The sequence below is a fragment of the Micromonospora sp. U56 genome, assembly GCF_018070095.1.
GTDB lineage: Bacteria > Actinomycetota > Actinomycetes > Mycobacteriales > Micromonosporaceae > Micromonospora > Micromonospora purpureochromogenes.
The window spans coordinates 1-57,671 of the sequence record NZ_JAGPYL010000014.1; the positions used below are offsets into that span (position 1 = coordinate 1).

At 74.1% G+C, this 57,671-nt stretch carries 50 protein-coding genes and 3 pseudogenes (1 of these 53 running past the window's edge); 27 read left to right on the top strand and 26 right to left on the bottom strand.

The features are described 5' to 3' along the window. The coding region (dtd, locus tag KBX37_RS07775; RefSeq protein WP_210775244.1) for a D-aminoacyl-tRNA deacylase at positions 1 to 391 on the bottom strand (391 nt) is incomplete at its 3' end. Positions 392 to 464: 73 nt separating this feature from the next. Next, positions 465 to 1,949, bottom strand: a complete 1,485-nt coding sequence (locus tag KBX37_RS07780; RefSeq protein WP_210775245.1) for a methyltransferase — start codon at positions 1,947 to 1,949, stop codon at positions 465 to 467. A 188-nt stretch (positions 1,950 to 2,137) separates the two neighbouring features. On the opposite strand from KBX37_RS07780, the gene KBX37_RS07785 reads away from it, so the two are divergent. Continuing rightward, positions 2,138 to 3,358 (top strand): S8 family peptidase, encoded by a 1,221-nt coding sequence (locus KBX37_RS07785; RefSeq protein ID WP_210775246.1) that lies wholly within the window; start codon positions 2,138 to 2,140, stop codon positions 3,356 to 3,358. A gap of 76 nt (positions 3,359 to 3,434) precedes the next feature. Here KBX37_RS07785 and KBX37_RS07790 read toward each other — a convergent pair whose 3' ends face one another. The 5 genes from KBX37_RS07790 to KBX37_RS07810 all read right to left on the bottom strand — a co-directional run bounded on the left by KBX37_RS07790 (position 3,435) and on the right by KBX37_RS07810 (position 10,080). After that, positions 3,435 to 4,625: a type II toxin-antitoxin system HipA family toxin gene (locus KBX37_RS07790; RefSeq protein WP_210775247.1), complete on the bottom strand. Its 1,191-nt coding sequence runs from the start codon at positions 4,623 to 4,625 to the stop codon at positions 3,435 to 3,437. Positions 4,626 to 4,635: 10 nt separating this feature from the next. Next, on the bottom strand, positions 4,636 to 6,228 hold the full coding sequence (locus tag KBX37_RS07795; protein ID WP_210775248.1) for a DUF262 domain-containing protein: 1,593 nt from the start codon (positions 6,226 to 6,228) through the stop codon (positions 4,636 to 4,638). A 116-nt stretch (positions 6,229 to 6,344) separates the two neighbouring features. Further along, complete coding sequence (locus tag KBX37_RS07800; RefSeq protein WP_210775249.1) at positions 6,345 to 7,421, bottom strand: ABC transporter ATP-binding protein; 1,077 nt, start codon at positions 7,419 to 7,421, stop codon at positions 6,345 to 6,347. Next, positions 7,418 to 8,950 (bottom strand): iron ABC transporter permease, encoded by a 1,533-nt coding sequence (locus tag KBX37_RS07805; protein ID WP_210775250.1) that lies wholly within the window; start codon positions 8,948 to 8,950, stop codon positions 7,418 to 7,420. The genes KBX37_RS07800 and KBX37_RS07805 overlap by 4 nt, the downstream gene beginning before the upstream one ends. Positions 8,951 to 9,021: 71 nt before the next feature. Continuing rightward, positions 9,022 to 10,080: an iron ABC transporter substrate-binding protein gene (locus KBX37_RS07810; RefSeq protein WP_210775251.1), complete on the bottom strand. Its 1,059-nt coding sequence runs from the start codon at positions 10,078 to 10,080 to the stop codon at positions 9,022 to 9,024. Between the two features lie 143 nt (positions 10,081 to 10,223). Between KBX37_RS07810 and KBX37_RS07815 the strand changes: the two genes are divergently transcribed. From KBX37_RS07815 to KBX37_RS07820, 3 genes and pseudogenes are all read left to right on the top strand, one after another. Next, the gene (locus tag KBX37_RS07815) at positions 10,224 to 10,799 is read left to right on the top strand and encodes an HhH-GPD-type base excision DNA repair protein (protein WP_210775252.1); all 576 of its coding nucleotides are present in this window, start codon (positions 10,224 to 10,226) and stop codon (positions 10,797 to 10,799) included. 57 nt (positions 10,800 to 10,856) lie between these two features. Continuing rightward, a pseudogene (locus KBX37_RS34275) lies at positions 10,857 to 10,955 on the top strand (hypothetical protein); the annotation flags it as partial. A 124-nt stretch (positions 10,956 to 11,079) separates the two neighbouring features. After that, positions 11,080 to 11,889, top strand: a pseudogene (locus KBX37_RS07820) (low temperature requirement protein A). A 28-nt stretch (positions 11,890 to 11,917) separates the two neighbouring features. On the opposite strand, the gene KBX37_RS07825 reads toward KBX37_RS07820, so the two are convergent. Continuing rightward, a complete protein-coding gene (locus KBX37_RS07825; protein WP_154942855.1) occupies positions 11,918 to 12,229 on the bottom strand; it encodes a hypothetical protein in 312 nt (103 codons plus the stop codon). Next, positions 12,219 to 12,530, bottom strand: coding sequence for a hypothetical protein (locus KBX37_RS07830; protein WP_246158594.1), 312 nt, complete (start codon positions 12,528 to 12,530; stop codon positions 12,219 to 12,221). Before KBX37_RS07830 ends, KBX37_RS07825 begins: the two co-directional genes overlap by 11 nt. Before the next feature lie 106 nt (positions 12,531 to 12,636). On the opposite strand from KBX37_RS07830, the gene KBX37_RS07835 reads away from it, so the two are divergent. Next, the gene (locus KBX37_RS07835; RefSeq protein WP_088964797.1) at positions 12,637 to 12,993 is read left to right on the top strand and encodes a DUF3099 domain-containing protein; all 357 of its coding nucleotides are present in this window, start codon (positions 12,637 to 12,639) and stop codon (positions 12,991 to 12,993) included. A gap of 92 nt (positions 12,994 to 13,085) precedes the next feature. Here KBX37_RS07835 and KBX37_RS07840 read toward each other — a convergent pair whose 3' ends face one another. Both KBX37_RS07840 and KBX37_RS07845 read right to left on the bottom strand, forming a co-directional pair. Beyond that, positions 13,086 to 13,985, bottom strand: coding sequence for a carbohydrate kinase family protein (locus KBX37_RS07840; protein WP_210775254.1), 900 nt, complete (start codon positions 13,983 to 13,985; stop codon positions 13,086 to 13,088). Further along, the gene (locus tag KBX37_RS07845) at positions 13,982 to 14,917 is read right to left on the bottom strand and encodes a pseudouridine-5'-phosphate glycosidase (protein WP_154942857.1); all 936 of its coding nucleotides are present in this window, start codon (positions 14,915 to 14,917) and stop codon (positions 13,982 to 13,984) included. Before KBX37_RS07845 ends, KBX37_RS07840 begins: the two co-directional genes overlap by 4 nt. An 88-nt stretch (positions 14,918 to 15,005) precedes the next feature. On the opposite strand from KBX37_RS07845, the gene KBX37_RS07850 reads away from it, so the two are divergent. From KBX37_RS07850 to KBX37_RS07860, 3 genes are all read left to right on the top strand, one after another. Then, complete coding sequence (locus KBX37_RS07850) at positions 15,006 to 15,224, top strand: DUF3039 domain-containing protein (protein WP_154942858.1); 219 nt, start codon at positions 15,006 to 15,008, stop codon at positions 15,222 to 15,224. A gap of 42 nt (positions 15,225 to 15,266) precedes the next feature. Next, positions 15,267 to 15,917, top strand: a complete 651-nt coding sequence (locus KBX37_RS07855) for a trimeric intracellular cation channel family protein (RefSeq protein WP_210775255.1) — start codon at positions 15,267 to 15,269, stop codon at positions 15,915 to 15,917. Between the two features lie 271 nt (positions 15,918 to 16,188). After that, on the top strand, positions 16,189 to 17,922 hold the full coding sequence (locus tag KBX37_RS07860) for a DEAD/DEAH box helicase (RefSeq protein ID WP_210775256.1): 1,734 nt from the start codon (positions 16,189 to 16,191) through the stop codon (positions 17,920 to 17,922). Between the two features lie 236 nt (positions 17,923 to 18,158). Here the strand turns inward: KBX37_RS07860 and KBX37_RS07865 are convergent, their stop codons facing one another. Next, positions 18,159 to 18,392, bottom strand: a complete 234-nt coding sequence (locus KBX37_RS07865) for a hypothetical protein (protein ID WP_088964796.1) — start codon at positions 18,390 to 18,392, stop codon at positions 18,159 to 18,161. Between the two features lie 247 nt (positions 18,393 to 18,639). Further along, positions 18,640 to 20,250, bottom strand: a complete 1,611-nt coding sequence (locus KBX37_RS07870) for an RNA polymerase sigma factor (RefSeq protein WP_210775257.1) — start codon at positions 20,248 to 20,250, stop codon at positions 18,640 to 18,642. Positions 20,251 to 20,537: 287 nt separating this feature from the next. Between KBX37_RS07870 and KBX37_RS07875 the strand changes: the two genes are divergently transcribed. Continuing rightward, positions 20,538 to 21,359, top strand: a complete 822-nt coding sequence (locus KBX37_RS07875; RefSeq protein WP_210775258.1) for an inositol monophosphatase family protein — start codon at positions 20,538 to 20,540, stop codon at positions 21,357 to 21,359. Between the two features lie 264 nt (positions 21,360 to 21,623). Here the strand turns inward: KBX37_RS07875 and KBX37_RS07880 are convergent, their stop codons facing one another. After that, on the bottom strand, positions 21,624 to 22,139 hold the full coding sequence (locus KBX37_RS07880) for a LytR C-terminal domain-containing protein (protein ID WP_210775296.1): 516 nt from the start codon (positions 22,137 to 22,139) through the stop codon (positions 21,624 to 21,626). A gap of 433 nt (positions 22,140 to 22,572) precedes the next feature. Between KBX37_RS07880 and KBX37_RS07885 the strand changes: the two genes are divergently transcribed. Next, the gene (locus KBX37_RS07885) at positions 22,573 to 22,869 is read left to right on the top strand and encodes a DUF4193 domain-containing protein (protein WP_046565779.1); all 297 of its coding nucleotides are present in this window, start codon (positions 22,573 to 22,575) and stop codon (positions 22,867 to 22,869) included. Positions 22,870 to 23,289: 420 nt separating this feature from the next. Beyond that, positions 23,290 to 24,012, top strand: a pseudogene (locus tag KBX37_RS07890) (hypothetical protein); the annotation flags it as partial. Positions 24,013 to 24,016: 4 nt separating this feature from the next. Here the strand turns inward: KBX37_RS07890 and KBX37_RS07895 are convergent. Further along, positions 24,017 to 24,517: a DUF3093 domain-containing protein gene (locus KBX37_RS07895; protein ID WP_374103691.1), complete on the bottom strand. Its 501-nt coding sequence runs from the start codon at positions 24,515 to 24,517 to the stop codon at positions 24,017 to 24,019. 43 nt (positions 24,518 to 24,560) lie between these two features. On the opposite strand from KBX37_RS07895, the gene dut reads away from it, so the two are divergent. From dut to KBX37_RS07915, 4 genes are all read left to right on the top strand, one after another. Continuing rightward, on the top strand, positions 24,561 to 25,130 hold the full coding sequence (gene dut, locus KBX37_RS07900; protein ID WP_210775259.1) for a dUTP diphosphatase: 570 nt from the start codon (positions 24,561 to 24,563) through the stop codon (positions 25,128 to 25,130). A gap of 25 nt (positions 25,131 to 25,155) precedes the next feature. Beyond that, positions 25,156 to 25,833, top strand: coding sequence for a DUF3710 domain-containing protein (locus tag KBX37_RS07905; protein WP_210775260.1), 678 nt, complete (start codon positions 25,156 to 25,158; stop codon positions 25,831 to 25,833). Between the two features lie 277 nt (positions 25,834 to 26,110). Continuing rightward, positions 26,111 to 26,491, top strand: a complete 381-nt coding sequence (locus KBX37_RS07910) for an OB-fold nucleic acid binding domain-containing protein (protein WP_154942867.1) — start codon at positions 26,111 to 26,113, stop codon at positions 26,489 to 26,491. Next, positions 26,488 to 27,165 carry a DUF3159 domain-containing protein gene (locus KBX37_RS07915; protein WP_210775261.1) on the top strand — a complete coding sequence of 226 codons (678 nt, stop codon included), beginning with the start codon at positions 26,488 to 26,490 and terminating at the stop codon, positions 27,163 to 27,165. Before KBX37_RS07910 ends, KBX37_RS07915 begins: the two co-directional genes overlap by 4 nt. Before the next feature lie 168 nt (positions 27,166 to 27,333). Here the strand turns inward: KBX37_RS07915 and KBX37_RS07920 are convergent, their stop codons facing one another. After that, positions 27,334 to 28,023: a TrkA family potassium uptake protein gene (locus KBX37_RS07920; protein ID WP_210775262.1), complete on the bottom strand. Its 690-nt coding sequence runs from the start codon at positions 28,021 to 28,023 to the stop codon at positions 27,334 to 27,336. A gap of 2 nt (positions 28,024 to 28,025) precedes the next feature. After that, the gene (locus KBX37_RS07925) at positions 28,026 to 28,691 is read right to left on the bottom strand and encodes a TrkA family potassium uptake protein (RefSeq protein WP_210775263.1); all 666 of its coding nucleotides are present in this window, start codon (positions 28,689 to 28,691) and stop codon (positions 28,026 to 28,028) included. 165 nt (positions 28,692 to 28,856) lie between these two features. Here KBX37_RS07925 and KBX37_RS07930 point away from each other — a divergent pair, with 165 nt between their 5' ends. The 4 genes from KBX37_RS07930 (at position 28,857) to dxs (ending at position 35,387) form a co-directional block, all read left to right on the top strand. Then, entirely contained in the window at positions 28,857 to 30,929 is a 2,073-nt protein-coding gene (locus tag KBX37_RS07930) for an APC family permease (protein WP_210775264.1), read from the top strand. Further along, positions 30,926 to 32,191 (top strand): class I SAM-dependent RNA methyltransferase, encoded by a 1,266-nt coding sequence (locus tag KBX37_RS07935; RefSeq protein ID WP_210775265.1) that lies wholly within the window; start codon positions 30,926 to 30,928, stop codon positions 32,189 to 32,191. Before KBX37_RS07930 ends, KBX37_RS07935 begins: the two co-directional genes overlap by 4 nt. A gap of 12 nt (positions 32,192 to 32,203) precedes the next feature. Next, entirely contained in the window at positions 32,204 to 33,364 is a 1,161-nt protein-coding gene (locus KBX37_RS07940) for an anhydro-N-acetylmuramic acid kinase (protein WP_210775266.1), read from the top strand. 70 nt (positions 33,365 to 33,434) lie between these two features. Continuing rightward, the gene (gene dxs / locus KBX37_RS07945; protein ID WP_210775267.1) at positions 33,435 to 35,387 is read left to right on the top strand and encodes a 1-deoxy-D-xylulose-5-phosphate synthase; all 1,953 of its coding nucleotides are present in this window, start codon (positions 33,435 to 33,437) and stop codon (positions 35,385 to 35,387) included. 313 nt (positions 35,388 to 35,700) lie between these two features. On the opposite strand, the gene KBX37_RS07950 is transcribed toward dxs, so the two are convergent. Further along, positions 35,701 to 36,894, bottom strand: coding sequence for a hypothetical protein (locus KBX37_RS07950; protein ID WP_210775268.1), 1,194 nt, complete (start codon positions 36,892 to 36,894; stop codon positions 35,701 to 35,703). A 150-nt stretch (positions 36,895 to 37,044) separates the two neighbouring features. Between KBX37_RS07950 and KBX37_RS07955 the strand changes: the two genes are divergently transcribed. Next, entirely contained in the window at positions 37,045 to 39,168 is a 2,124-nt protein-coding gene (locus KBX37_RS07955; RefSeq protein WP_374103693.1) for a hypothetical protein, read from the top strand. A 31-nt stretch (positions 39,169 to 39,199) separates the two neighbouring features. On the opposite strand, the gene KBX37_RS07960 is transcribed toward KBX37_RS07955, so the two are convergent. Further along, positions 39,200 to 41,068, bottom strand: a complete 1,869-nt coding sequence (locus tag KBX37_RS07960; RefSeq protein WP_210775299.1) for a hypothetical protein — start codon at positions 41,066 to 41,068, stop codon at positions 39,200 to 39,202. A gap of 116 nt (positions 41,069 to 41,184) precedes the next feature. Here KBX37_RS07960 and KBX37_RS07965 point away from each other — a divergent pair, with 116 nt between their 5' ends. After that, complete coding sequence (locus KBX37_RS07965; RefSeq protein ID WP_210775269.1) at positions 41,185 to 42,474, top strand: PQQ-binding-like beta-propeller repeat protein; 1,290 nt, start codon at positions 41,185 to 41,187, stop codon at positions 42,472 to 42,474. Positions 42,475 to 42,533: 59 nt separating this feature from the next. On the opposite strand, the gene KBX37_RS07970 is transcribed toward KBX37_RS07965, so the two are convergent. Beyond that, positions 42,534 to 43,715 carry a peptidase C39 family protein gene (locus KBX37_RS07970; RefSeq protein ID WP_210775270.1) on the bottom strand — a complete coding sequence of 394 codons (1,182 nt, stop codon included), beginning with the start codon at positions 43,713 to 43,715 and terminating at the stop codon, positions 42,534 to 42,536. Between the two features lie 132 nt (positions 43,716 to 43,847). Between KBX37_RS07970 and KBX37_RS07975 the strand changes: the two genes are divergently transcribed. The 4 genes from KBX37_RS07975 to KBX37_RS07990 all read left to right on the top strand — a co-directional run bounded on the left by KBX37_RS07975 (position 43,848) and on the right by KBX37_RS07990 (position 47,423). Continuing rightward, positions 43,848 to 44,516, top strand: coding sequence for a response regulator transcription factor (locus tag KBX37_RS07975; RefSeq protein WP_088963314.1), 669 nt, complete (start codon positions 43,848 to 43,850; stop codon positions 44,514 to 44,516). After that, positions 44,513 to 45,727: a HAMP domain-containing sensor histidine kinase gene (locus KBX37_RS07980; protein WP_307848993.1), complete on the top strand. Its 1,215-nt coding sequence runs from the start codon at positions 44,513 to 44,515 to the stop codon at positions 45,725 to 45,727. The genes KBX37_RS07975 and KBX37_RS07980 overlap by 4 nt, the downstream gene beginning before the upstream one ends. A gap of 34 nt (positions 45,728 to 45,761) precedes the next feature. Then, positions 45,762 to 46,874 (top strand): AEC family transporter, encoded by a 1,113-nt coding sequence (locus KBX37_RS35570; RefSeq protein WP_210775271.1) that lies wholly within the window; start codon positions 45,762 to 45,764, stop codon positions 46,872 to 46,874. Positions 46,875 to 47,036: 162 nt separating this feature from the next. Next, complete coding sequence (locus KBX37_RS07990; protein ID WP_210775272.1) at positions 47,037 to 47,423, top strand: VOC family protein; 387 nt, start codon at positions 47,037 to 47,039, stop codon at positions 47,421 to 47,423. A 55-nt stretch (positions 47,424 to 47,478) separates the two neighbouring features. On the opposite strand, the gene KBX37_RS07995 is transcribed toward KBX37_RS07990, so the two are convergent. The 6 genes from KBX37_RS07995 to KBX37_RS08020 all read right to left on the bottom strand — a co-directional run bounded on the left by KBX37_RS07995 (position 47,479) and on the right by KBX37_RS08020 (position 55,139). After that, entirely contained in the window at positions 47,479 to 48,348 is an 870-nt protein-coding gene (locus KBX37_RS07995; RefSeq protein ID WP_210775273.1) for a hypothetical protein, read from the bottom strand. Between the two features lie 167 nt (positions 48,349 to 48,515). Beyond that, positions 48,516 to 49,493, bottom strand: coding sequence for a hypothetical protein (locus KBX37_RS08000; protein WP_210775274.1), 978 nt, complete (start codon positions 49,491 to 49,493; stop codon positions 48,516 to 48,518). Between the two features lie 150 nt (positions 49,494 to 49,643). Next, complete coding sequence (locus KBX37_RS08005; RefSeq protein ID WP_210775275.1) at positions 49,644 to 51,713, bottom strand: 3-hydroxyacyl-CoA dehydrogenase NAD-binding domain-containing protein; 2,070 nt, start codon at positions 51,711 to 51,713, stop codon at positions 49,644 to 49,646. Continuing rightward, complete coding sequence (locus tag KBX37_RS08010; RefSeq protein WP_210775276.1) at positions 51,710 to 52,903, bottom strand: thiolase family protein; 1,194 nt, start codon at positions 52,901 to 52,903, stop codon at positions 51,710 to 51,712. Before KBX37_RS08010 ends, KBX37_RS08005 begins: the two co-directional genes overlap by 4 nt. A 171-nt stretch (positions 52,904 to 53,074) precedes the next feature. Further along, positions 53,075 to 54,391 (bottom strand): ribonuclease D, encoded by a 1,317-nt coding sequence (locus KBX37_RS08015; protein ID WP_210775277.1) that lies wholly within the window; start codon positions 54,389 to 54,391, stop codon positions 53,075 to 53,077. 175 nt (positions 54,392 to 54,566) lie between these two features. Then, the gene (locus tag KBX37_RS08020; protein WP_210775278.1) at positions 54,567 to 55,139 is read right to left on the bottom strand and encodes a DUF3000 domain-containing protein; all 573 of its coding nucleotides are present in this window, start codon (positions 55,137 to 55,139) and stop codon (positions 54,567 to 54,569) included. Between the two features lie 209 nt (positions 55,140 to 55,348). On the opposite strand from KBX37_RS08020, the gene hemE reads away from it, so the two are divergent. Both hemE and hemG read left to right on the top strand, forming a co-directional pair. Further along, a complete protein-coding gene (gene hemE / locus KBX37_RS08025; RefSeq protein WP_210775279.1) occupies positions 55,349 to 56,446 on the top strand; it encodes a uroporphyrinogen decarboxylase in 1,098 nt (365 codons plus the stop codon). Between the two features lie 6 nt (positions 56,447 to 56,452). Next, positions 56,453 to 57,671: the 5' portion of a protoporphyrinogen oxidase gene (gene hemG / locus KBX37_RS08030; protein WP_210775280.1), read on the top strand. The gene runs 191 nt beyond the window's last position; the window shows 1,219 of its 1,410 coding nt (coding positions 1–1,219); the start codon lies at positions 56,453 to 56,455; its stop codon lies off the right edge, out of view.

Genomic DNA, 57,671 nt, shown 5'->3' on the forward strand with positions numbered 1-57,671 from the left:
TGTTGACGCTTTCCACCAGCATGTGGGCGCGGAAGCGGCCCGTCTCGACCTTGGCGCCGCGGTCGCGGAGCGCCTCCACCACCGCCGTCACCAGGGGTTCGGCGACCTCCGCGGGGGCGGCGGCGGTCCAGCTCGGACGCCGGCCCTTGCGGGCGTCGCCGTAGAGGGTGAACTGGCTGACCACCAGGATCGGGGCGCCGGTGTCGGCGGCGCTGCGTTCGTCGTCGAGGATGCGCAGCTCGTGGATCTTGCGGGCCATGGTCTGCGCCACCTGCGGCGTGTCGGCGTGCGTGACGCCGAGCAGCACCAGCAGCCCGTCGTCGATCTGGCCGACCACCGCGCCGTCGACCGTCACGCTCGCCCGGCCGACCGTCTGCACCACCGCCCGCATCAGCGGACCCCCGTTCGGCCGCCCGGCACCGCCGGCGCCATCCGAGTCACCGGCGTCACCCGCGTCACCCGCGTCATGCGGTCACCGGCTCGATGATGCCGCGTTCGACCAGGTGCGCCACGATCGGGCCGGCCGCCTCGGCCAGCTCCTGCGGGGTGACGTCGTGCGCGGCGGCCAGCAGGGCGAGCTGGTCGCGCAGCGCCAGCCGGCCGTCGCAGCCGCCGACCAGCGCCAGCACCAGCGGGTCGACCTCCTCGCTCCAGCGCAGCCCGTGCGGCATCGTGAGGACCTGCCGGTCCACCGCCCACCCCTCGTCGCCCATGGTGGCCTCCTGCCGCAGCTGGAGCCCCTCGGCGGCCCGGTAGCGCTCGGCGAGCAGCCCGTCGATGTCGCGTACCCGGAGGAAGTCCTGGCGGTCGAACCAGGTGGCGACCTGGTCGCCCATCGGCGGTTCCACCCGCTGGCGCAGGTCCTCCACCCGGATCACCGGGTCGGCGTGCCCGGACCGGCGCAGCGAGACGATGCCGAAGCCGATCGCCTGCACCTTGTGCGCGTCGAACCAGTCCAGCCAGGCCGCCATCCGCTGTGGGTCGGTCGCCTCGCCGACGTCGGTGAGCCAGAGGTTGACGTACGCCATCGGGTCGGCCACCTCGCGCTGGATCACCCAGGCGTCCAGGCCGGTACCCGCGAACCAGCCGGTCACCCGCTCGTGCCACTCCTCGCCGGCCACGTGCACCCAGTTCGCCAGGTACTGCATGGTGCCGCCCTCGGTGAGCAGGCCCGGCGCGGCGGCGGCCAGCTCGGCGCCGATCGCGTCACCGACCCGCCCGGAGTCGCGGTAGACGTGGGTGGTGGTGCCCGGGCCGACCACGAACGGTGGATTGCTCACCACCAGGTCGAAGCGGCGCCCGGCGACCGGGGCGACCAGGTCGCCGCAGAGCAGCTCCCAGTCCTGCCCGTTGAGCGCCGCGGTGGTGGCGGCGAAGCGCAGCGCTCGCTCGGAGACGTCGGTGGCGGTGACCCGGCGGGCATGGGTGGCCAGGTGCAGCGCCTGGACGCCGGAGCCGGTGCCCAGGTCCAGCGCGGTCTGCACCGGCCGGCGGACGGTGGCGCCGATCAGCGTCTGGGTGGCGCCGCCGATGCCGAGCACGTGTTCGCTGTGCAGCGGCCGGCCGGGGCGGGCGCTGGCCGGCACGTCGGCGAGGACCCACCAGTCGTCCCCGTACGGTTCCAGGTCGACGCCGGCGCGCAGGCCGTCGCCGTGCCGTTCGACCAGCCCGCCGGCGAGCGCCTCGGCGAGGTCCAGCGGGGCGAGCGCGGCGGCGACCGCCGCCTCGGGCTCGGTCTGGTCGCAGATGAAGACCCGGATCAGCGTGGCGAGCGGGTCGCGGTCCTCGGTGGCGCGCAGGGCGGCGCGGAAGTCGTTGCGGGCCACCCCGCCGGTGGCCTGCGCGCCGAGCCGGCCGGCGATCCCGTTCGAGGTGAAGTCCGCCCGGGTCAGCGCGGTGCGCAGCGCCTCGACGCCGGCGGGGGAGAGCAGCATGTCGTGTCGTTCCACGTCGCCATCCTGCCCCCCGACGGCGGTCGATCGGCCGGCACCCGCGACATCCATACCGCGAGCTGTATTGATCGGTTGTTATCTCTTTTATGACCATCAATGTATGGCTAGCATCTGCCCCAACATCCGTCGATGGGCGTCCCGGCGGCCACCAGCCTGTCCGGGGCGTACCGGTAGGGAGTCAGACGATGTCCGCTCTGCCCGTTTCCCGGCGCCGCGCGATCCGCGCCCTCGCCGCCGCGGCCGCCGCGGCGGCGCTCTCCGTCGCCGCGTCCACCCCCGCCCTCGCCGCCCCCACCGGGGAGGTCCGTGGCGCGTCCGCGCCCGGCGCGATCAGCGGCAGTTACCTGGTCGTGCTGCGGACCGACGCGGTCGGCGCCGCGAACACCCTCGCCGCCCGCACCGCCGTGCCGGACCGCGCCGCCACCCTCGCCAAGCGGTACGGCGGCAGCGTCGCCGACGTCTACAGCGCCGCCCTCACCGGCTTCAGCGCGAAGATGACCGCCGGCCAGGCCCGCCGGCTCGCCGCCGACCCGGCCGTCGCCTACGTCGAGCAGGACCGGGTGGTCACTGTCCAGGGCACCCAGGCCAACCCGCCGTGGGGCCTGGACCGGATCGACCAGCGCAGCCTGCCGCTCAACGCCAGCTACACGTACCCGAACACCGCCTCCAACGTCCGGGCGTACATCATCGACACCGGGATCCGGACCACCCACACCGACTTCGGTGGCCGGGCCAGCTGGGGCACCAACACCGTCGACGGCAACAACACCGACTGCAACGGCCACGGCACCCACGTCGCCGGCACCGTCGGCGGCAACCGGTACGGCGTGGCGAAAGCCGCCCGCCTGATCGCGGTGAAGGTGCTCAACTGCTCGGGCAGCGGCAGCACCACCGGCGTGGTGAGCGGCATCAACTGGGTGACCGCCAACGCGGTCAAGCCGGCGGTGGCCAACATGAGCCTCGGCGGCGGCGCCAGCTCCGCCATCGACAACGCGGTGACCAACTCGGTCAACTCGGGCGTCACGTACGCGGTGGCGGCCGGCAACTCCAGCGCCAACGCCTGCGGCTACTCGCCCGCCCGGGCCGCCGCCGCGCTCACCGTCGGCGCCACCACCAGCAGCGACGCCCGCGCGTCCTACTCCAACTACGGCTCCTGCGTGGACGTCTTCGCGCCGGGGTCGAGCATCCTGTCCGCCTGGCGGACCAGCGACACCGCCGCCAACACGATCAGCGGCACCTCGATGGCCTCGCCGCATGTGGCTGGCGCCGCGGCGCTGGTGCTCTCGGCCAACCCGTCGTACACCCCGGCGCAGGTGGCCAGCTACCTGACCACCAACGCCACCACCGGCAGGGTGACCAACCCGGGCACGGGCTCGCCGAACCGGCTGCTCTTCGTCGTCAACTGACGGCACCGTCCGACGCGGCCCGGTGGACACCACCCCTGTCCACCGGGCCGCGTCCCCGCGGGGACGACATGTCCGGTCAGTCGATGGACTGGCAGAGCGGGAGTGTAGCCAGACGGTCGGTGTAGTGGTCGGCCAAGGCGTCGAAGCGGCTCCGTGCCTCAGTCGCCACTGCCGTAGTCCACGCCTCGCGAAGCTGGGCGACTGCCTCGGCGATTGTCTCCACCGTGCGTCCGGGGTCGGCGCCGGCCCGTTCGGCCAGCCGGCGGAAATGGTCCGGAGTGATGGCGGATGGAACGGTTTCGGCGTCCAAGCTGAGCGCCAGGGGTGCCCAGCGGTAGCGTGAGTAGAACGACAGCGAGTGGAAGTCGTAAACGGGGGTCAGTTGCGGGGTGCGGCCGTCCGGATAGATGATCGCCCAGTTTTTCAGATGTGCGTCCGTGTTGCCCACCACCAGCATCGCGACGAGGCGGCGGATGAAGTCGTGGTAGCCGGCGTCGCCGGTCAGTTGACGAACGGCTGCGGCGAGGGTGTCGTACGAAGCGCCGGATTCGCTGTACTTGAACATTGGCTCGACATCGGCAACCTGTGCGAAGTCCTCCACATGCACACGGCCGGCAGCGGTGCGATCGAATCGCTGGATGACATAGACCAGTTCGGTGGGATCGGCCAGCCCGTCCGGGAGCCCTTTTACCGCGTCCGCCCGCACGAGATGCACGGCCGGTACCGGGTAGCCGGCGGCTGCCAGCCATCTCATGGTCAGGTACTCGTTCAGGGGCAGGTCACGCAGGCCGCGATCAGGCAGCTTGACGATCCACCAGCCGCCGTTGCCGCTCACGGGGATGGCGAGCCGGTCCGCCGAGACCGAGTACTTGAGCTGCACTCCCGCCAGCGAATGCCGGAGCGGATGGTCGGCCTCCTCGACGGTCCCAGAGAGGATGTCATCCTCGGGCTCGTTGTCCGCGTGGACGGTCACGGCGCCGGGAAGGTTACCGCCCACTCGGAGGAGGAGGGTGAAGTCACCGACGTTGCCCCCGCCCAGCTCATGGATTATCTGGCGGCGCAACGCCCCCTCGGGCAGCAGGTTGCTGAACCAGGCGGGCAGGCCGACACGAGCGCGTCGGAGGGCACGGGGGTCGTCCTCGAAGATCTGGCCGAGCACGAGATGCCCGGGCGAGGAAAGGTCGTCGTCGTACCTGAACTCCGAGCCTCCCTGGAGGAACCGCAGCTCGCCGACCCGACGGCCATGCAGCCGCACCTCCGCCACCACCGGCGGCACGTCAGGCCGCCGACCGGAGGATGTCGGACATCGCCCGCCCGTCCCGGGCACCCCACTCCGCCATCCGGTTCACGTGGCCGGTGATGACACGGACACACTCCTCCGTCCGCAGCACGAGGAATGCGCTCCAGTCGCCGTGCGCGAGCAGGTGCTGGCCTTCCTCACTGACGAGGTGGCTGGCCGCGACCGATGGTGGCGCAGCCGCGAGGGCGGCGGGTGGCGTCCGTTCGCCGGGCGGAAGAATGAAGCGGTTCGCGATGGTGCTCGCAAGGACCGGGGCGTCGTCCTCCGGCAGGAGCGGGCGGAGCGGGCTGCCCTGTTCGAGGAGCTTGGTGACATCGATGATCTCGCCGTTCATCACGTGGCGTGGCTCGGCCGAGAGCAGGCCTAGCGTGTTGAGCTTCGTCATGGCGTGGTTGAAGTGGACCTTGTCCAGTTCGGCCGTGAAGTCGGGGAAGGGTTGCACCTGCCTGAGCAGGTCGACGGCTGCCTCCACGGGTTCGGGGACGTCCACGGCGGTCACCTGGTTGCGGACGTCAGCCACGCTGACCCCTCGGGCGCGGGTGCCGGCGACGGCGCTCCGCCACACCCAGCGGCGGAGCAGGGTGGCAGATCGGCCCGTGGGGACTCCGTGCAGGCGATGGAACCTCACGAGGATCGGCAGCACGTGCGAATACGGCAGGAGCTTGATGTGTGAAATGCCGCATTCTCCACGCAGGAAGGTGATCGCTTCACGAAGCCGGGCGGCCACCTCGCGTAGCGTCTCGCTCGGGTCGTCGTGCGGCCCGAACTCCTGACGGAAGTCCTCCCGGAAAATGTCACCACCGCGGTAGGCCAGCACGCACCGCAGCGCGAGCCGGTCGTCGAGAGCGCCGAATCCCAGCGTTGCGGGGACCTGACCGAGCCCGTGCAGGCTGCTCAGCTCGTCGCCGACCGCCCCCGCGTGCAGTGCCTGGAACACCTCCGACTTTGTCAGCCGCTTCCCCGTCGTGTTCATCCGGGTGAAGATCTCCAGCAGCGCGTTCTCGTCCGTCGAGTGCACCACGTACGTCGGGATCTGGTATTCGCGTATCGCCTTGGCGGCTTGATCGGCGAGCGCGAGCTGGGGCTCCGTCAACCAGTCGGAGTTGTCCCGCATCCACCGCAGGAGGACGGCGGTGTCCAGCAGGAAGTTGACCGGTACCCAGGATCGTGGGGGACGTTGACGGGTGCCGGTTGTGTGGAACTCGCCGGTGTCCAGGTCCAGATGGACCCGGAAGCGGGGATCCACTGACCGGTCGGCCTGGGTGAGCGCGCCCACGAGGGAGACGATGCGCTGCTGGCCGTCGACCACCCAAAGGGCGGTGGCCGTCTCGGGTGCCTCGACCTCGAGTGGCCCGACCTGGAGACGCTGGGCCGGCGCGGGGCGTCGCCACAGCAGCAGGTTGCCGATCGGAAAGCCGCGCAGCAGGCTGTCGAACAGCCTGACGATGTCCGCGGCCTCCCATTTGAACGAGCGCTGGAAAGGGGGAATCCGGATGAGCCCGGCGGTGACGTCCCGGACCAGGTCCTCCGGCGTGCGGTACTCGACGCGCGGCCTCTCCAGACTTGGCACGGCCCACCTCTTTCAGACGACGTCCCGAGACTAGCGGGTTCGGGCCGCGACATGGGCTAGGCACGGGGCCAGGCCTTACTGGACGCCACGGTGACGCCGGCCGGTCACGAGCTTCGTCAGCAGACCGGCAGTGCCGACTCGTCCACCTGGGCGGGACGGGGCGCAGCCGGCCAGGCGCGGACCGTTCCGTCGACGCGTACCGCCACCTCGGCGCCGACCTCGACGGGGTCGGTCCCGTAAAAGACCCGGGCGGTGACCCGGGTGTCGTCGGCCAGCCGGAGAGCGACCAGCGCGTCGTGACCGTGGAAGTCGTGCCGCAGCACGGTGGCGGTCACCGCGTCGGTGCCCGACGCGGGAGCCAGGCGCAGTTGCTCCGGACGGACCAGCACGGTGACCGGGCCGTCGGCCGTCGGGCCGGCGATTGGCAGCGTGCCCAGCGGCGTGCGGGCAGCCCCGGCGGCGGCGACCGCCGGCAGCAGCACCGCATCGCCGACGAACCCGGCCACCCACTGGTCGGCCGGCTCCCGGTAGAGCGTGCCCGGCGCGGCCGCCTGCACCACCCGCCCGGACCGCAGCACCACCACCCGGTCCGCCACCGACAGGGCCTCGCCCTGGTCGTGGGTGACCAGCACGGCGGTCGCCCCGTCGGCCCGCAGCGCCTCCCGGACGTCGTGCCGCAGCCCGGCGCGCAGCCCGGCGTCGAGCGCGCTGAACGGCTCGTCGAGCAGCACCAGCGACGGGCGCGGCGCCAGCGCCCGGGCCACCGCGACCCGCTGCTGCTGGCCGCCGGAGAGCTGGTGCGGCATCCGGTCGCCGTACCCGGCGAGCCCGACCAGGGCCAGCACCTGGTCGACCCGGTCGCCCCGCCGGTCGGCGCGGTCCAGCCCGTAGGAGATGTTCGCCGCGACGGTGAGGTGCGGGAAGAGGGCGCCCTCCTGCGGCACCACGGCGATCCGGCGGCGGTGCGCCGGCAGGTGCCGGCCGGGGCCGGCCACCTCGCGCCCGTCCACCCGGATCGCTCCCGCGTCCAGGCGTTCGAAGCCGGCCAGGCAGCGCAGCAGGGTGGTCTTGCCGCAGCCGGACGGGCCGAGGACGGCGGTCAGCGCGCCCGCCGGGACGGTCAGGTCCACGCCGTCCAGCGCGGTCACCGGGCCGTACCGCTTGACGACGCCGGTCAGCACCACCTCGCTCATCGGTCCTCCTTGTCGAGCAGGCCGCCCCGGGCGACCAGCCACCAGGTGGGAAGCGCCGAGATGACCACCAGCAGCGCCGCGTAGGGAGCGGCGGCCGCGTACGCCCCGACGGAGGTCGCCGTCCACAGCTCGGTGGCCAGGGTGTCGGTGCCGGTGGGGCGCAGCAGCAGGGTGGCCGGGAGTTCCTTCATGCCGGTGAGGAAGACCAGCGCCGCCCCCGCCCCGATCCCGGGCAGGGTCAGCGGCAGGGTGACCGTGCGCAGCACGGCCAGCGGCCCGCGCCCCAGCGAGCGGGCCACCTCCTCCAGACCGGGTGGCGCCTGGGCGGCGGCGCCGGCCACCGCGCCGACGGCCAGCGGCAGGAAGAGCGTCGCGTAGGCCAGCGCCAGCAGCCACGGCGTCTGGTACAGCGGATACGCGATGCTGATGCCGAAGAAGATCAGCGACAGCCCGATCACCACCCCGGGCAGGGCGTGGGCCAGGTAGGCGAGCCGGTCCAGCGCGGTGGCCAGCGGGCCGGGGGCGCGTGCGGTGAGCAGCCCCAGCGGCAGGGCCAGCAGCATGGTCAGCGCGGCGCCGGCCAGCGACAGCCAGAGCGAGTTGCCGGCGGCCGTGGCGACCTCGCCGAGCGCACCGGGCCGGGACACCCCGCCGACCAACCGACGGGCCAGGCTGAGCGCCGGCACGCCGAGCGCCAGCGCGGCCACCGCGAGCAGCGCGGCGAGCGCGGGCCAGCGGGCCGGACCGAGGCGCAGCTGGGCGGCGGGGCGGCGGGTGCCGCCGAGCCCGGCGTACCGGGCGCCGCGCCGGCGGGTGGCGGTCTCCCCGGCCAGCAGCAGCACGGTCAGCGCCACCAGCACGCTGGAGAGCACCAACGCGCCGGTGCGGTCGAAACCCAGGTCGAAGGCGATGAAGATGGCCCGGGTGAAGGTGTCGGCGCGCAGGATCGACACCGCACCGAAGTCGGCCAGCACGTAGAGCGCGACGAGCAGCGCCCCGGCGGCGGTCGCCGGCCGGATCTGGCGCAGCGTGACGTCGGTGAAGGTGCGCCAGCCGCCCCGGCCCAGCGAGCGGGAGACCTCCTCCTGCGCCGGGTCCGCGCCGCGCAGCGCCGCCGCGACCGGCAGGAAGACGTACGGGTACGAGCAGAGGGTCAGCACCAGCGCGGCCGGCCAGAAGCCCTCCAGCCGGTCGAACAGCGAGACCCAGGCGAACGCGGCGATGTAGGTGGGCACGGCCAGCGGCAGCGCGGCGAGCACCGCGAAGGCGCGCCGGCCGGGCAGGTCGGTCCGGGTCACCAGCCAGGCGGCGCCGACGCCGAGCAGTACGCAGGCGGTGGTGACCACGGCGGCCAGAGCGAGGCTGCGGACCGCCAGCAGCCCGACCCGCTCGGTCCACAGCTCGGCGACGACCCGGTCGGCGCCCGCCTCGGCGGTGCGTACCGCGAGGTAGACCAGGGGGATCAGGGCCACGGCGACCGCGGCGGTCGAGGCCGCGAGCAGCGCCGGGCGCGGCGCCAGCCGGCGCAACGACCCCGGTACGCCGAAGCGGGCCGGCCCGGAACGGGCCGGCCCTGCCTCGGGCGTGGTGGTCGGGGCGGTCAGGGTACGAGCCCCGAGTCCTTGATCAGGCCGATCGTGGCGTCCAGCGTGTCCAGGTCGTTGAGGTCGATCTCCGGGCTGTCCAGATCGGCCAGCGGCGGGACGCCGGCCGGGGCGGCGACCCCGGCCACCACCGGGTACTCGAAGGTCTGCTCGGCGAAGTACCGCTGCGACTCGGGGTTGAGCAGGAAGTCGACGAAGGCCTTCGTGTCCGGGTCCGTCGCGGAGCGCTTCAGCACGCCGACGCCCGCGACGTTCACCAGCGCGCCGGTGTCCCCGCCGGGGAAGAAGTGCAGCTTCGCCTTCAGCGCGTCCGGCGTGGTGCCCTTCTCCTTGGCCACCTCGCCGAGGTAGTAGTGGTTGACCAGGCCGACCGCGATGGTGCCCTTGTCGACCTCTTCCACGATCTTGACGTTGTTGTCCCGGATCTGCGGCTCGTTGGCCTTGAGCCCGGCGAGGAAGTCCTTGGCCTTCTGGTCGCCGTGCTGCACCCGGATCGCGGTGACGAACGCCTGGAACGAGGCGTTGGTCGGGGCGACGCCGATCCGGCCCTTCCACTTCGGTTCGGTCAGCGCGAAGACCGACGTCGGCAGCTCGGCGGCGGGCACGGCATCGGCGTTGTAGGCGAGCACCCGGGAGCGGGCGCTGACGCCGACCCACTGGCCGGTGCGCGACCGGTAGGACTGCGGCACCTTCTCCAGGTCGGCGGCGGGCAGCGGGGCGAACATGTCCCGCTTGGCGACCGCACCGAGGGCACCGGCGTCCTGGGCGAAGAAGGCGTCGGCCGGGGACTTGCCGCCCTCCTCGACCAGCTGGGCGGCGAGCTGGGCGGTGGTGGCGTACCGGGTCTTCACGGTGATGCCGGTCTGCGCGGTGAACCGGTCCAGCAGCGGCTTCACCAGCTGCTCGTTGCGGCCGCTGTAGACGGTGATGGTCTTGTCGCCGGGCTTGCCGGGATCGGCGGCGTCGTCCTCGCCGGACCCGCAGGCGACCAGGCCGAACGAGAGCAGGCCGGCGGCGACGGTGACCGCGAGGGACCTGCGGGCGGGAACGGGCACGGCGGCACTCCTTCGGCTCCGGCCGGCGGGCCCTCCGCCGACGCGAAGAAGTTAGCACAGGCTAACCTTGGTGTTCCTGTGGGTCCGGCGCCCGCTCGGGGAGTCGACGACGCGCCCGTCGCGCCGACCGGCAGGATGGGCGCATGACGCTCTCGCTGCCCATCGACCCCGAGGCCAACCGGCTGCTGGAGCGCAGCCCGCTGGCCCTGCTGACCGGCATGGTCCTCGACCAGCAGATCCCGCTCGAGAAGGCGTTCACCTCGCCGTACGTGCTGGTGCAGCGGCTGGGGCACGAGCCGGACGCCCGGGAGCTGGCCGGGTACGACCCCGAGGCGCTGGTCGAGATCTTCGCCCGGCCACCGGCGCTGCACCGTTTCCCGAAGGCGATGGCGGCCCGGGTCCAGCAGGTGTGCCAGGTGCTCGTCGACCGGTACGACGGTGACGCCGCCCGGCTCTGGTCGGACGCCGCCGACGGGCGGGAGCTGCTGCGCCGCATCGGCGAGCTGCCCGGCTTCGGCAAGCAGAAGGCGCAGATCTTCGTCGCCCTGCTCGGCAAGCGGTACGACGTGCGCCCGGACGGCTGGCGGGAGGCCGCCGGCGGGTACGGCGATGCGGACGCGTACCGGTCGGTGGCCGACATCACCGACCCGGAGTCGCTGCGCCGGGTGCGCGAGTTCAAGCAGGCGGCGAAGGCGGCGGCCCGGGCGGCGAAGGGCTGACGCAACCGGCCCGCGCGCCGGCTCGTTGAGATCCGCGACGGCGGCGACGGGCGGGCCATGGCGGACGGGCAGGGTGGGGGGCTGCTGCGCGGCGTGACGACCTCGCCCCGCGCCACCTTCCTGGAGCTCTTCTTCGACCTGGTCTTCGTCTTCGCCCTGGCCCGCGTCTCGCAGCGTCTGATCGACGACGTGTCGGCCGATTGGCGATGCCCCGGGCGTTCGCCGAGCGGGCGCTGCCGTTCGCGCCGGCTACGTGGCGATCCAGGTCGGCCGGCCGCTCGTGATCGCCCTGGCCCTGCGCGGGCATCCGCGCCGGTCGGTCACCCGCCGGATCCTGCTCTGGTTCGCGGTCGGGGCGGTGCCCTGGCTCCTCGGCGCGCTGCTGCCGCCGGCCCAGGAGGTGCTGTGGACGCTCGCCCTGGCCTGGGACTACGCCGGGCTGGCGCTCGGCTGGCCGGTGCCCGGGCGCGGCGCGGCGCGTACCTCGGGCTGGGCGGTGGCGGGGGAGCACCTGGCCGAGCGGTAGCAGCAGTTCTTCCTGATCGCACTCGGCGAGACGGTCCTGGTCATCGGGTTGACCTTCAGCGGAGGCGTCTTCTCCTCGCGCGCGGCGCTCGCCTTCGCCCTGTCGTTCCTCACCACCGCGCTGCTGTGGCGGATCTACTTCCACCGGGCCGGACACGTGCTGGCCGAGGCGATCAGAGTGGCCCGCTCGCCGGGAGTGCTGGGTGAGTCGGCGAGCTGGACGCACCTGGTGATCGTGGCCGCTGTGCTGCTCACCGGGGTCGGCTACGAGCTGGTGATCTCCCACCCGCACGGGCGTATGCCGATGGGCTGGGCGGTGTTCGTGACGGGCGGCCCGGCACTCTTCCTGGCCGCCCGGGCCCGCTTCGAGTACGAGATCTTCGCCCGGGTGTCGCGGAGCCGGGTGATCGGCGTGGTGCTCCTGCTCGGCCTGCTCCCGCTGGCGTCGCTGCTGCCGCCGGTCGGGCTGCTCGGGCTGAGCGCGGCGGTGCTGATCGGGATCGCCGCCGCCGACACCGCGCGGGCACACGGCCGCCCCCTCGAACGACCCACGTCGCCCCTGTAGCCGCCGCCACAGGCGGAAGCCGACCGGCTCAGGCGGCGGTCGGGCGGGACAGCGAGGCCAGTGCCCGCCGTACGTCGGCGAGGGAGACGGTGGCGGAGTCGTCCAGGTCGGCCAGCCCGGCCTCGATCCACTGCCGCATCAGCGTGGTGACGCCGATACCCCGGGCCTCGGCGGCCGCCCGGACCCGCTCGTAGGTCTCCAGCGGCAGGCGTACCGAGCGGCTGACCATCGGCACGTCGCTGTCGGGGGTGGGCAGCTCCACCGGCTGGCTCTCGTCGATCAGCTCGGCGAACGCGTCGTCGCCACCGTGGAACCGCTTGGTCGCGTCGTCACGGTTCATCGTGACCGCCTCCTCGTCGGCGATCCCTCCGCACGGCCTCGTCGTAGCGCTTGGCCTCGACGTCGCTCAGGTCGCGGGCGGAGAGGATGTCCCAGTCGTTGTCGGTGCCGTCGGCCTCGGCGAGCAGTACGGCCAGCCGCCTGCCGCGGCGGTTCGCCGCGTAGACGACCATGACGTCGTCGCCCAGGTGCCGGATCACCCGGCGGGTGCTGTGCAGGGCTTCCCAGACTTCCCCGGGTGTGACGTCGTAGACCCGCAGGTTGGTCAACGCCTCGTCGGTGAAGCTGAAGCGGTTGCCCACGGGCGGAGCGTACCACGGACGTAACACGCACCGGGACGAGTCGATTTTCGCTGATCACGGCCCGGGAGTGACAGGATGGGTCGTAATCCCCTCGAGGAGGTCCGTGGTGAAGCGTCAGGCGTACCAGCCGATTCTGATCACCGACGCCTCGCGCAGCCAGGACGACCAACTCACCAGTCGGCAGAAGCGCTACGTGCTGATGATGGGCATCCGGGTGGCCTGCGTGATCGTCGGTGCGATCCTGGTCGGCGCGAAGGCCCCGCTGCTCTGGCTCTGGCTGCCGCTGTGCGCCGTCGGGATGGTGCTCATCCCGTGGCTGGCGGTGCTGCTGGCCAACGACCGCCCGCCGAAGGAGCAGCACCGGCTGGCGGGGAAGTTCCAGCCCAGGATGCGCGACGAGACGCCGCCGATGAGCCTGACCGCCGAGGAGCGGCCGCACAAGATCATCGACGTCGAACCCTGACCGCCGGGGCGCCGGACCGTCCGGTCCGGCGCCCGTCCGCGTCATGCGCCCGTCGCGCCATGCGGGGTCCGCCTCGTGCGGGTCCGCCCGGTTCAGGCCGTCGGTCGGGCGCCCACCGTCGAGACGGCCAGCGCCCCGAGATCGCCGGCGCGGCCCAGCGCCGCCCGCGGCTCCGCGCCGCCCAGCCAGGCGGTCAGCAGGCCCGCCGCGAAGGCGTCCCCGGCGCCGGTGACGTCGACCACCGCGACCCGCCGGGCGGGCGCCACGCTCACCGTCGCGCTCCGGTCGACCCAGACCGCCCCGGCCTCGCCCCGCTTCACCACCACCCGCCGGGCCGACACCGACAGCGCCCGCGCCTGCGCCCCCGGGTCCAGCCCGCCGGCGAGCACCCCGGCCTCGTCCGCGTTGACCAGGAGCAGGTCGACGTCGCGTACCCAGGACAGGAAGGCCGCCGCGCCGACCCGCCGCAGCGGCGCCGCGGACGCCGCGTCGACGCTGGTGGTGAGCCCGCGCGCGCGGGCGGCGGCCAACGCCGCCAGCCCGGCCGGCCGCGACGCGGCGTCCAGCAGGCAGTACCCGGACAGGTGCAGGTGCGCGGCGTCCGGCGCCGCGGCCAGCGCCCGCTCGACGTGCTCGACGGTCAGCCGCAGGTTCGCGCCGCGTTCGGTGACCATCGTGCGTTCCCCGGCGGTGGCCAGCACGATCACCGTGCCGGTGGCGCAGCCCGGATGCACCTCGACGGCGCACTCCACGCCGACCCGCTCCAGCTCGGCCACCCGGTCCCGCCCGGCGCTGTCGTCGCCGACCGCACCCACCAGCGTCACCGGCACGCCCTGCGCCGCGATCCAGGCCGCGGTGTTGGCCGCCTGGCCACCCCCGCTGACCTGGATCGTCGCCGGGGTGTCCGAGCCGGTGGCCAGCGGCCCGGCCAGCACCGCCACCACATCGGTGATCAGGTCACCGACCACGACCACCGGGGACGGGCCGGTCATGCCGGCGCGTCGGTGCGCAGGGCGGCCGCGGCGACGGCGATCCGGGCGGCCAGGTCGGCGTTGCGCAGGATGATCCGCACGTTCACCGCCAGGCTGGCGCCCTCGGTGGCCGAGTGGAAGTGGGCCAGCAGGAACGGGGTCACCGCCTTGCCGGTCACCCCCTCGCGGCCCAGCCGGGCGAGGCCCTCGGCGAGGGTCCGGTCGTGCAGCGCCGGATCGAGCTGCTCGTCGGTCGGGAGCGGGTTGGCCACGATCAGCCCGCCGCCGTGCACCCCCTGCTGCTCCCGGGCGGCCAGCACGTCCGCCACCTGCTCCGGGGAGTCCACCGACCAGTCCAGGTCGAAGCCGGCGTCGGTCAGGTAGAAGCCGGGGAACCGCCGGGTGCGGTAGCCGACCACGCCCACGCCGAGGGTCTCCAGCCGCTCGAGCGTCGCGCCCACGTCGAGGATCGACTTCACCCCGGCGCAGACCACCGCGATCGGCGTCCGGGCCAGGGTCACCAGGTCGGCGGACTCGTCGAAGGTCTGCGCCGCCTCCCGGTGCACGCCGCCCAGCCCGCCGGTGGCGAAGACACCGATCCCGGCCGCCGCGGCGACCGCGCTGGTGGCGGCCACCGTGGTGGCGCCGTCCGCGCCGGTGGCGGCGGCCACCGCCAGATCGCGTACGGAGAGTTTGCTCACTCCGTCGACGGTGGCGAGCCGGGTGAGCTGGGCGTCGTCGAGCCCCACCACCAACTCGCCGCCGACCATTCCGATGGTGGCCGGGACCGCGCCGGCCTCCCGTACGGCCCGCTCGATCTGGCGGGCCACTCGCAGGTTGTCCGGTCGGGGCAGACCATGCGAGACGATGGTGCTCTCCAGGGCGACGACCGGTCGACCGTCACGCAGGGCGTCGGCGACCTCAGCGCCGAGACGGGTGTGAAAGTTGGTCACCTCCGTTACCGTACGGGCCGCCCTCGGGTGGGCTGCGGTGGACCGCCCCCCACCGACCTGCCAAACTAAAAAGTTGGAGGTGTCAACAGTGAGTACACAGATTCTCGAACGCCCGGAGCTGAAGGACGCGGACACCGGTCCGGAGATGTTCCACTACGTCCGCAAGGAGAAGATCGCCGAAAGTGCCGTCATGGGCACCTACGTGGTGGCGCTCTGCGGCGAGACGTTCCCGGTGACCAAGGCCGCCAAGCCCGGCTCGCCGGTCTGCCCGAAGTGCAAGGAGATCTACGACTCGTACGGTGAGTGATCCGCGGCGGCCGGCCCGGCCGCCCCCGTACCCTTCGGCGGTGTGACGACCTCCACCGCCCTGCTCTTCGCCGACCTGACCGGGGTGGCCGTCTTCGCCGCCTCCGGGGCCTCCGCGGCGGTGGCCAAACGGCTCGACCTCTTCGGCGTGGTCTTCGTCGGCTTCGTGGCCGCCCTCGGCGGCGGGATCTTCCGTGACCTGGCCATCGACGAGGTGCCCCCGCTGGCCTTCGCCGACTGGCGGTACGCCACCACCGCCGCGGTGACCGCCGCCGCCGTCTTCTGGCTGCACCCACAGCTGGCCCGGCTGCGCACCACCGTGCTGGTGCTGGACGCGGCGGGTCTGGCGCTGTTCACCGTCACCGGCACGCTCAAGGCACTCGACGCCCATGTGCCGCCGGTCGGCGCCTGCGTGATCGGCATGCTCACCGCCATCGGCGGCGGGCTGGGCCGGGACCTGCTCACCGCTGAGATCCCGGTGGTGCTGCGCCGGGAGATCTACGCGGTGGCCGCGCTGGTCGGCGCGGTCGCGGTGGCTCTGCTCGACGCCACCGGACGCGCCGGCACGGCGCCGCTGACCGCCGCCGCCCTGCTGGTCTTCGCGCTGCGGCTGGTGGCGCTGCGGCGGCGCTGGTCGGCCCCGGTGGCCACGCTGCGACCCCCGAAGACCGGGGTCCGCGGCCCCCAGACCTGACCACCCCCCTCTTCCCACCGCGCCGCGCGCGTCGCGACGGGTCGGGGTGTCGTCGGGCCGGGACGGCGCGACCCGCCGCAGACCGCGTCGGGCGGGGCGCGGGCGGGGGTGGCGGATGTGACCAGCGTGGCGTCGAGTGGGGCGGGCGGCCTGGGCTGGTTATGCTGAGTCGGCCTTCGCGGCATCTTCTGCGCGGAGGCGTTTTCATGGGCGGCGGTACCCGTGGCCCTCGGCCGGGGTCCGCCATGGTGCGGTCGGAGAGGAGCCTCGCGTGGCAGCCCGGTTGCCGGCGCTAGAGACGTTCCCGCCCCTGCGTGCCTGGCAGCGCAAGGCGATGGTGGAGTACCTGCGTCGCCGCACCGACGACTTCACCGCGGTCGCCACGCCCGGCGCCGGCAAGACCACCTTCGCCCTGCGGATCGCCGCCGAGCTGCTCGTGGACGGCACCGTCGAGGCGGTCACCGTGGTCGCCCCGACCGAGCACCTGAAGACCCAGTGGGCGAGCGCCGCCGCCCGGGTCGGCATCCAGCTCGACGCCGCGTTCCGCAACGCCGACGTGCACTCCTCCGCCGACTTCCACGGCGCGGTCGTCACCTACGCGCAGGTCGGCATGGCCCCGCAGGTGCACCGGCGGCGCACCATGACCCGGCGCACGCTGGTCATCCTCGACGAGATCCACCACGCCGGCGACTCCCGGTCCTGGGGTGACGGGGTCAAGGCCGCCTTCGAGCCCGCGGTGCGCCGGCTGATGCTCACCGGTACGCCGTTCCGCTCCGACGACAACCCCATCCCGTTCGTCAGCTACGAGCGCGGCGGCGACGGGCTGCTGCGCTCCCGCGCCGACTCGGTCTACGGCTACTCCGACGCGCTGCGCGACGGCGTGGTCCGGCCGGTGCTCTTCCTGGCGTACTCGGGGGAGACCCGGTGGCGCACCAACGCCGGCGACGAGCTGGCGGCGCGGCTGGGCGAGCCGATGACGCAGGACCTGGTGGCGCAGGCCTGGCGTACCGCCCTGGACCCGGCCGGGGACTGGATGCCGCAGGTGCTCCGGGCCGCCGACGCCCGGCTGACCGTGCTGCGCAACGCCGGCATGCCGGACGCGGGTGGTCTCGTCATCGCCAGCGACCAGCAGAACGCCCGCTCGTACGCGAAGCTGATCGAGCAGGTGACCGGCGAGAGGGCCGCGGTGGTGCTCTCCGACGATGTGGGGGCGTCCGCGCGGATCGCGACGTTCGCGGCGTCCGAGCAGCGCTGGCTGGTCGCGGTCCGGATGGTGTCCGAGGGCGTCGACATTCCCCGGCTGGCGGTCGGCGTCTACGCCACCAGCGCCAGCACGCCGCTCTACTTCGCCCAGGCGATCGGGCGTTTCGTGCGGGCCCGCCGGCCGGGGGAGACCGCCTCGGTCTTCGTGCCCAGCGTGCCGCACCTGCTCGGGCTGGCCAGCGAGATGGAGGCCGAGCGGGACCACGTGCTCGGCAAGCCCAAGGAGTCCGACGGCTTCGACGACGACCTGCTGGAGCGCGCCCAACGCGACGACCAGGCCAGCGGTGAGTTGGAGAAGCGCTTCACCGCGCTCTCCGCGACCGCCGAGCTGGACCAGGTCATCTTCGACGGTGCGTCCTTCGGCACCGCCGCCCAGGCCGGCACCCCCGAGGAGGAGGAATACCTCGGCCTGCCCGGTCTGCTCACCGCCGACCAGGTCTCCATGCTGCTCACCAAGCGGCAGGCCGAACAGCTCGCCGCGCAGCGCCGGCGGGCGGCCACGCAGACCGCTGAGCCGGCCGCTGACGCCCCCGCGGCGCCGGCCGCACCGATGAGTGCCGCCCAGCGTCGGGTGGCCCTGCGGCGCCAGCTGAACGCCCTGGTGGCCGCCCGGCACCACCGCACCGGCCAGCCGCACGGCAAGATCCACGCCGAGCTGCGCCGACTCTGCGGCGGCCCACCCAGCGCCCAGGCGACGATCGAGCAGCTCGAAGAGCGCATCGCCACCGTCCAAACCCTCTGACGCCATCCGCCCCGGCGATCCCGGCGATCCCGGCCGTCCCAGGCGTCAAGAGCCGTGCACTTTCCCGGAAAGTGGGGCTATTCGGCGCGTCGAGGCCACTCATTCTGTGAAAGTGCGCGGATTTTGGGCGCGGGGCGCGGGGCGCGGGGCGCGGTGGGGGAGTGAGCGCAGACGAAGCCGGCCGGGAGCCCCATGGGGCTCCCGGCCGGCTATGTCGTCGTTATGTGGTTGCGGATTCAGTTCGCCATCAGATCGGCGCCACGCCAGCTGAACTCCGGGTCCGTCGCGTACTTCACGGTGATCTTCACGAGATCCTCCGCGTACTTGTTCGCGTGGTGCCCACAGAACACCAGCTCGCTCCCACCCGCCAGAGTGATCCGGAGCTTGCCGGCAGCATTGCAGCGGTCGCACCGTTCATCGGCGGCCGGGGGGGCCACCGTCTCGGGCGGCGGCGTGAGGGTCGGGGTCATCGCCTTCCTCCTCTGGTCGTCACCGATGAACACTCTCTTCGGTCGTTGCTCACCCATCGTGCAACACCCTCGTCGGGCCCTGCCTTCCCTGTGTGCCCGCGGGCGACCGAGGTCACACATGGCAGGGAGACAGTGTGCCGTGTGTCAAGGGTGCCACGTCAACGATCACAAACAGGCAACCGACCGATCACCTTTGAGTGTTCTACGGCTAGTGGTCAAACCGACACGGCTGGTTGACGTGAAGGGGTCAGTCCAGGTAGTCGCGGAGCACCTGGGAACGGGACGGGTGACGCAGCTTGGACATGGTCTTGGACTCGATCTGCCGGATCCGCTCCCGGGTCACCCCGTACACCTGGCCGATCTCGTCCAGGGTGCGCGGCTGACCGTCGGTCAGGCCGAAGCGCAGGCGTACCACGCCCGCCTCACGCTCGGAGAGCGTCTGCAGCACCTGCTGGAGCTGGTCCTGCAGCAGCGAGAAGGAGACGGCGTCGACCGCGACGACGGCCTCGGAGTCCTCGATGAAGTCGCCGAGCTGGCTGTCGCCCTCGTCGCCGATGGTCTGGTCCAGCGAGATGGGCTCCCGGGCGTACTGCTGGATCTCCAGCACCTTCTCCGGTGTGATGTCCATCTCCTTGGCCAGCTCCTCCGGGGTGGGCTCGCGGCCCAGGTCCTGGAGCAGCTCGCGCTGGATCCGGCCGAGCTTGTTGATCACCTCGACCATGTGCACGGGGATGCGGATGGTGCGGGCCTGGTCGGCCATCGCCCGGGTGATCGCCTGCCGGATCCACCAGGTGGCGTACGTGGAGAACTTGTAGCCCTTGGTGTAGTCGAACTTCTCGACCGCGCGGATCAGGCCGAGGTTGCCCTCCTGGATCAGGTCCAGGAAGGCCATGCCGCGGCCGGTGTAGCGCTTGGCCAGCGAGACGACCAGTCGGAGGTTGGCCTCCAGCAGGTGGTTCTTGGCGCGCTCGCCGTCGCGGGAGATCCAGCCCAGGTCCCGCTGCATGTCGCGGGTGAGCTTCTCCTCGCCCTCCTCGGCCGCGCGCAGCCGCTCGGCGGCGTAGAGCCCGGCCTCGATCCGCTTGGCGAGCTCCACCTCCTGCTCCGCGTTGAGCAGCGGGACCTTGCCGATCTGCTTGAGGTATGCCCGGACGGAGTCGGCCGAGGCGGTGAGCTCGGCGTCGCGACGCGCCTGCTTGAGCGCCTCGGACTCCTCGTCGTCCCACTCGAAGTCGTTGTCCGTGGCGGAGCTGGCAGCGTCGGCCTCGGCGGCCTTGGTCAGCTCGGCCGGCTCCTCGACCACCACGTCCTCGATCGCGGCCGCGAGCTCCTCGGGGTCGATCTCCCCCTCGGCGCCCTCGCCCTTGGCCTTGCCGGCGGCCTTGGTGGCCTTGCCGGCCGCGGCCACCGTCGCCTTGGTGGCGCGGGTGGACTTCGTCGCCTTGGCGGCCGGCGCCGCGGCCCTGGCGGCCACGTCGGCGGTGGTGGCGGCGGCCTTGCGCGGCGCCGCCTTGCGCGGGGCGGGCGCCGGGGCCTCGTCGGCGGCGGGCGCCTGCTTGGGGGCGGGCGCGGCGGCCTTCTTGGTGGTCTTGGCGGTGGTGGCACGCGAGGCCGGGGTGGCGGACCGGGCCGCGGCGACCCGGCGACGGGTGCTGGCCGAGCCGTCCACGACCACGGTCACCCCCGCCTCCGAGAGCGCCCGCAGGATCTTCTTGGCCTGGGCCGGGGTCACCTCAGCGGACTCGACGGTGCGCGCGAGCTGGGCCGACGTCAACTGGCCGCCGGCGCTCTGCGCATGGGCGATCAGGGTGTCGGTGAGCGAGCGAACGTCGGCGCCGGTCTGGCGGGGTTCTGTCACGAATGACCTTCCGGAGGCGAAGAGCGAGCACGGCCGGGTCGTCCGGCGCAGCGTGGCGCACCGTGCCGGGCGATGTCGTTGAGGGACCCCCGTGTCCCGGGCCGGCCGTCCGGCGGCGGTCCGTGGCGCGTGGGCAGGGTGAATTGTAACGCCGTCTGCGGCGATCATCCTGCGGCGCACGGGGTACCGGCGGCGGGGACCGCCGATTCGGCGCAGATGTGGACTTTGTAAGGATGATACCCGCGCGCACGGCGGGGCGTCCCGATCGTGCGGGAAGGGGACGAACCATGACTCGTTCGGCACCGGCACCGGCCGAACTGCTCACGATCGCGATCGAGGTCGCCCGGCAGGCCGCGGCCACCGCGCACCGGATGCGCGCCGAGGGGGTGTCGGTCGCCGCGACCAAGAGCACCGTCACGGACGTGGTCACCGCCGCGGACCGCGCCGTCGAGCGCCAGGTCCTCGACGCGCTGCACCGGGTACGCCCCGACGACGCCGTCCTCGGCGAGGAGTACGGCGCCGGGGCGGCCGACGGCGGTGCGGCCAGCGGGGTGCGCTGGATCATCGACCCGATCGACGGCACGGTGAACTACCTCTACGGGGTGCCGTACTGCGCGGTGTCGCTGGCCGCCGAGGTCGACGGTGAGGTGGTCGCCGGGGTGGTGCGCAACGTGTTCACCGGCGAGGAGTGGACCGCCACCGCGGGCGGCGGCGCCTGGCGTGACGGCCGACGGCTGAGCTGCTCAACCGAGGTCGACCTGGGGCAGGCGCTGGTCGCCACCGGGTTCGGCTACGACCCGGCGCGCCGTTCGCACCAGGCCCGGGTGATCGCCGAGCTGATCCCGCACGTCCGCGACATCCGCCGGCTCGGCGCCGCCGCGCTGGACCTCTGCCTGGCCGCCGAGGGGCGGGTGGATGCCTACTACGAGAAGGGGCTGGCCGCCTGGGACCTGGCGGCCGGCGGCCTGGTGGCGGCCGAGGCGGGACTGCGGGTCGCCGGGCTGGGTGGCCTGCCGGCCGGCCCGGACCTGGTGATCGCCGCGCCGCCGGCGCTCTTCGCGCCGCTGCACGACCGGCTTGCCGACCTTGACGCCTCCGGCGGCCCCTGACCGCCCGGACCCCGGCCGACGCGCGCCGGGGCCTCCGGCGGCCCCTGACCGCCCGGACCCGGCCGACGCGCGCCGGGCCTCCGGCGGCCCTTGGCCACCCGGCCGACGCGGGCCGGTCGGCGCTGCGACCGGAGCCGGGACGGCGGTCACGGCGGCCGGCGCGACCGGACCGGATCTCCGACATTGAAATGGCGGTGTCCCGGGGGACACCGCCGTTTCGGTCAGATCAGTCCGGTCGGTCCGCCGGCCCGGCCGGCGGAACGGTCAATTTTCGACCGGCATGGGGCAGGAGCCGGCCGGCGCCTCGGGCGCGCCCAGGTCGCCCAGGGACTGGTTCACCTCGGTGGTGGTGGCCAGCTGCTGGAAGCCGTTGCCCAGCACGACGTCGACGGTGTCGTCCTTGCGCTTGGCGTCGTACACGGGCTCGGCGTTGTTCAGAAAGTAGGCCCGCAGCAGGTGCGCGGAGCCGACGCCCTTGGGGCCGTAGCGCAGCAGCGCCACCTCGTCGACACCCTTCGGCGCGGTGGCCGTCTTCTTCACCTGGAACTTTCGGTTGCGGAAGTCGTCGGCGATGTTGCCGGCCAGACCGATCTGGTCGGTGGCGTTGAAGACGTTGATCTTGACGTCCTTCGGCTCGCGCAGGGTGATGTCGGCGAGCGGCCAGCCCTCGGGGCAGCCCCCGGCGGCGCCCGCCTCGCCCTGCGTGTCCCGCACCATGGCGACGACGACGAAGACCAGGGCGACCACCGCCAGCAGACCGACGACAACGAGTGCTCGCACTCGCGCAAAACTCATCTGGGCGCTCCCGGACAGTGAAGGGTGGCGGCGGCCAGCCGGTGGTCGGGCCGCCCCGCCGGCCGTCGAGTACGCCGCTGAGGTTAACGGTTGTCCGACCGTCGCGTGGAAACAGTCCGACATGCCGGCGCGCCATCCGGGAAGCGGGTACTACTACCCCTATCTTCGTGTCGCCTGAGTCACATTGGGAACAACTCGGGGTGCTGGGGCGTACATCTCAGCCACGAGGGCGGTATACATGCCTCGCCCGAGGGGGGTAAGGTTCCGCGCTCGCTGGGGAAGGCCCCTGTAGGCCCCCGGCCAGAGCGGCCGGCGGGTCGGGTGACCGACACAAAGGGTGGCCGGCCAGTGGGAACCGAAACAACGTCGTCCGGCGTTACAACCGGAAGCGACAATATCGATATGGGAGAGTGAACCGATGGCCACCGACTACGACGCCCCGCGTCGCGACGAGGTCGACCTCGGCGAGGACAGCCTGGAAGAGCTCAAGGCCCGGCGGGTCGACTCACAGTCGGGCGCCGTGGACGTCGACGAGGCCGAGGTGGCCGAGAGCTTCGAGCTGCCCGGCGCCGACCTGGCCGACGAGGAGCTGACCGTCAAGGTCCTGCCGATGCAGCAGGACGAGTTCCGTTGCGGCCGCTGCTTCCTGGTCCACCACCGGAGCCAGCTGGCGGTCGAGCGCAACGGCGAGCTGATCTGCCGCGAGTGCGTCTGACCCCGAACCGCACATCGGCGGCGGCCGCCACGACGGGGCCGCCGCTGCCCGAGCTGCCGTGCGGGGGCGGCGGGGAGCTGCTTGACTCGTAACGGGCGGTGACCACGCCGACGGGAGCACGGGAGGTCGGGCGGCATGAGCGAACGCGACGAGCGGGCCGGTGGGCCGGCGGGGGGTACGCCGACCGGGCCGCGCCCCGGCGCCGGGGCGGACGCCCCGGCGCAGCCGGAAGCCACGACGCGTCCGGAGTCAGATGCCACCCACCGCCCGGACGGCACCGCCGCCGGGGGCCCGCACACCGGGGCCACCGGTGCCCGGGAGGCGGCACCGTCCGGCGCCGACCCGACCTCCGGTGGCGCGGCCGGCGGCACTCTCGACGCGCCGTCCGGCACACCGAAATCGGCCGACCGGGCCGCTGAGGAGCTCGGTGAGACCGTCGCCGCGCTGACCGCCGACGACAGCGAGCCGGCCGGCCGCCGTCAACTGCTGGCGCGCGCCCGCGGGTTGGCCGACCTGTCCAAGCCGAAGGCCGCGCTGCGCCGGATGACCGACACCGTTTCCAACGTGGCGCCGCACATCCCGGTCCGGGACCTGGCCACGCTGCGCCGGCACTTCCCCGGGCTGGACGACGAAGCGCTCGCCGAGCGGCTGGTGCGCAACGCCGCCCGGGCCACCGCCGGGGTGGGTGCGGCCGGCGGTGGCGTCGCCGCCGTGGAGTGGGTGGCCACCCCGACCCTGCTCTCGGCGCCCGTGCTGCTGGCCGCCGAGACCGTCGCCGTGGTGGCGATCGAGCTGAAGCTCATCGGCGAGCTGCACGAGGTCTACCACGTGCCGCTGTCCACCGGCGGCAGCCAGCGGGCGATCGCCCTGATGCAGTCCTGGGCCAACCAACGCGGGATCAACCCGATGACGCCCGGGGTGGGCGTCGGCGCGGTGCTCGGCACAGCGGCCCGCAGGGAGCTGCGCGACACCCTGCTCAAGCGGTTCGGGCGCAACCTGACCACGCTGGGGCCGTTCCTCACCGGCGCGGCCGTGGCCAGCTACCTCAACGGGCGGGCCACCAGGACCCTCGCCGACGAGATCCGCCGGGACCTGCGTCGCAAGGGCGGGGCGCTGCCCGGCGGCCGGCTGGCGCTGCCCTGAGGAGTCAGGCCGCGTCGCGGGCGGCCATCACCGCGCGGGCCAGCTCGACCGGGTGACGGGTGCTGACCACCCAGAACGGGGTCGGGTCGGCGGGATCGTCCAGCACCACCTGCACCGCGCCGCCGATCCAGGGCCGCTGCACCACGAAGGCCAGCGGATTGGCGCCCACGCCGAGGACCTCGCGGCGCCCGGCGGCGTCCAACGGGACCACGTCCGCCACGTAGCGCACCGGCAGGTGGGCGTCGTCCACGAACAGCTCGCCGTCGTGCACCGCCACCCGGACCCGGCCCAGCCACCACAGCGCGACCGCCGTCGCCGGCGGGAGGACCACGAAGGGCAGCCAGGCCCGCACCCCGGGGGCGCCCATCCACACCTCGGCGGCCAGCAGCCCGGACAGGGCCAGCCCGACCACCCAGAGCCACCAGGGCAGACTCAGCCGTTCGGAGTGCTCCGCGGCCGCCGCGGTGCGCGGGGCCGGCGAGGACGGGGAAGGTGACACGCTCACACCTGCGAGGGTACGGCGCGCGGTGGCGGTCCGACCCGGCAGGATGGCAGGGCCACCCCACGAACCCGACGGAAGAGGGAGCACCGTGACCCACGTCGTACCCGTGCCCGTGCGGCAGCTCGACCCGGAGCTGCCGCTGCCCGCGTACGCCCATCCCGGTGACGCCGGCGCCGACCTGGTGGCCGCCGCGGACGTCGAGCTGCCCCCCGGCGGCCGGGCCCTGGTCCCGACCGGGGTGGCGCTGGCGCTGCCGGAGGGGTACGTCGGCCTGGTGCACCCGCGCTCCGGCCTGGCCGCCAGGCTCGGCGTGACGGTGCTCAACGCGCCCGGTACGGTCGACGCCGGCTACCGGGGTGAGATCCTGGTCAACCTGATCAACCATGATCGGGACACGCCGGCGAAGATCTCCCGTGGCGATCGCATCGCGCAGCTCGTTGTCCAGCGGGTGGAGCGGGCGGATTTCCAGCCGGTGGCCGAGCTGCCCGGGTCGCGGCGCGGGGCCGGTGGACACGGCTCGACCGGCGGACACGCCGGTCTGGTGCCGCCGCCCGCGACCGGTCGACGGGAAGATCCCGACCGGGCGGGCGGACAGACGGAAGAGGTGGCAGGGTGAGTGCGAACAGCGGAGGGTGGGCGCAGTGATCTTCAGCCGGAAGCGGGCCGACGGCGGGCGGGGTGCCCGTGGCGAGCGGGCCGCCGAGGTCCTCGACTCGTACGACGCCGAGCCGACGGGTCCGTCGCGCGGCCCGTACGACAGCTCGGAGGCGCCGGACGGCGTGCAGCGGCTCGACCTGGGCAGCCTGCACATCCCGGCGGTGCCCGGCGTCGAGGTGCGCGTGCAGGCCGATCCGCAGGGCGTGATCCAGCAGGTCGTGCTGGTGCACGGGGAGAACGCCCTCCAGCTCGGCGTCTTCGCCGCGCCCCGGTCCGAGGGCATCTGGGACGAGGTGCGCGAGGAGATCCGCCAGTCCCTCTTCACCGACGGCGCCGCCGCCCAGGAGGTCGAGGGCGAGTACGGCACCGAGCTGCACGCCCGGGTACGCACCCCGGACGGCCTGACCGACCTGCGTTTCGTCGGCATCGACGGGCCGCGCTGGATGGTCCGCGGGGTCTACCAGGGCGCCGCCGCCACCGACCCGGCCGCGGCCGGGCCGCTGGCGGAGTGCCTGGACGGCCTGGTCGTCGACCGGGGGCAGGAGGCGAAGCCGGTCCGCGAGCCGCTGCCGCTGCGGCTGCCCCGCGAGGTCGGCGAGGAGGCCGAGGAGGGCGAGGGCGGTGAGGGCGGCGCTCCGGCACCCGCCCCGCGCGAGGCCTGACCGGCACGGCAACGACCATTCACCGGGCCCGGCACCGTCCACCGACGGAGCCGGGCCCGGTGCCCTGTCCGGCCGGTCCCGCCCGGGTGGGCCTGCCCGTCGCCGGGGGTCGGTGGACCGGGTCCGGCCGGCTCCGCCGGCCCGCCCGCCGTCACGGGTACGCCGGACCGGTCCGGCCGGCGGGATCGGCGTACGCTGGCGGGACGGTTCCGGCATCGGCGGGGCCGGGCCAGTGCCGGCGCGGGCCGGTCAGCGTGGAGAGGGTGGCGCGGAGGTCATGACGACCGACGAGGGCCGGGTGTCGCTACGGCGCATCCTGCGGCGGCTCACCGCGAGCGAGGCCGAGATCGAGGCGCAGGAGCTGCAACGGGAGAGCGCCGAGTGCGGCGGGGTGCCGGCCCGGCAGTGCACCCGCGGCCAGGTGGTCTCGGTCACCGGCCGGCTCCGCACCGTGGTCTACACCCCGCGGACCAACCTGCCCACCCTGGAGGCGGACCTCTACGACGGCAGCGACGTGGTGACCCTGGTCTGGCTGGGCCGGCGGCACATCGCCGGCATCGAGCCGGGGCGGCACCTCACCGCCCGCGGCCGGGTGGCCGTCCGGGACGACCGCAAGGTCATCTACAACCCGTACTACGAGCTGGAGTCGCCGAAGTGACGACGGGACAGCAGCCGGCCACCGCGCCGCACCCGGAGGACGACGGGCAGCTGCCCAGCCTCGCCGAACAGATGGCCGACCAGCTCGGCGGCTGGCGGGGCCTGGTCGAGTCCAGCATCCCCGTGCTGGTCTTCGTGCTCGCCAACATCGTGGGCGACCTGCGGCCCGCCGTGATCGCCTCGGTCGGGGTGGCGGTGCTGATCGCCGTCGCGCGGCTGGCCCAGCGGCGGCCGGTCCGGCACGCGGTCAACGGGCTCGTCGGCATCGGCATCGGCGCGTTCATCGCCTGGCGCACCGGCGACGAGCGGGACTTCTACCTACCCGGCATCCTCTACGGCATCGCCTACGGGGTGGCCCTGCTGATCTCGGCGGCGATCCGCCAGCCGCTGGTCGGCTGGATCTGGTCGGTGCTGGTCGCCAAGGGGCGCTCCGAGTGGCGCGACGATCCCCGGCTGGTGCGCACCTTCACCCAGCTCACCGTGCTCTGGGGCGTGGTGTGGCTGGCCAAGGTGGGCGTGCAGGCCGGGCTCTACCTGGCCCACCAGGACACCGCGCTGGGCGTGGCCCGGCTGGCGCTGGGCTACCCGCCGTACGCGCTGCTGCTGCTGATCACCGTCTGGACGGTCCGCCGGGTGACCCGGCAGGGCGCGCCGCAGCCGCTGCCCGGCGCCTGAGCCCCTCCGGCCACCTGCCGGGCGGCGCTCCCGGCCGTCTCCACCATCGCCGGCCCCGGCCGGACGCCTGAGCCTGAGTGGCCGAGCACCGCCGGGCCGGCGACTGGCCCGGCCGCGCAGCGGGCTGAACGCCCGCCGGGCCGGGCGTCGGGTCGTCCGCCGGCCGGCTCAGCCGTTGCCGCGGGTCCGCTCGACGCTGTCCGGGCCGAGGATCACCGCGCGGACCTGGTCCTCCACCTCGGCGGTGCAGACGAAGATCAGCTCGTCGCCGGCCTCGATCGGGTCGTCCGGGCTGGGCACCAGCACCCGCTTGCCGCGCAGGATCGCCACCAGCGCGGCGTCCCGGGGGATCGGCACCGCGTGGATCGGCTGGCCGACGTAGGGCGCGGTCGGCGGCAGGGTGATCTCGACCAGGTTCGCCTCGCCCTGCCGGAAGGTCATCAGCCGGACCAGGTCGCCGACGGTGACCGCCTCCTCGACCAGCGCGGCCATCACCCGCGGCTTGCTGACCGCCACGTCGACGCCCCACTGCTCGGTGAAGAGCCACTCGTTCTCGGCCCGGTTGACCCGGGCGACCACCCGGGGCACCGCGAACTCGGTCTTGGCCAGCAGCGACACCACCAGGTTGACCTTGTCGTCGCCGGTCGCCGCGACGACCACGTCGCAGCCGGCGACGTTGGCCTCCTCCAGGCTGGTCAGCTCGCACGCGTCGGCCAGCACCCAGTCGGCGGCCGGCACCCGGTCCGGGCGCAGCATCCGGGGCTGGCGCTCGATCAGCATCACCTGGTGGCCGTTGTCGATCAGCTCCTGGGCGATCGACCGGCCGACGTTGCCGGCGCCGGCGATGGCGATCCGCATGCTCAGAGCCCTCCTTCGGGCGGCGCCGCGGCCACCGCGGTGACCGAGGCGGCGATGTCGTCGGTGACCAGCACGTAGAGCTGGTCACCCTCCTGCAAGACGGTGGAGGCGGTGGGCAGCGTGCCGATGCCGAAGCGGATCAGGTACGCCACCCGCGCGCCGGCCGCCTCCTCCAGCTGGTGCAGCGGTCGCCCGACCCACTCCTTGTGCACCGGCACCTCGACGATCGAGACGGTGCTGGTGGGGTCGCGGAAGATCTCGATGTTGCCCTCGGGGACCAGGTGCCGCAGCATCCGGTCGGCCGTCCACCGGACGGTGGCCACGGTGGGGATGCCGAGCCGCTCGTAGACCTGCGCCCGGCGCTGGTCGTAGATGCGGGCGGCGACCCGGGAGACGCCGAACGTCTCGCGGGCCAGGCGGGCAGAGATGATGTTGGAGTTGTCGCCGCTGGAGACGGCGGCGAAGGCGTCCGCCCGCTCGATGCCGGCCTGGCGCAGCACCTCGCCGTCGAAGCCCGCGCCGGTGACGGTGATGCCGGCGAAGTCGGGCCCGAGGCGACGGAACGCGTCGGCGTCCTGGTCGATCACCGCCACCGAGTGACCCCGGGACTCCAGGCTGTGGGCGAGGGTCGAGCCGACCCGGCCACAGCCCATGATCACGACATGCACTGGTGTCCCTCCCAAAGGTGCCGCCCGTTCGGCGGACGGCGGCGCTCTCTGCGAGCGTGCCACGTCCGTCGGGCCGACGGGGGACCGACCGTACCGCGCGAGTGCGCGGAGTGGTGATCAGGCACCCCCGACGGTATGCGTGCGGTGGTCGTACCCTTAGCGCTTGTGGCCAGTCCCACCTCGCTGCTGAAGCGACTCCTCGTCGGTCGACCGTTCCGGTCCGACCGGCTCCAGCACACCCTCCTCCCCAAGCGCATCGCCCTGCCGGTCTTCGCCTCCGACGCCCTCTCCAGCGTGGCGTACGCGCCCGACGAGATCCTGCTGACCCTCTCCATCGCCGGGGCCTCGGCGTACTTCTTCTCACCGTGGATCGCCCTGGCGGTCGTCGTGGTGATGCTCACCGTGGTCGCCAGCTACCGGCAGAACGTGCACGCCTACCCGTCGGGCGGTGGCGACTACGAGGTGGCCACCGTCAACCTCGGGCCGCGGGCCGGCCTGGCCGTGGGCAGCGCGCTGATGGTCGACTACGTGCTCACCGTCGCGGTGTCGGTCTCCTCCGGGGTGGCCAACCTCGGCTCGGTGGTGCCCTTCGTGGGCACCCACAAGGTGCTCATCGCGGTCATCGCGGTGGTGCTGCTCACCGCGATGAACCTGCGCGGTCTTCGGGAGTCGGGCACGGCCTTCGCGATCCCCACCTACGGCTTCATCATCGTGATGGTCGGGATGATCCTCACCGGGCTGGTCCGGATCTTCGTGCTGGGCGACGACCTGCAGGCACCCAGCGCCGCGCTGGAGATCCAGGCCGAGCACAGCGTGACCGGTTTCGCCCTGATCTTTCTGCTGCTGCGCACCTTCTCCTCGGGCTGCGCCGCGCTCACCGGTGTGGAGGCCATCTCCAACGGGGTGCCCGCGTTCAAGGCGCCGAAGAGCCGCAACGCGGCGACCACCCTGCTGCTGCTCGGCACCATCGCGGTCGCCATGCTGGTGGGCATCATCTGGCTGTCCCGGCTGACCGGCCTGCAGTTCGTCGAGAACCCGGAGCTGCAGATCGTCTCCGGCCCCGAGGGCTACGTGCAGAAGACCGTCACCACCCAGCTCGGTGAGACCGTCTTCGGCTCCGGCTCGATCCTGCTCTACGTGGTCGCCGGGGCGACCGCGCTGATCCTCTTCCTGGCGGCGAACACCGCGTTCAACGGCTTCCCGGTGCTCGGCTCGATCCTGGCCCAGGACCGCTACCTGCCCCGACAGTTCCACACCCGGGGCGACCGGCTGGCCTTCTCCAACGGCATCGTCTTCCTGGCCGTCTTCGCCATCGTGCTGATCGTCGGCTTCCAGGCCGAGGTGACCCGCCTGATCCAGCTCTACATCGTCGGGGTGTTCGTCTCGTTCACGCTCTCCCAGGCCGGCATGATCAGGCACTGGAACCGGCACCTGCGCACCGAGCGGGACCCGGAGGCCCGGCACCGGATGATCCGCTCCCGGGCGATCAACACCTTCGGCATGGCGATGACCGGCACCGTCCTGGTCATCGTGCTGCTCACCAAGTTCCTGCTCGGCGCCTGGATCGCGATCGCCGCGATGGCGGTGATCTACCTGGTGATGCTCGCCATCCGCCGGCACTACGACCGGGTCGCCGCCGAGCTGGAGCCGACCGAGGTCCGGGGCGTGCTGCCCGCCCGTAACCACGCCATCGTGCTGGTCAGCAAGTTGCACCAGCCGACCCTGCGGGCCATCGCGTACGCCCGGGCCACCCGCCCGGACACGCTGACCGCCGTGACGGTGAACGTCGACGAGAAGGACACCCGCCAGCTCCAGGCGGAGTGGGAGCGGCGCGAGGTGCCGGTGCCGCTGACCGTCGTCGACTCGCCGTACCGGGAGATCACCCGGCCGATCCTCAACTTCGTCGCCTCCACCCGCCGGGAGTCGCCCCGCGACGTGGTCACCGTCTTCATCCCCGAGTACGTCGTCGGCCGCTGGTGGGAGAACCTGCTGCACAACCAGAGCGCGCTGCGCCTCAAGGGGCGGCTGCTCTTCGAGCCGGGCGTGATGGTGACCAGCGTGCCCTGGCAGCTCGCCTCGACCGCCAGCAAGAACCTCGACCGCCTCGACGCCACGCTGAGCCGCACCCCGGCCCGCGGGCCGCGGGTGGCCCCGCGCAGCACCCTGCCGCCGAGCGTCCCGCCCGTCGTCTCCGCCCCGCCGGGCGAGAGCGGCCCGTCGAGCGGGGACCGGCCATGACCGGCCCGACCGGCGGCGGGCCGGGCACGGCGGAGCGGCGCGGGTTGGAGGAGGCCGAGCGGGTCGAGCTGACCGTCGGCGCGGTCGCCCCCGGCGGGCACTGCGTGGCCCGGGTCGACGGTCAGGTGGTCTTCGTCCGGCACGCGCTGCCCGGCGAGCGAGTGGTGGCCGAGATCACCGAGCTGCACAAGGGCTTCGCCCGCGCCGACGCGGTGGAGATCCTGACCGCCTCCCCGGACCGGGTCGAGCAGCCCTGCCCGTGGGCGAAGCCGGGCCGCTGCGGCGGCTGCGACCTGCAACACGTCACCCCCGCCGCCCAGCTCCACTGGAAGACCTCCGTGGTGCGCGAGCAGCTCATCCGGCTGGGCCGGCTCAGCGAGGCCGAGGTGGACGCGCTCGGGGTGGCCGTCGAGGCGCTGCCCGGCGGGCCGCTCGGCTGGCGCTCCCGGGTCCGGTACGCCGTCGACGCCGCCGGCCGGGCCGGGCTGCTCAAGCACCGCTCGCACGAGGTGGTGCCGATCGACTGGTGCCGGATCGCCCACCCGGCGATCCGGGAGCTGCCGGTGCTTACCCCGTCCGGCGCGCGCTGGCCGGACGCCGAGGCGGTCGAGACCGTCGCCTCCACCGGCGGGGACGTCAGCGTCGCCGCCGTGACCGACGGGGTGGCCACTGGAGTCAGCGGGCCGCAGGCCGTGCGTGAGGTGGCCGCCGGCCGGGAGTGGACGCTGCCCGCCGCCGGTTTCTGGCAGGTGCACCCGGCCGCCGCCGACACCCTCGTCGGGGCGGTGCTCGACCTGCTCGACCCGCGTCCCGGCGAGTCCGCCTGGGACCTGTACGGCGGGGCCGGCCTCTTCGCCGCCGCCCTTGCCGGCCGGGTCGGCCCGCAGGCGCGGATCACCCTGGTCGAGTCCTCCGCGCAGGGGGTCGTCGCCGCCCGGGAGAACCTGGCCGACCTGCCCCGGGTGGAGGTGGTGGCCGCCCGGGTGGAGACCGCGCTGGCCCGCCGCCGGGTCACCGGCCCGGTCGACCTGGTGGTGCTCGACCCGCCCCGCTCCGGCGCGGGCGCGCCGGTGGTGCGGGACGTGGTCGCCGCCCGGCCGCGTGCCGTCGCGTACGTGGCCTGCGATCCGGCCGCCTTCGCCCGGGACGTGCGCACCTTCACCGGGCTCGGTTGGCGGCTCGCCGGGCTGCGCGGGTACGACCTGTTCCCGATGACCCAGCACGTCGAGCTGGTCGGGTTGCTCCTGCCGCCCGCCCGGTGACAGCCTGACCCGATGAAGATCGTCGGGTTGATGTCCGGCACCTCGTACGACGGGGTGGACGTGGTCGCCGCCGAGTTCACCGCCGACGGCGACACGCTGCGGATGCGTCCGCTGGGGCACCGGGGGCTGGACTACGACGACGCCCTGCGCGAGTCGATCGGCGCGCTGCTGCCCCTGGCGGCCACCACGATCGAGGCGGTCTGCCGGCTGGACAACGCCCTCGGCGAGGTCTTCGCCGCCGCCGCCGCGCTCGGCGTCGAGCTGGCCGGCGGGCGGGCCGACCTGGTGGTCTCGCCCGGCCAGACCGTCTTCCACTGGGTCGAGGGCGGCACCACCCGGGGCACCCTCCAGCTCGGCGCGCCGGCGCGGGTCGCCGCCCGGGTCGGCGTACCCGTGCTGGCGGACCTGCGCTCGGCGGACGTCGCCGCCGGCGGGCAGGGCGCGCCGCTGGTCCCCGCCTTCGACGCGCTGCTGCTCGACGCGGCCGGCGGGCCCCGGGCCGCGCTCAACCTCGGCGGCATCGCCAACCTCACCGTCGTCGCCCCGGGCGCGCCGGTCCTCGGGTACGACGTCGGCCCGGCCAACGCGCTGCTCGACGCGGCGGCCCGGCGGCTCCTCGGCCGCCCCTGCGACCTCGACGGCGCCCGCGCGGCGGCCGGCCGGGTGCACGGCGGCCTGCTGGACGCGCTGCTCGCCGAGCCGTACTACGCCGCGCCGCCCCCCAAGTCCACCGGCAAGGAACTCTTCCACGCGGGATACCTGGACGATCGGCTGGCCGCGCTGGGTGAGCCGGTGGCCCCGGACGACGTGCTGGCCACCCTGACCGAGCTGACCGCCCGCACGGTGGCCGCCGCATGCGACCGGCACCGGGTCACCGAGGTGGTCGCCGCCGGCGGGGGAGTGCGTAACCCCACCCTGCTGGGCCGGCTGGCCGCCCTCGGGGCCGGGCGCTGGCGGCTGCGCACCACCGACGAGCTGGGCGTCCCCGCGCAGGCCAAGGAGGCGTACGCGTTCGCCCTGCTCGGCTGGCTCTCCTGGCACGGCCTGCCCGGGGCGATCCCCTCGGTCACCGGCGCCCGCCGGGCGGCCGTGCTGGGCGCCTGGACGCCGGCCGGGCCGCCGCACGGCGCCACCCCGCCCACGCCGCCCCGGCGGCTGGTCGTCGTGCCGTGAACCTGGGAACCAGCTGGGATGATCCACGGCCGAGCTGCGGTGCGGCGGGCGGCCGATAGACTCTTCGCTCATGAGTGTTGAAGAGGGCACAGCCAACTACGGTCGGCTGCTGGGCGCCGTCCGCGGTCCGCAGGACGTCAAGCGGATGACCGCCGAGCAGCTGGACATCCTCGCCGCCGAGATCCGTGACTTCCTGATCGCCAAGGTCTCCCGCACCGGCGGGCACGTCGGCCCCAACCTGGGCGTGGTGGAGCTGACGCTGGCGATGCACCGGGTCTTCGACTCTCCCCGCGACCGGCTCCTGTTCGACACCGGCCACCAGTCGTACGTACACAAGATCCTCACCGGGCGGCAGGACGGCTTCGACAAGCTGCGCCAGCGCGGTGGGCTCTCCGGCTACCCCAGCCAGGCCGAGAGCGAGCACGACCTGATCGAGAACTCGCACGCCTCCACCGCCCTGTCGTACGCCGACGGGCTGGCCAAGGCGTACGCCCTGCGCGGCGAGCAGCGCAGCGTGGTCGCCGTCGTCGGTGACGGCGCGCTCACCGGCGGCATGTGCTGGGAGGCGCTGAACAACATCGCCACCGCCGGCAACCCCCTGGTCATCGTGGTCAACGACAACGGCCGGTCGTACTCGCCGACCATCGGCGGCCTCGCCGACCACCTCTCCTCGCTGCGGCTCAACCCCGGCTACGAGAAGGTCCTCGACACCGTCAAGGACGCCCTCGGCTCCACCCCGCTGGTCGGCAAGCCGATGTACGAGGTGCTGCACGCGGTCAAGAAGGGCATCAAGGACGCGGTCGCCCCGCAGGCGATGTTCGAGGATCTCGGCATCAAGTACGTCGGTCCGGTAGACGGGCACGACATCGCCGCGGTCGAGTCGTCGCTGCGCGCCGCGAAGAACTTCGGCGGCCCGGTGATCGTGCACGCGGTCACCCGCAAGGGCTACGGCTATCGCCCGGCCGAGGAGGACGAGGCGGACCGCCTGCACGGCCCAAGTAGCGCCTTCGACGTCGAGACCGGCAAGCTGCTCGCCGCCCCGTCGGTGAAGTGGACCCAGGTCTTCGCCGACGAGCTGGTGGCCATCGCCGACGAGCGGCCCGACGTGGTGGGCATCACCGCCGCGATGGCCGAGCCCACCGGCATCGCCAAGCTCGCCCGCAAGCACCCCGAGCGGGTGTACGACGTCGGCATCGCCGAGCAGCACGCCGCCACCTCGGCCGCCGGCCTGGCGATGGGCGGCCTGCACCCGGTGGTGGCGGTCTACGCGACCTTCCTCAACCGCGCCTTCGACCAGGTCCTGCTGGACGTGGCGATGCACAAGCTGCCGGTGACCTTCGTGCTCGACCGGGCCGGCATCACCGGGCCGGACGGGCCGAGCCACTACGGCATCTGGGACATGTCCGTCTTCGGCGTGGTGCCCGGCCTGCGCATCGCCGCGCCCCGCGACTCCGCCAGCCTCCGCGAGGAGCTGCGGGAGGCCGTCGCCGTCGACGACGGCCCGACCATCGTCCGCTTCCCGACCGGCACCGTCGCCGCCGACCTGCCGGCCGTACGTCGGATCGGGACCGTCGACGTGCTGGCCGAGTCGGCGCGTACCGACGTGCTGCTCGTCGCGGTCGGCTCCTTCGGCCAGCTGGGCATGGAGGTCGCCGCCCGCCTCGCCGAGCAGGGCTACGGCGTGACCGTGGTCGACCCGCGCTGGGTCCGCCCGGTCCCGGCCGAACTGGTCGAGCTGGCCGCCGGGCACCGGCTCGTGGTCACCGTCGAGGACGGCGTCCGGGTCGGCGGCGTCGGCGACGCGCTCGCCCAGTCGATGCGGGACGCCGACGTCCGGGTGCCGCTGCGCGACCTCGGCGTGCCCGCCGGCTGGCACCCGCACGGCACCCGCGCGCAGATCCTCACCGACCTGGGGCTCACCGCGCAGGATGTGGCGCGCAACGTCATCGGCTGGATCTCCGGCCTGGACGCGGAGCCGGTGGAGCCGGTCCGGCTGCGGGCCAGCGAGGCCAGCCCCAACTGACCGGTACGACCCGACGGGCGGTTCCGCAGTCGCGGGGCCGCCCGCCGCCGTCTCCGGCCCGGTTCCGGGTGCCGGTCGCCCGCGTGATCGACTCCGTGTCGGCGAGGCGGGGGTGTCCTGGTCGCGTGATCGACTCCGTGTCGGCGACATGGCGGTTTCCTGGTCGCGTGATCGACTCCGTGTCGGCGACATGGCGGTTTCCTGGTCGCGCTCATACCGCCGTTCCGGCGACACGGAGTCGATCGAGCCCACGCGGTGCGAGCGGGACGGGTGGTGCGGAGCGGGACCGGCGGTGTGGGGCCTGCGCGGTGGGTCAGCGGCCGCCGACGGAGCGGTAGTAGGTCTTCTCCGCGCCGGCCAGGCTGAAGGTCTGCCTCGCCGCCGGCATCGGCACCACGGCCAGGCCGGGGCGGTCCACCAGCCGGGGCGTGCCCGGTGGCACCGAGAGCGAGGCGTCCCGGGTGCCCCGCCAGGTCAGCACCACCAGCGGCTGCCCGGGCACCGGCAGCACGTACGTCTGCAGGGGGTTGGACCGGTCCGCCGGGGAGACCACCGGGGTGCCGCCGTCGGCGGGCCGGTAGACCACCGCGGTCATCGTGCCGGCGTCCGTCTCCCAGGTGAGCTGCTCCAGGTCGCCCGGGTCGCCGCCGCCCAGCGCCATCTCGCCGATCGCCCGGACGCTCACCTTCTCCATCGGCCACGACTCCGGGGCCGAGCGGGGCGCGTCCCGGTCGCCGATGCGGCGCGGGACGCTGCCGAACGGGCCCCGCTCGTCGGCGAGCACGCAGGTGTCCAGCCCGTCCAGGGCCCGGCGGCCGGAGCCGGTCTCGTCCCGCACCAGCGGGTAGCGCGGCTCGGCGGTGGCGGTGCCGAGGTCGAGCAGGCGCTCGGCGGCGCGACCGCGCGGCAGGGACTCGGTGGCCCGCAGCGTCGCGGTGACCGGCACGGCCGCGCAGGCCGGCACGCGCACCGGACGGCTCAGCCCGTCGGAGAGCACCAGCGCCCGGCCGTTCGGGCCGAGCAGGCGCTCCACCCGCCCCGAGGTGAGGTAGCGCCGGCCGTCGGCCAGCTGCACCGGCAGGACGTCGGCGTAGGCGAGGTAGCCGGGGTCGGAGTACTCGCTGGCCCGGGTCACCGTGTACCGGCCGCCGTCGCCGGTGAGCTGGAGCAGCCAGGACGCGCCCTCGCCGGGCACGTCCGCGGCGACCAGGGCCAGCCGGGTGCCGTCGACCTCCCCGGCGAAGAGGATGCCGGAGGAGGGCAGGTGGGCGCGGTCGTCGATCGGCGACCGCCAGGCGCTCACCGCCTCGGTGACCGCCCGCGTCGCGGCGGCGTCCCCGGCGAGCGAGCCGCGCGGCGGCCAGACCGGCAGTGTGCCGTCCAGGCTGTCGTAGCCGACCCGCAGCTCGCGGGCCCCCCGGTCGGCGACCGGGCCGCAGGCGGTCGCGGCCAGCACCATGGTGAGCAGTGCGGTGGCCGTCGTGCCGCGGCGGCGGACTGAAGCCACCTCTACGCCTCCCGATCGCCTCGCCGTCGTTGCCGGAAGCCCACATGGTACGCAACGGTCGGGGAGCGCCTCGCGGCCGTGTCCGACGGCCACAAGGGACAGCAGTGTGAATTCCGGGCTATTCTCCGGCTCCGGTAGACTCCGCCGACTGTGACGTCTGTCGAGCCCCGTGGCGCCTCCGCACCGGACCCCGACGCCTCTCCGGGTTCCGCCCGCGGCGCCACGGCGACCGCGACCGCGTTCCCGGCCCGGGTCCTCGACACACCGGCGGCGAAGGCACCCGCTGCCACCGCCTCGACCGGGAAAGCGCCGGCCGTGCACGCACCGGTCGTCGACCCACCCGCCCCGACGGCACCGGTCGTGGACGCGCCCGCCCCGGCGGCGCCGGCCGTGGACGCGCCCGCGCCGACCGCGCCGACCGTGGACGCGCCCGCCCCGACGGCGCCGGCCGTCGACGCGCCGGCGCGGGGCGTACCCGGGAAGCGGCCGGCGACGGCGGACGGCGACGGTGCGACGGCGCCCGCGCGGCGCTGGCGCTGGACGGCCCGGCGCAAGGACCTCGCCGTCTACGGGATCTTCCTGCTCGTCGCGCTCTGGGTGACCAGCCAGCTCTGGGTCGACCCGGCCGGCCGGGTCGCCTCGTTCTACAGCAGCGACCCCGCCCAGGTGCAGTTCTTCCTCGCCCACTCGGTACGCGTGGTGCTGTACGGCGAGTTCCCGTTCTTCACCGACCAGTTCAACTACCCCGACGGCGTCAACCTGATGGCCAACACGGCCGTGCTGGCGCTGGGCATTCCGATGGTGCCGGTCACCCTGCTCTTCGGACCGGCCGTGTCCTTCGTGGTGCTGGTCACCCTGGGTCTCGGCGGCACCGCCGCCGCCTGGTACCACGTGTTCTCCCGGCACCTGGTCCGCCGGCGGCTGGCCGCCGCGGTGGGCGCCTGGTTCTGCGGGTTCTCACCGGCGATGCTGTCGCACGCCAACTGGCACCCGAACATCATCTCCCAGTTCCTGCTGCCGTTCATCGTCTGGCGGGTGATGGTGCTGACCCGCTCCACCCGGCCGGTGCGCGACGGCGCGCTGCTGGCGCTGCTGGTCACCGTGCAGGCGTTCATCAACGAGGAGATCCTGCTCTTCACCGCGCTGGCCTGCGGCGTCTTCCTGACGGCGATGGTGGTGCAGCGCCCGGCGCTGTGGTCGGTGGCCTGGCGCCCGCTGGCCAAGGGGCTGCCGGTGTGCACGGTGCTGGCCGGGGCGCTGCTGGCGTACCCGCTCTACATCCAGTTCGCCGGGCCGATGGCGTACCACGGGCTCAGCGACGCGGTCCGCGACTACGGCAACGACATCGCCGCCTTCTTCGCCCCCGGCTCGCCGACCTTCGGCGGCAACGAGCGGGCGAACGTCAACCTGGCCCCGAACTACTCCGAGGAGAACGCCTTCTTCGGCTGGAGCCTGTCGCTGCTCGCCGTCGGCATCGTGGTCTGGCTGCGCCGCGAGGTGCTGGTCCGGGCGCTCGCCGCGACCGGGTTCTTCTTCGCCGTGCTCTCGCTCGGCGAGCGGGTGTCCTGGTGGGACCGGGACCTCTTCACCGGCCCGTGGGACGTGCTGGTCCGGCTGCCGCTGCTCGACGCGGTGGTGCCGACCCGGTTCGCCCTGATCACCAGCGTGGTGATCGGCATGCTGCTGGCGCTGGCCGTGCAGCGGGCGTGGACGCTGCGCGGGATCGAGTGGCGGCACGCGAAGACGGTCACCGTCGGCGCCCTGGTGCTCGCGCTGCTGCCGATCGTGCCGATGCCGTTGAAGGTGACCTCCCGCCCGCCGGTGCCGACCTTCATCACCGCCGACCGCTGGCGGCAGTACGTCGGCCCGGACCAGACGCTGGTGCCGGTGCCCGTGCCGAGCATGGGCAACACGCACGGGATGCGGTGGGCGGCCTCCACCAACCTCGACTTCAAGATCCCCGGCGGCTACTTCCTCGCCCCGCGCAACGGCAACACCGGCGATCCGGGTCGCTTCGGCGGCCGGCCCAGCGGCATCGGCGAGCTGCTCGACGAGGTGGCCACCACCGGCCGTACGCCCAAGCTGGACGACCGGCAGCGCCGCCGCTGCCTGGACGAGCTGCGCCACTGGAACGCGGCGGTCCTGGTGCTGCCGGTCGGCCACCAGCACGCCGAGCCGCTGCGGCGCACCGTCGAGCAGCTGGTCGGCCCGGCGAAGCGGGAGCTGGACGTCTGGGTCTGGGACGTCCGGCCGCTGACCGCCCGTACCGCCTGACCCTCCCCGCCCTCGGGGGCCGGGTGGGCGGTCAGCCGACCAGCGGGCGCACGTCCCAGAGCCACACGTCGTCGACCCGCTGCGCCGGCCCGATCAGGCCGGTCATCAGCTCGCGCAGCACCGCCTCGCGCGGGTGCGCGCCGAGCACCACCACCGAGGCCTTCCAGAAGCGCAGGTCCTCGACCGCCTGGCGGCGGTTCTCCTCGGTCAGCGCCGGCACGGTGCCGGTGTCCATGCTGGCGTAGATCAGGGTGCTGGTGGGCCGGTTCGGCGCGCCGAAGACCCCCTCACCGTCGAGGTTGGGCCCGATGAAGTAGCCGCCCGGCACCGGGAACTCGTGCCCGGTCAGCGCGCTCCAGCGCAGCGTGGGCAGGCCGTGCACGTTGCTCGGGATCGGCACCGGCACCAGGGTCCGGCCCGCCGGGACGTACGGGCGCCAGCCGCCGGCGGTGATGAAGTGCGGCGGCGGGTCGATCGGCTGCGCCGGCAGCGGGCGCGGGAACAGCGGCAGCACGGCGAGCGTGATCGCCGCGTACCCGACCGGCCGGACCCAGCGCCGGGCCGGCGTGGCTTTCGCCGCCGTCGTGCCGGCGTCGTCGGCCGCCGCGCGGGGGGCGGGGACCCGGGCGCGGCCGTAACCCGCTGCCGCGTCCCAGGCGAGCGCGAGCAGGACGCCGACCGCCGCGGCCACCACCAGGGCCAGCCGGGTCGGCATCATCATCTCCACCAGCGGCAGGTCGTCCGGGATGTACGCCCACGGGCCGTCGACCGTCGTCTCCACGCCGTCGAAGCGCACCTTCGGGCCGATCGCGGCAACGGTGAAGACCAGCACCAGCACGCCGGCGATCCGGGCCGGCAGCGAGCGACGCCAGAGCAGCACCAGGGCGACCAGCGCCACCAGCACCAGCGGCCAGCCGAACCAGGTGTTCTGCTCGGTCAGGCCGATGGTCTTCTCCACCGCCTCGTCACCGGCCACGGTGTCCCGGGCGAAGGTGACGAAGGCCATCAGGTCCTCGCCCCAGTTGTGGAAGACCCCACCCTGCAACCCACGGTAGGACTGCGGGCCGTTGAACTGGTACCAGATCGGGTAGGCGGTCAGCAGCAGGGCCAGCCCGCCGCCGAGGCCGAGCGCGGCCAGGAAACCGGCCGCCCGGGCCCGCGCCGCGCGGGGCCGCTGCACCACGTACGCCAGCACCGCCACCAGGCAGGCCAGCGCGGTGAGCAGCAGCATCTCCTCGTTGATGAAGATCTGGTACGCCACCAGCAGCCCCAGCACGACCCCGTCGCGCCGCCACCGGCCCGGCTCGCCCAGGCGCAGCACCCGGGCCACGATCACCGGCAGCAGGAAGTTGGAGACGAAGTTCGGCTGCCCGTTGGCGTGGTGCACGATGCCCGGCGCGAACCCGAGGAAGGCGCCGCCGACGAAGGCCGCCGCCCGCGAGCGCACCAGGTGGCGCGACAGCATCCAGTACGAGGTGCCCGCGGTCGCGGCCAGCGCGCCGCCCAGGTAGAGCGCGTACGTCACCTGCGGACCGAAGAGGAGGGTGACCGGCGCCAGCGGCAGGGTCATGCCCAGCAGCGAGGTGTTGGCCATCATGTTCACCCCGTCCGGGGCGTTCTGACGGGCGCTGAACAGCGGGTTCTCCAGGTGGCGCACCGAGTACGCGCCGTGCTGGAAGAGCCACTCGAACCAGCTGTGGTCGGTCGGCAGGTGCGACGAGACCCGGTGCTGCACGTCCACCCAGTAGTTCAGGCACACGAGAACGCCGAGCAGCACATAGGCTCCGATGGCCAGGACGTCGGCCCGGCTCGGGCGTCGACGGGGCCGCCGTGCCGGATCGGCCGCGACGGGCTCGACCGCCTCGGGCGCGGACGTCTGGTTCAACGAGGGATCTACCACCGGCACAGCCACGACGGGCCATCGTACAGGCGGTGACGGGCCGCACCCGCCGGGCCGGTGGGGCGTCCCACACGGTGCGCTGCGGCCGGCAGCCAGTGGTCGGGGGGTGGTCGGGCGTGGCGCTCATCGATCTGGGTGACGTCCGCGAGGAGTCGGCGCCGGAACCGCCTCGGCGTCCGCCGCGCACCGTCGGGCGGCCGGCGCGGGTGGCGGCGGCCCTCGTGCTCACCCTGGTCTCGCTGGCCGGAGCGGCCCCGGTGGCGGTGGCGGCCAGCTTCACCGTCCCGGCCCGGTCCACCACCACGGCCTTCCTCCAGGGCGACCGGCTGTTCCTGCTGGACCCGGCGGACGCGCCCGCCGGGCGGGGCGGGCAGTTGACCGCGTACGCCGTCCCGGCGGTGGGCGACGGTCCACTGGAGCCGCTGTGGCGCACGCCGCTGCCGGCCGCCGGCACCGACGGTGCGGTCTTCGTCCACCGGGACGTGGTGCTGGTCACCGGCGGCTCGGTCGAGGCCGGGCCGCGCCGCGCTCTCGCGTTCGACCTGGCCACCGGGCGGCTGCGCTGGGAGCGGCCAGGGCACGTCGCACCCGCGGGGGACGCGTTGCTGGCGGTGGAGAACGAGAGCGCGGAGCCGGGGCGGGTCAGCTCCGTCGACCCGGCCACCGGGCGGGTCGACTGGTCGGTGGCGACGCCGGTGGAGGCCACCACCTACCGATTCCGGCCCGACGGTGTCGACCGGATCGTGGCCAGCCCCTCCTCCGGGCAGGTCGAGGTCTGGGACGCCCGCAGCGGGGTGCGGCTGCGCAGCGCCGACCTCCGCCCCGGCGAACTCCCCGTCCATCAGCGGAGCCAGTCGGTCGACGAACTGCTGCTGATGCTCCGGGACAACGCCGCCCTGGTGACCGCGTACGGGCTGGACGAGCTGGACCGGCGCTGGGAGATCCGGCTGGGACTGGTCGCCTACTTCGCCGCCTGCGGGCCGCTGCTCTGCGCGTACGGGCAGACCGGCGGGATGTGGGCGCTGGACCGGGCCACCGGAAACGTCCGGTGGCGGGCCACCCGCTGGCACGAGACGCTCATCGAGCGGGAGGGCCGGATGCTGGTCAGAGGCCCGGGCAGCGGCGCACAGGACTCCTTCGCGGTCCTCGACACGGCCACCGGGCGGGCCGTCACCGACCTGGGCACCTGGCAGGTGTCCGGCCGGTATCCGGCCGGGGACCGGCCGATCGGGGTACGGCCCGCCGACGGCGACCGGCTGTTCGTCGCCGAACTGGACGTCGCCGGCGGCCGGACCCGTGTCCTCGAGGTGCTCGCCGGGGTGACCGGCGACTGTCAGGCCGGCCCGCGACTGCTGCTGTGTCGCCGCAGTGGCGGTGGCTTCGGCATCTGGCGGCTGAACCGATGACCGTCATCGACCCGGGCGAGGTGGGCCATAGCGTCGAACGGGTCCGACCGCCCCGCTGATCACCAGTTCGGCTGGGCGGGCGGCGCGGGCAGCGGCACCGACGCCGGGTGGACCACGTACGCCGCCCCGCCGCTGCCGTCCTGCCAGGCCGCCTCGAAGCGCGCCCGGTCCACGATCCGGCGCACCGACGCGTCGTCCGGCGCGTACGGGTCGTTGAGCACCGGGTCGCCGGCCTCGGTGAAGCCGACCAGCACCATCAGGTGCCCCCGGGTGTCGTAGTCCAGCCCGGGCACCTGACCGGCGCGGAACGCCGCGGAGACCACCAGCGGCACGCCGGCGGCCACGAACGCCTCCGCCTCGGCCAGCGAGCGCAGCCGGGTGACGAACGCCTCCACCCCGTGCAGTCCGGCGTACGCGGTGTTGAACGCCCAGTTGCCGGCCCCGTCGTACGCGTGGTCGTAGCAGTGTCGGGCGGCGTGCACCACCACCGGGCGGGGGCCGGGCGGCTCGACCCAGGCGTACCGCTCGGGCGGCGGCCCGGCGCCCCAGAAGGCCAGCACCATCGACATGCAGGTGGGGCTGCACCAGGAGTCCCCGCCACCGCCCCAGCGCGACTCGCCCCCGACGGCGTGCCGGCGCTGGGAGTAGCGGGGCACGGCCAGCACGACGCCCCGCGCGCCGGCCACACCCGCGCCGGCCGCCGGCCCGATCGGCGGGCGGCGGGCCGGTCCCGAGGCGACCGCGCCGACCGTGCGCAGCACCGGGCCGGTCGCCGCGCCCACCGGGCGCAGCAGGGTCACCCGGACCTGCCAGCCGGTCACCGTGGCCTCGCCGACCACCAGCGTGTCGGTGTCCACCCGGGCGTCGGGGTCCCGCTGCCCCGGCACCGAGGTGCGGCGTACCGGCTCCTCGCCCTCCGCCCAGCGGGCCAGCGTGTACCAGCCGGTGGTCGGGGCGTCCGCGTGCCAGCCGCGCAGCTCCACCTCGACCCAGCAGCCGGGCGGGGTCCGGGCTGTCCAGGAGGGCACCAGCTCCGCGACCGCGAAGCCGGCCGGCACCGGGGGAGCGGTCCAGCTCCCCACCTCGTACGTCCCGCCGTCGTGCGTGCGCCGGTCGACCGGGTCGGTCAGCTCCAGCCCGCCGGCGTGCGACCGGACGCCGACGCCGGTGCCGAGGCGCGCGTCGACGGCGAGGCGGAAGCCCCGGTAGGCGATGTCCCGCCCGGTCGGTGTCGCGGTCACGGCCCGTCCCCCTGTAGATCAGTGCCAAAAGCATCCCGTACCCCGGAGGTTTCTTGCAACGACCCGGGCGGGCGGTGACGTCGGTTTGGCGGTCGGCACTAGGTTGTCGGGCAGGTCGGCGAGGAGGTCGGGATGCGGGTGCTGGTGGTCGAGGACGAGCGGAATCTCGCCGACGCGATCGCGCGCGGGCTGCGCAAGCGCGGCATGGCGGTCGACGTGGCGTACGACGGCGACACCGGCCACGAGGCCGCCTTCGTCACCCGGTACGACGTGGTGGTCCTCGACCGGGACCTGCCCGGCGTGCACGGCGACCAGATCTGCGCCGACCTGGCCGCCTCCGGCACCCTGACCCGGGTGCTGATGCTGACCGCCAGCGACAGCGTCGCCGACCGGGTGGAGGGGCTCGGCCTCGGCGCCGACGACTACCTGCCCAAGCCGTTCGCCTTCGACGAACTCGTCGCCCGGGTGCAGGCGCTCGGCCGGCGGGCCACCCCGGCCGCCCCGCCGGTGCTGGAGGTCGGCGACGTGGTGATCGACCCGGCCCGCCGGGTGGTCACCCGGGGCGGGGCCCCGGTCGACCTGACCAACAAGGAGTTCGGCGTCCTCTGCGAGCTGGTCAAGGCGCGCGGCGCGGTGGTCTCCAGCGAGGAGCTGCTGGAGCGGGTCTGGGACGCCAACACCGACCCGTTCACCACCATCGTCCGGGTCACCGTGATGACCCTGCGCAAGAAGCTCGGCGACCCGCCACTGATCGAGACGGTCGTCGGCGCTGGCTACCGCACGGCCGAGGTGAGCGCGTGAGCCGGCGGCTGCGCCCCACCCTGCGGCTGCGGCTGACCCTGCTCAACGGGGTGCTGCTGGTCGGCGCCGGCGCGGTCCTGGTGGTGCTGGCCTGGCTGCTGGTCCGTGACGCGCTGCGCCCGAGCGACGAGCTGCGGCCGGGCACCACCGTACTGCTGGCCGACGGCCGGTCGCTGGACGCCGCCGACTGGCAGCGCCAGCTCGTCGACGCCGCCTCGCAGGAGCTGCTGCTGAAGGGGCTCGTCGCGCTGCTGGCGATCAGCGTGGTCGGGGTGGCCGGGGCCTACCTGGTGGCCGGCCGGGCGCTGCGCCCGCTGCACCAGGTCACCGCCACCGCGCAACGGCTCGGCGAAGCCACCCTCGACCAGCGGATCGGCTGGTCCGGGGCGGACGACGAGGTGGCCGAGCTGGCGCGCACCTTCGACGCGATGCTCGACCGGATCGCCGCCGCGTTCGAGTCGCAGAAACGCTTCGTGGCCAACGCCTCGCACGAGCTGCGTACGCCGCTGGCCGTGATGCGTACCGAGATCGACGTGACGCTCAGCGACGACGAGGCGGACACCGCCGAGTACCGCCGGATGGCCACCGTGGTGCGCGACGCCTCGGAGCGGGCCAACGGACTGGTGGACGCGCTGCTGGTGCTGGCCCGCAGCGAGGCGCAGACCGGCCGCCGGCTGGCCCGGCGTACCGAGTGCGACCTCGCCACCGGCACCGCCAACGCGCTGTCCGCGATGGCCCGGGAGGTGGAGCGGATCGGGCTGCGCGTGCAGACCTCGCTGCGGCCCGCCCCGGTGGTCGGCGACCCGGGGCTGCTGGACCGGCTGGCCGGCAACCTGATCGAGAACGCGGTCCGCTACAACCACCTGCACGGGCGGCTCTGGGTGCGCACCGACTCCGACGGGTGGACGTCCCGGCTGGTGGTGGGGAACACCGGGTTCGAGGTGGACCAGGCCGACGTGCCGGGGCTGTTCGAGCCGTTCCGGCGGGGCGGACGGGAGCGGACCGGGGCGCGCGGCTCCGGGCTGGGGCTCTCCATCGTCCGGGCGGTCTGTGACGCGCACGGGGGCACCGTGACGGTGCTCGCCCGCTCCGGTGGCGGCCTGGAGGTTACCGTCGCGCTGCCGGCCGCCGACGTCGAGTGCCCGGCGCCCCCGGCCCGCTCCGGCGGCGCCGCGCCGGCCGTCCGGTCGGAGCCGCACCGGAGGCGGTGACGCCGGCCCGCCCGGGCGTCCGTACGCTGCCCAGGTGCTCGCCGCCTTCGTACCCATCTGGGTGCTCACCGGGCTCGGCTGGCTGACCGGACGACGCGGACTGCTGGGCGGTGAGGCGGAGCGGGTGCTCGGCGGTTTCGTCTTCCACCTGGCGATGCCCGCCGCGCTGTTCACCGCGCTGTCCCGCACCGAGCTGGACGTGCGCCTGCCCGCACTCGGCGCCTTCGCGGCGAGCACCGCCGCCACCATGGCGCTGGCGTTCCTCCTCTGCGCGGTGGCTCGCCGCCGGGCGGGCGGCGAGGCGACGATCGGGGCGATGGCGGCCGGCTACGTCAACTCGGCGAACCTGGGCATCCCGGTGGCGCTGCAGGTGCTGGGCGACGCCACCTTCCTCACCGGGGTGCTGCTCTTCCAGGTGCTGGTGGTCACCCCGGTGGTGCTGGTCCTGCTGGACCGGTCGGCCGGGCGGGCGTGGCGGCCCGGGCGGCTGCTGACCCTGCCGCTGCGCAACCCGGTGATCGCGGGGCCGGCCCTGGGCGCGCTCTGCGCGGCCCTGCACTGGCGGCCGCCGGAGCTGATCGGCGCTCCGCTCGCCCTGCTCGGCGCCGCGGCCGTGCCGACCGCGCTGGTCACGCTCGGCCTCTCGCTCACCGCCGGCTCGCGCGCCGCCGGGCCGCCTGCCGGCGACCGGCCGGTTCCTGACGCCGGACCGCCCGTCAGCACCGGACCGCGCGCGGCCGGCCCCCCGGCCTCCGGCGGTGTCGCCGCCACCGGCGCTGTCGTGGCAGTCCGTGCGGTGCCGGCGGTCGACGGCGCGGCGGGCAGCACCGACGGCGAGGTCACCGGGGGTGTCCCGGTGACCGGCGGTGGGTCGCGCGGGGGCGGCGCGAAGCTGGAGGTGGCCCTGCTCTCCGGCCTGAAGCTGCTGGTCCAACCGGTGATCGCCTGGTCGGTCGGGCGGCTGGTCGGGGTCAGCGGCACGGATCTGCTGGCCCTGGTGGTCTGCGCCGCGCTGCCCACCGCCCAGAACACCTACATCTTCGCCCGGGAGTACGGGCGGGCCGAGGTGGTGGCCCGGGAGACGGTGGTGGTGACCACCGCGTGCGCGATGGGGACGCTGGCGCTGGTCGGCGCGCTGCTGGGCTGACCGGGGTTGTCAGCCCCGGGCTGGGATGACAAGATCGTCGCGTCGGCCCGACGGGCGGAAGGGGGTGCGGAGATGTCCATCACGATCAATGCCGCGCCCCGCCCCGTTCACCGCTGACATTCCACGCACCCGGGGCGCGTCCATCCACTGCGGAGGAACACCGTGAGTGCACGGATCCACAACATCGGCATCGACTGCCGCGACACGTACGCCCTGGCCGGGTTCTGGGCCCAGGTCTTCGAGTGCCCCCGCCAGCCGGACGACTTCCCCGGCGACCCGGAGGCGATGCTGCTGCCCGCGGGCGGGCCGGAGGTGCTCTTCCTGGCCGTGCCCGACGAGAAGGTGGTGAAGAACCGCCTGCACCTCGACATCGAGCCCACCGACCGGACCCGGGACGAGGAGGTGCAGCGCCTGCTCGGCATCGGCGCGGTCCAGGTCGCCGACCACCGCCGGCCGGACGGCTCCGGCTGGGTGGTGCTGGCCGACCCGGAAGGTAACGAGTTCTGCGTGCTGCGCAGCGCCGCCGAGCGGGCCGCCACGGCCGGCTGAGCCGACGAAGGCCCCGTCCACCTCGGTGGACGGGGCCTTCCTCAGGTCGTACGGGTCAGGACTTCTGCTCGATCTGCCCGCGCATGGTGGGCAGTTCGGCGGCGGCCTCGTCACCCGACTTGAAGTAGACGATGATCATGCCCAGGCTGCCCTTGTCGCTCCACACGCAGACACCGAGCGGCACGTTGGCGGCCTCGGCGTCGCCGCACTTGGCCTCCCCGCCCAGCGGTCCGGCGTCGACCTTCTTCATCTCGCCGAGCTGCACGCTGCTCTGGCCGGCGCCCTCGATGGTGTCGTCCATCGTCTTGGTCGGGTTGGTGTTCAGGCCGGAGGCGGCGGCGATCATCACCAGGTTCTTCTTGGCCGCCGTGCCGTAGAACGCGCCGACCGTGCTGGTGGCGTCCGGAAGGGAGCTCTTCAGCTCCGTCTCGAGCTGCTTGGCACCCTTGAGCAGGGCCGGGTCGGTCGACTTGGCCCGACCGGCGAGCGTCGCCGGGGCGACCACCCGGGTCTTGCTGGCGTCGACGGTCTCCTTGACCTCGTCCTTGACCGCGAAGAACGTGATCGCGGCGCCGCCCAGGCAGAGCACCAGCACCACGGCGAGCGAGATCAGCACGATCTTGCCGACGTTGGACTTCTTCTTGGCCGGCGGCAGGCTCGGGTCGCCGTACGGCTGGCCGCCCTGGGCCGGGAAGGCGCCCTGCTGCTGCGGTGCCGGGTAACCGCCCTGCTGCTGCGGCGGCGGGTAGCCCCCGGACTGCTGCTGCGGCGGCGGGTAGCCCCCGGACTGCTGCTGCGGCGGGGGATAGCCGCCGGGCTGCTGCGGTGCCGGGTATCCGCCTGGCTGCTGCGGCGGCGGGTACGAGCCGTAGGGCGCGCCGCTTCCCGGCTGCGACTGATAGGGATCGGACGGCGGCTGCGACATGAGGTCAGCTCCAGATCGTCAGGTGAGGACGCGTGATATTAGCCAGCCCGCCCGGCACCCGCTGCCCCGTCCGCACCGGGCACGACCGGTCGGTCCGAGGTCGACGGTCGCGGTGGCCGGTGCCGCCCGAACGGGGCGTCCGGCCACCGTGACCTGCGCTTTCCGCCTCAGGAGCGCTTCTCGACCTGACCCCGGATGGTGGCGAACTCGGCCTTGGCCTTGGCCGCCGAAGAGAAGAACATCACGATCAGGCCGACGCTGCCCTCGTCGGCCCAGGTGCACACCCCGAGCGCGATGCCGGAGCTCTTGCCGGCGCCGCACTTGGCCACGCCGCCGAGCGGGCCGGGGTTGACCGTGGACATCTTCTTGACCGCCAGCGACGAGGACAGCCCGGCGACGGCGTCGTCCAGCTCCTTCTCGGGGAAGAGCACCGGGCCGGAGGCGCCGGCCACCATGACCAGGTTGCGCTTGCCGGCGCTGCCGTAGAAGGCGCCGACCGCGCCGGTCTCGTTGCGTACCCCGGACTTCATGTCCCGGACCATCTCGTCGGCGATCCGGCGCAGCTGCGGCTCGGTGTTCTTCGGCCGGCCGGCCAGCGTCTTCGGCGTGACCAGCCGGATGTTCGGGGCCGGCTCAACCTCCTCCTCGGACGGGCTCGGCTCGGCGGCCGCCGAGGTCGGGGCGGCGGAGACGCCGGGGCTCGAGCTGGCCTTCGGGTCCGGGTCGTCGTCGGAGAGCGCCACGTAGGCCAGGCCGCCGCCGCCCGCGCAGAGCACCAGCAACCCGGCGAGGACCAGCGACAGGATCAGGCCGAGCCGGGACTTCTTCGCCGCCGGCGGCGCCGGCGGCAGGCCGTACGCCGGGGCGCCGGCGAAGCCGTCCGGCTGCACGCCCGGGTACCCGCCCGGCTGCGCCGGCGGCTGGACCCCCGCCTGCCCCGACTGGTACGCGGGGTACGGCTGGGTGGGCTGCGGGTCGGCCGGCCGGCCGTACGGCTGGGTGGCGTCGGGCTGGCCGCCCTGCTGCGGCACGTGCGGCCAGGCCTGGGTCGGCCCGGTGCCCGGGGGCGGTGGTGGCTGGTGCGGAGGCGGGTACGAGCCGGGCTCCGGCTGCGTGGACCAGGGGTCGACCGGCGGTGTGGACATGCATCAGCTCCAGGCGAGGGTGAGAACGCGTGATGTTAGCGAGCCGTGGACCGGCCGCGCTGCCCGTCCAAGTCTGACCGGGCCGGGCAAGTGGCGTCCGGGTGGGCCCGCACCGGTGCCCCAGACGCGATCGCGGTGCAGCGGGAGGGATCAGCCGCGCAGGCTGGCGACCCCGCGCGGCAGGAACCGCTTGCCGGTGACCTTCTCGGAGGTGCCGGTCCGGTCCAGGTACGGCGTGACGCCACCCAGGTGGAACGGCCAACCGGCACCGAGGATCATGCACAGGTCGATGTCCTGCGCCTCGGCGACGACGCCCTCGTCGAGCATCAGCCGGATCTCCTGCGCCAGCGCGTCCAGCGCGTTCTGGCGTACCTGCTCGGCGGTCAGCGGCTGGTCGCCGACCACGAGCAGCTTGGCGACCTCGTCGTTGATCTGGTCGTCGACCACGATCGGCTGGCCGGAGTCGGCGATCCGCTTGAGGTTCTCGCTGACGCCGAACCGGTCCGGGAAGGCGGCGTGCAGGGTGCCGCCCACGTGGTACGCCACGGCCGGCCCGACCAGCTGGAGCAGGGCGAGCGGACGCATCGGCAGACCCAGCGGGTCCAGCGCGCTGTTCGCCACGTCCAGCGGGGTGCCCGCGTCGACGGCGGCGAAGACCGTGCCGAGGAAGCGGGTGAGCAGCCGGTTGACCACGAACGCCGGGGCGTCGGAGACCAGCACGGAGGACTTCCGGAGCTGCTTGCCGACCGCGAACGCGGTGGCCAGCGTGGCGTCGTCGGTGCGCTCGCCGCGGACGATCTCCAGCAGCGGCAGCACCGCGACCGGGTTGAAGAAGTGGAAGCCGACGACCCGCTCGGGGTGCTCCAGCTCCTCGGCCATCGCGGTGATCGACAGCGACGAGGTGTTGGTGGCGAGCACCGCCTCCGGCTTGACGATCTTCTCCAGCTCGGCCCAGACCTGCTTCTTGACGTTCAGGTCCTCGAAGACCGCCTCGATGACGAAGTCGGCGTCGGCGAAGACGCCCTTGTCGACCGAGCCGCTGACCAGGCCGTACAGCTTGGCGGCGGTGCCCTTGTCCATCCGGCCCTTGCTGACGGCCTTCTCGATCTGGGTGTGCACGTAGCCGACGCCCTTGTCCACCCGGGCCTGGTCCAGGTCGGTCATGACGACCGGCACCTGGAGGCGGCGGGCGAAGAGCAGGGCGAGCTGGCTGGCCATCAGGCCGGCGCCGACGATGCCCACCTTGGTGACCGGCCGGGCCAGGCCCTTGTCCGGCGCGCCGGCCGGCCGCTTGGCCCGCCGCTGCACCAGGTCGAAGGCGTACAGGCCGCTGCGCAGTTCCTCGGAGAAGACCAGGTCCGCCAGCGCCTCGTCCTCGGCGGCGGTGCCGGTGGCGAAGTCGGCGTCCTTCGCCGTCTCCAGCAGGTCCAGCGCCTTGTACGCGGCCGGGACCGCGCCGTGCAGCCGCTGGTCCAGGGTCTGCCGGGCGAAGTAGAGCACGCCGCCCCACATGTCCTTGTCGACCTCGGGCCGGGTCACGGTGACCTCGCCCCGGACCACGCCGGCGGCCCACTCCAGGGACCGCTCCAGGAAGTCGGCCGGCTCCAGCAGCAGGTCCGCGATGCCCATCTCGGCAGCCTGCTTCGGCTTGAGCATCTTGTTCTGCATCAGCGGGTTCTGGATGATCACCTGGGTCGCCGCCGGGATGCCGATCAGGTTCGGCAGCAGCTGGGTGCCGCCCCAGCCGGGCACCAGGCCGAGCGAGACCTCGGGCAGCGCCAGGGCCGCCGCGCCGCGGGACAGGGTCCGGTAGTGGCAGTGCAGGGCCAGCTCCAGGCCGCCGCCCATCGCCGCGCCGTTGACGAAGGCGAAGGTCGGGATCGGGCTGTCCTTGAGCCGGGCGAAGACCCGGTGGCCGAGCCGGCCGATCTCCAGCGCCTGCGCGCGGTCGGCCAGCGCCGGCAGGCCGACGATGTCGGCGCCGACGCAGAAGATGTACGGCTTGCCGGTGACCGCGATGAACGCCGGGTCGGCGGCCAGCGCGGCGGTGATCGCCTCGTCCAGGCTGGTCAGGCCGGCCGGGCCGAAGGTGTTCGGCTTGGTGTGGTCGAAGCCGTTGTCGAGGGTGATCAGGGCCGCCGGCTTGTCCAGCCCCGGCACCCGTACCGCGCGCAGCAGCGCCTTGGTGACGACCTCGTTCGGTGCGGCGAGCGCGCTCACTTGTTGCCCTCCCAGTGCGGGTTCTCCCAGATCACGGTGCCGCCCATGCCGATGCCGATGCACATGGCGTTGAGGCCGTAGCGGACCTCGGGGTGCTCGGCGAACTGGCGGGCGAGCTGGGTCATCAGCCGTACGCCCGAGGAGGCGAGCGGGTGGCCGATGGCGATCGCCCCGCCCCACGGGTTGACCCGCGGGTCGTCGTCGGCGATGCCGAAGTGGTCGAGGAAGGCGAGCACCTGCACGGCGAACGCCTCGTTCAGCTCGAACAGGCCGATGTCGTCGATGGTGAGGCCGGCGATGCGCAGCGCCTTCTCCGTCGAGGGGATCGGGCCGACGCCCATCACCTCGGGCTCGACGCCCACGAAGCCGTACGACACCAGGCGCATGGCGATCGGCAGGCCCAGCTCGCGGGCGGTGGCCTCGTCGGCGAGCAGGCTGGCGGTGGCGCCGTCGTTCAGGCCGGCCGCGTTGCCCGCGGTGACCTTGCCGTGCGGGCGGAACGGGGTCTTCAGGGTGGCGAGCTTCTCCAGCGAGGTCTCCCGGGGAGCCTCGTCGGTGGTGGCCAGGCCCCAGCCGCCGTCGGCGTCGCGGATCGCGACCGGCACCAGGTCGTCCTGGAGCTTGCCGTTGGCGTACGCCTTGGCGGTCTTCTGCTGCGAGGCGAGCCCGAACGCGTCGGTGCGCTCCTTGGTGATCTGCGGGGCCCGGTCGTGCAGGTTCTCCGCGGTGGCGCCCATGACCAGGGCGGACGGGTCGACCAGCTTCTCCGCGATGATCCGCGGGTTGGGGTCGACGCCCTCACCCATCGGGTGCCGGCCCATGTGCTCGACGCCGCCGGCGATGGCGATGTCGTACGCGCCCATGGCGATGCCGCCGGCGACGGAGGTGACGGCGGTCATCGCGCCGGCGCACATCCGGTCGATGGAGAAGCCGGGCACGGTCTTGGGCAGCCCGGACAGCAGGGCGGCGGTGCGGCCGATGGTCAGGCCCTGGTCGCCGATCTGGGTCGTGGCGGCGATGGCGACTTCCTCGACCCGCTCCGGCGGCAGCTGCGGGTTCCGGCGCAGCAGTTCACGGATGCAGCGGATCACCAGGTCGTCGGCGCGGGTGTTGGCGTACATGCCACCCGCCTTGCCGAACGGGGTACGGACGCCGTCGACGAAGACGACATCCCGAACTTCACGGGGCACTTGAGCCTCCTAGCCGACACGGGCATGTTCCCCCGGATGCTACTCGCCAGTAACCAACCCCGACAGCACCCCCCATGTGGCCCACCCCACACCCGGGCACCGCCGCCCGGGTTCCGTCGATCATGAAGTTGTCGCCCCTGCACTCGGCGTGTCGGGGCGACAACTTCATGATCAATGAAGGGAGGGGGTGGGGAGGGCCTCGGTGAGGGCGGGGACCAGCAGGGTGAGCTGCCACTCGCGGGCGCCGTAGCCGCGCAGGATCTCGGCGACGGTGGCTTCGGTGATCTCGTCCGGGGGTAGCCAGGCCAGGCGGCGTACGGAGTCGGGGGCGATCAGGTTCTCCGCGGGCAGGTTGTGCTCCGCGGCCACCCGGACCACCACCTCCCGGCAGCGGGCCAGCCGGCCGGCGGCCACCGGGTCCCGCTCCGCCCAGCGGTGCGGCGGCGGCGGACCCTCGACCGCCGGGGTGACCGGCAGCGCGTCGTCCGGCAGTTGCCGGGCATCGTCCAGCGCCGCCAGCCAGGTGCGGGCCAGCCGGCGCACCGAACGGCCGCCGAACCCGGGCAGGGTCAGCAGCGTCCTCTCGTCCTTCGGGTCCAGCTCGGCGGCGGCGACGATCGCCGAGTCCGGCAGCACCCGACCCGGGGCGGCGTCCCGCCGGGCGGCGATCTGGTCCCGGGCGTACCACAGGGAGCGGACCCGGGCCTGGGCGCGCGCTCCCCGTACCCGGTGGATGCCGGAGGTGCGCCGCCACGGCTCGGCGCGGACCCGGGGCGGGCGGGCGCCGTTGCGGATCAGCGCGGCGAACTCCTCCGCCGCCCACTCCGACTTGCCCTGCCGCTTCAGCTCCTCGTCCAGGGCGTCGCGGAGGTCGACCAGCATCTCCACGTCCAGGGCAGCGTAGGTCAGCCAGGACTCGGGCAGCGGCCGGCTGGACCAGTCGGCCGCCGAGTGGTGCTTCTCCAGCGTGTAGCCGAGCAGCTGCTCGGTGAGGGCGGCCAGGCCGACCCGCTCGAAGTTGGCCAGCCGGGCGGCCAGCTCGGTGTCGAAGAGCCGGCGCGGGCGCAGCCCCACCTCGGCCAGGCAGGCCAGGTCCTGGCTGGCGGCGTGCAGCACCCACTCCGCCCCGCCGATTGCCTCGTCGAGCGCGGTCAGGTCGGGCAGCGGCAGCGGGTCGATCAACGCTGTCCCGGCGCCCTCCCGGCGCAGCTGCACCAGGTAGGCGCGCTGGCTGTAGCGGTAGCCGGAGGCGCGTTCGGCGTCCAGGGCCACCGGGCCGTGGCCCGCGGCAAAGCGGGCCACGATCTCGTCGAGTTCGCTCGGGGTGGCCACCGGTTGGGGCGTGCCGTCGCGGGGAGCGGTCAGCGGAACGGGGCCGCCGTCGGGCTGGTCGGTCCCCACGTCCTCCGGCTCCGGCGCGGCCGAGGGCTGGTCGTCTCCCGTACGGCTTTCGGCGGCCCGACGGCGCAGGGGTGGTTCGTCGGTCACCTGACAACCCTAGTGCGCCGCGCGATCCGGTGTGTGCAGCCGGTCCGGCGTGTGTCGGTGAAGCGGCCGGCAGGTGTCACGGCGCAGTCGGACAACGGGGGAGAGAAAGCGCGTTCGCGCAGGTACGTCCCGTGGGCAGCGTGCCGGTGGAAGCGGGCGCCGGTGCCGCCCCGGTTCAGGCGGCGCCGGCCGAGCGGCGCTCGGAGAGCGCGGTCACCCCCGGCGGCGGCAGCCCCGCCGTCGAGGCGAGCAGCGCGCACCACGCCTCCAGGTGCGGGGCCAGGTCGTCGCCGAGCGGCGTCCAGGAGGCCCGGATCTCGACGTCCCCGGCGGCGGGCGGGCCGGCCAGCTCGCCGAACCGGGTCGACATGGTCTGGGTGACGGTGCCGCCGGCCGCCCGGTAGCGCGCGTCGTGCGCCTCCAGGGCGTCGATCAGCCAGGTCCAGCCCACCCCGGGCAGCAGCGGGTCGGCGGCCAGGTCGACCTCCAGCTCCGCGGTGACGTAGGTGACCAGCCGCAGGGTGCCCTGCCACGCCTCGTGACCGGCCGGTTCGTGCAGCAGGATCAGCCGCCCGGTGGCCACCTCGTCCTCGTCGCGCAGCACGGCGGCGGAGAGCGCGAAGGCGTACGGGGCGAGCCGCTGGGGGGCGCCGACCTCCTCCAGCGCGATCTCCGCCCGAGGGGTCACCGACCGCAGCCCGGCGACCGCGCGGGCGAAGGTCTCCGGGAGCGCGATCGGGGGGGCCATGACCGGCAGCCTATGCCGCGCTCCGCCCGCCCGCGCGGACGGCGCGCCGAACGCCGGGACCGCGGTGGGGGGCCGCAGCGGTGCGGCGCGGCGGACCCGGCGGCACGGTTCCGCCCGTCCGCACCAGGGCCGGAGGGCCCGGCGGACGCGGGTCACAAAAGCCGGCGCTGCCCGCTGGGGTCCTCCCCGCGCGTGGCACGATTGCCGCGATGACCACCGACACCACGGGCACTGCCGCCCGAGACGGAGAACCCCGCCCCGGCGGACCGGCCGACTCGCCCTTCGTCCGGGCCTGCCGCCGCGAGCCCGTCCCGCACACCCCGGTCTGGTTCATGCGCCAGGCCGGCCGGTCGCTGCCGGAGTACCGGGAGATCCGGGCCAACGTGGGGATGCTGGAGTCCTGCCGCCGTCCGGACCTGGTCGCCGAGATCACCCTCCAGCCGGTGCGCCGGCACGGGGTGGACGCGGCGATCCTGTTCAGCGACATCGTGGTGCCGGTCGCCGCGGCCGGGGTCGACCTGGACATCGTTCCGGGCACCGGGCCGGTGGTGGCCGAGCCGGTGCGCACGGCCGAGGACGTCGAGCGGATCCGCCTGATCGGCCGCGACGACGTGTCCTACGTGGACGAGGCGGTCCGGCTGCTCGTGGCCGAGCTGGGCGCCACCCCGCTGATCGGGTTCGCCGGCGCGCCGTTCACCCTCGCCAGCTACCTGGTCGAGGGCGGCCCGTCGCGGACCCACGCCAAGACCAAGGCCCTGATGTACGGCCAGCCGGAGCTGTGGCACGCGCTCTGCGCCCGCCTGGCCGAGGTGACGCTGTCCTTCCTGCGGGTGCAGATCGAGGCCGGGGTCTCCGCGGTGCAGCTCTTCGACTCCTGGGCCGGCGCGCTCTCCGAGGCCGACTACCGCCGTTACGTGCTGCCGCACTCGACGACCGTGCTGTCCGGGCTGGCCGACGCCGGCGTGCCCCGGATCCACTTCGGGGTGGGCACCGCCGAACTGCTCGGCGCGATGAGCGAGGCCGGCGCCGACGTGGTCGGCGTGGACTGGCGTACCCCGCTGGACGTCGCCACCCGCCGGATCGGCCCGGACCGGGCGGTGCAGGGCAACCTCGACCCCACGGTGCTGCTCGCCCCCTGGTCGGTGGTGGAGACCGAGGTCCGGCGGATCGTGGAGCAGGGCCGCGCGGCCCCTGGCCACGTGTTCAACCTCGGCCACGGCGTGCTGCCGGAGACCGACCCCGAGGTGCTGACCCGGGTGGTCGCGCTGGTGCACGAGGTGTCCGCGCGCCGGGCCGAGCGGGGCTGAGGCGTCGTGTCGCGGCCGTGGCGGGTGGCGGTGGTCGGCGGCGGGATCGCCGGGCTGGCCGCCGCCGTCCGGTTGCGCGACCGTGCCCCCGCCGGCACCGAGATCACCGTGTACGAGCAGTCCGGCGCGCTCGGCGGCAAGCTGCGCACCGGTGAGCTGGCCGGGCGGCCCGTCGAGTTCGGCGCCGAGTCGTTCCTGATGCGCGACCCGGCCGGCGGGGATTCCGCCGCCGTCACGCTGATCCGCCGGCTCGGCCTGGCCGAGAGGATCGTCCACCCCACCGTGGGGCAGGCCGCGCTCGCCGTCGACGGCGGGCTGCGCCCGGTGCCGGGCGGCACGCTGGTGGGCGTACCCGGGGAACGGGAGCGGGTGGCGACGGTCGCCCGGCCGGCGGCGGACGCCGACCGCGACGGCGGCCGGCCGCTGCTCGGGCCGGACGAGGACGTCGCGGTCGGGACGCTGGTCCGGGCCCGCCTCGGGGACCAGGTGGTGGACCGGCTGGTCGACCCGATGCTCGGCGGCGTCTACGCCGGCCGGGCCGACGACCTGTCGCTGGTCACCACGATGCCGGCGCTGGCCCGCGCGGCCCGCGTCGAGCACACCCTCACCGGGGCGGTCCGCGCCGCCCAGGCCGCCGCGCCGCGCGCGCCGGGCGCGCCGGTCTTCGGCACCCTGGCCGGCGGGCTCTCCACGCTGGTCGAGGCCGCGGCGACGGCCAGCGGCGCGGCCATCCGGCTCCAGGCCGCGGTCCGCGAGCTGACGCCCACCGCGGAAGGTTGGCGGCTGACCGTCGGCCCGACCCGCGACCCGGAGCTGGTCGAGGCGGACGCGGTGGTGCTCGCCCTGCCGGCCCGGCCCGCCGCCCGGCTGCTCGCCCCCGTCACCCCCGAGGTGGCCACGACGATCGGCGGGCTCGACTACGCCAGCGTCGCGCTGGTCACCCTGGCCCTGCCCGACCCGGAGCTGCCGGCGCTCTCCGGCTTCCTGGTGCCGGCCACCGAGGGCCTGCTGATCAAGGCGTCCACGTTCTTCACCACCAAGTGGGGGCACCTGGCCCGGCCGGACGGGATCGCCCTGGTCCGCGCCTCCGTGGGCCGGTACGGCGACGAGACGTCCCTGCACCTGGCGGACCCCGAGCTGGTGGCCACCGTGCACCGGGAGCTGTCCGGCGTGCTCGGGGTGGCGCTGCCCGCGCCGCTCGCCAGCCACGTGCAGCGCTGGGGCG

Coding starts and splice junctions, on each gene's coding strand:
- KBX37_RS07800 (WP_210775249.1), bottom strand. CDS start 7,421: ATGAGCGAGGTGGTGCTGACCGGCGTCGTCAAGCGGTACGGCCCGGTG.
- KBX37_RS07935 (WP_210775265.1), top strand. CDS start 30,926: ATGACCGGCCCGACCGGCGGCGGGCCGGGCACGGCGGAGCGGCGCGGG.
- dut (WP_210775259.1), top strand. CDS start 24,561: ATGGCAGGGCCACCCCACGAACCCGACGGAAGAGGGAGCACCGTGACC.
- KBX37_RS08000 (WP_210775274.1), bottom strand. CDS start 49,493: ATGTCCACACCGCCGGTCGACCCCTGGTCCACGCAGCCGGAGCCCGGC.
- KBX37_RS07995 (WP_210775273.1), bottom strand. CDS start 48,348: ATGTCGCAGCCGCCGTCCGATCCCTATCAGTCGCAGCCGGGAAGCGGC.
- KBX37_RS07825 (WP_154942855.1), bottom strand. CDS start 12,229: ATGAACCGTGACGACGCGACCAAGCGGTTCCACGGTGGCGACGACGCG.
- KBX37_RS07840 (WP_210775254.1), bottom strand. CDS start 13,985: ATGACCGGCCCGTCCCCGGTGGTCGTGGTCGGTGACCTGATCACCGAT.
- KBX37_RS07815 (WP_210775252.1), top strand. CDS start 10,224: ATGACGCTCTCGCTGCCCATCGACCCCGAGGCCAACCGGCTGCTGGAG.
- KBX37_RS07975 (WP_088963314.1), top strand. CDS start 43,848: ATGCGGGTGCTGGTGGTCGAGGACGAGCGGAATCTCGCCGACGCGATC.
- KBX37_RS07885 (WP_046565779.1), top strand. CDS start 22,573: ATGGCCACCGACTACGACGCCCCGCGTCGCGACGAGGTCGACCTCGGC.
- hemE (WP_210775279.1), top strand. CDS start 55,349: ATGACCACCGACACCACGGGCACTGCCGCCCGAGACGGAGAACCCCGC.
- KBX37_RS07940 (WP_210775266.1), top strand. CDS start 32,204: ATGAAGATCGTCGGGTTGATGTCCGGCACCTCGTACGACGGGGTGGAC.
- KBX37_RS07875 (WP_210775258.1), top strand. CDS start 20,538: ATGACTCGTTCGGCACCGGCACCGGCCGAACTGCTCACGATCGCGATC.
- dxs (WP_210775267.1), top strand. CDS start 33,435: ATGAGTGTTGAAGAGGGCACAGCCAACTACGGTCGGCTGCTGGGCGCC.
- KBX37_RS07865 (WP_088964796.1), bottom strand. CDS start 18,392: ATGACCCCGACCCTCACGCCGCCGCCCGAGACGGTGGCCCCCCCGGCC.
- KBX37_RS08020 (WP_210775278.1), bottom strand. CDS start 55,139: ATGGCCCCCCCGATCGCGCTCCCGGAGACCTTCGCCCGCGCGGTCGCC.
- KBX37_RS07785 (WP_210775246.1), top strand. CDS start 2,138: ATGTCCGCTCTGCCCGTTTCCCGGCGCCGCGCGATCCGCGCCCTCGCC.
- KBX37_RS07920 (WP_210775262.1), bottom strand. CDS start 28,023: ATGCGGATCGCCATCGCCGGCGCCGGCAACGTCGGCCGGTCGATCGCC.
- KBX37_RS07910 (WP_154942867.1), top strand. CDS start 26,111: ATGACGACCGACGAGGGCCGGGTGTCGCTACGGCGCATCCTGCGGCGG.